This window comes from Streptomyces sp. NPDC056160 (genome assembly GCF_042268205.1).
In the GTDB taxonomy this organism is placed as follows: domain Bacteria; phylum Actinomycetota; class Actinomycetes; order Streptomycetales; family Streptomycetaceae; genus Streptomyces.
On record NZ_JBHJUW010000046.1, the window covers coordinates 1 to 49,456 of the forward strand.

General features: G+C 71.4%; 45 protein-coding genes and 1 pseudogene. 22 read left to right on the forward strand and 24 right to left on the reverse strand.

The genetic code is table 11. From position 1 onward, the window contains the following. Positions 1-4: 4 nt before the first annotated feature. On the reverse strand, positions 5-700 hold the full coding sequence (locus tag ACFC02_RS18775; protein ID WP_376358010.1) for a hypothetical protein: 696 nt from the start codon (positions 698-700) through the stop codon (positions 5-7). 225 nt (positions 701-925) lie between these two features. Here ACFC02_RS18775 and ACFC02_RS18780 point away from each other — a divergent pair, with 225 nt between their 5' ends. Both ACFC02_RS18780 and ACFC02_RS18785 read left to right on the forward strand, forming a co-directional pair. Next, on the forward strand, positions 926-1,582 hold the full coding sequence (locus ACFC02_RS18780) for a helix-turn-helix transcriptional regulator (RefSeq protein WP_360964399.1): 657 nt from the start codon (positions 926-928) through the stop codon (positions 1,580-1,582). Positions 1,583-1,850: 268 nt separating this feature from the next. Beyond that, complete coding sequence (locus ACFC02_RS18785; protein ID WP_360964402.1) at positions 1,851-2,081, forward strand: hypothetical protein; 231 nt, start codon at positions 1,851-1,853, stop codon at positions 2,079-2,081. Between the two features lie 152 nt (positions 2,082-2,233). Here ACFC02_RS18785 and ACFC02_RS18790 read toward each other — a convergent pair whose 3' ends face one another. From ACFC02_RS18790 to ACFC02_RS18800, 3 genes are all read right to left on the reverse strand, one after another. Further along, the gene (locus ACFC02_RS18790) at positions 2,234-2,914 is read right to left on the reverse strand and encodes a 4'-phosphopantetheinyl transferase (protein ID WP_376358013.1); all 681 of its coding nucleotides are present in this window, start codon (positions 2,912-2,914) and stop codon (positions 2,234-2,236) included. Then, a complete protein-coding gene (locus ACFC02_RS18795; RefSeq protein WP_376358016.1) occupies positions 2,904-3,770 on the reverse strand; it encodes a metallophosphoesterase family protein in 867 nt (288 codons plus the stop codon). Before ACFC02_RS18795 ends, ACFC02_RS18790 begins: the two co-directional genes overlap by 11 nt. A gap of 315 nt (positions 3,771-4,085) precedes the next feature. Continuing rightward, positions 4,086-5,423 (reverse strand): 6-phospho-beta-glucosidase, encoded by a 1,338-nt coding sequence (locus ACFC02_RS18800; RefSeq protein WP_376358019.1) that lies wholly within the window; start codon positions 5,421-5,423, stop codon positions 4,086-4,088. A gap of 444 nt (positions 5,424-5,867) precedes the next feature. Between ACFC02_RS18800 and ACFC02_RS18805 the strand changes: the two genes are divergently transcribed. Continuing rightward, complete coding sequence (locus ACFC02_RS18805; protein ID WP_376358022.1) at positions 5,868-6,710, forward strand: hypothetical protein; 843 nt, start codon at positions 5,868-5,870, stop codon at positions 6,708-6,710. A 308-nt stretch (positions 6,711-7,018) separates the two neighbouring features. Continuing rightward, positions 7,019-8,455 (forward strand): glycoside hydrolase family 16 protein, encoded by a 1,437-nt coding sequence (locus ACFC02_RS18810; protein ID WP_376358025.1) that lies wholly within the window; start codon positions 7,019-7,021, stop codon positions 8,453-8,455. Between the two features lie 67 nt (positions 8,456-8,522). Here ACFC02_RS18810 and ACFC02_RS18815 read toward each other — a convergent pair whose 3' ends face one another. Then, the gene (locus tag ACFC02_RS18815) at positions 8,523-9,482 is read right to left on the reverse strand and encodes a helix-turn-helix domain-containing protein (protein ID WP_376358028.1); all 960 of its coding nucleotides are present in this window, start codon (positions 9,480-9,482) and stop codon (positions 8,523-8,525) included. Positions 9,483-9,647: 165 nt separating this feature from the next. On the opposite strand from ACFC02_RS18815, the gene tkt reads away from it, so the two are divergent. From tkt to ACFC02_RS18850, 7 genes are all read left to right on the forward strand, one after another. Then, on the forward strand, positions 9,648-11,723 hold the full coding sequence (tkt, locus tag ACFC02_RS18820; protein ID WP_376358031.1) for a transketolase: 2,076 nt from the start codon (positions 9,648-9,650) through the stop codon (positions 11,721-11,723). 19 nt (positions 11,724-11,742) lie between these two features. Then, complete coding sequence (tal, locus tag ACFC02_RS18825; RefSeq protein WP_376358033.1) at positions 11,743-12,912, forward strand: transaldolase; 1,170 nt, start codon at positions 11,743-11,745, stop codon at positions 12,910-12,912. A gap of 71 nt (positions 12,913-12,983) precedes the next feature. Beyond that, the gene (zwf, locus tag ACFC02_RS18830) at positions 12,984-14,603 is read left to right on the forward strand and encodes a glucose-6-phosphate dehydrogenase (protein ID WP_376358151.1); all 1,620 of its coding nucleotides are present in this window, start codon (positions 12,984-12,986) and stop codon (positions 14,601-14,603) included. Then, entirely contained in the window at positions 14,600-15,526 is a 927-nt protein-coding gene (gene opcA, locus ACFC02_RS18835; protein ID WP_376358036.1) for a glucose-6-phosphate dehydrogenase assembly protein OpcA, read from the forward strand. The genes zwf and opcA overlap by 4 nt, the downstream gene beginning before the upstream one ends. Before the next feature lies 1 nt (position 15,527). Next, on the forward strand, positions 15,528-17,174 hold the full coding sequence (gene pgi, locus ACFC02_RS18840) for a glucose-6-phosphate isomerase (protein ID WP_376358039.1): 1,647 nt from the start codon (positions 15,528-15,530) through the stop codon (positions 17,172-17,174). A 1-nt stretch (position 17,175) separates the two neighbouring features. After that, positions 17,176-18,069 (forward strand): phosphogluconate dehydrogenase (NAD(+)-dependent, decarboxylating), encoded by an 894-nt coding sequence (gnd, locus tag ACFC02_RS18845; protein WP_376358042.1) that lies wholly within the window; start codon positions 17,176-17,178, stop codon positions 18,067-18,069. A 6-nt stretch (positions 18,070-18,075) separates the two neighbouring features. Next, positions 18,076-18,669: a histidine phosphatase family protein gene (locus ACFC02_RS18850; protein ID WP_376358044.1), complete on the forward strand. Its 594-nt coding sequence runs from the start codon at positions 18,076-18,078 to the stop codon at positions 18,667-18,669. A gap of 9 nt (positions 18,670-18,678) precedes the next feature. On the opposite strand, the gene ACFC02_RS18855 is transcribed toward ACFC02_RS18850, so the two are convergent. Further along, entirely contained in the window at positions 18,679-19,323 is a 645-nt protein-coding gene (locus tag ACFC02_RS18855) for a TetR/AcrR family transcriptional regulator (protein ID WP_376358046.1), read from the reverse strand. On the opposite strand from ACFC02_RS18855, the gene ACFC02_RS18860 reads away from it, so the two are divergent. Beyond that, positions 19,216-20,340, forward strand: coding sequence for an NAD(P)-dependent oxidoreductase (locus ACFC02_RS18860; RefSeq protein WP_376358048.1), 1,125 nt, complete (start codon positions 19,216-19,218; stop codon positions 20,338-20,340). The two genes, ACFC02_RS18855 and ACFC02_RS18860, sit on opposite strands and share 108 nt — an antisense overlap. 13 nt (positions 20,341-20,353) lie before the next feature. Here ACFC02_RS18860 and ACFC02_RS18865 read toward each other — a convergent pair whose 3' ends face one another. The 4 genes from ACFC02_RS18865 to ACFC02_RS18880 form a co-directional block, all read right to left on the reverse strand. Continuing rightward, positions 20,354-20,842, reverse strand: coding sequence for a TIGR03618 family F420-dependent PPOX class oxidoreductase (locus tag ACFC02_RS18865; protein WP_376358050.1), 489 nt, complete (start codon positions 20,840-20,842; stop codon positions 20,354-20,356). A 198-nt stretch (positions 20,843-21,040) separates the two neighbouring features. Next, positions 21,041-22,111: an alkene reductase gene (locus ACFC02_RS18870; protein ID WP_376358053.1), complete on the reverse strand. Its 1,071-nt coding sequence runs from the start codon at positions 22,109-22,111 to the stop codon at positions 21,041-21,043. A gap of 49 nt (positions 22,112-22,160) precedes the next feature. Beyond that, complete coding sequence (locus ACFC02_RS18875) at positions 22,161-22,811, reverse strand: SAM-dependent methyltransferase (protein ID WP_376358056.1); 651 nt, start codon at positions 22,809-22,811, stop codon at positions 22,161-22,163. 59 nt (positions 22,812-22,870) lie between these two features. Then, a complete protein-coding gene (locus tag ACFC02_RS18880; protein ID WP_376358059.1) occupies positions 22,871-24,373 on the reverse strand; it encodes an MFS transporter in 1,503 nt (500 codons plus the stop codon). A gap of 128 nt (positions 24,374-24,501) precedes the next feature. Between ACFC02_RS18880 and ACFC02_RS18885 the strand changes: the two genes are divergently transcribed. Then, complete coding sequence (locus ACFC02_RS18885) at positions 24,502-25,071, forward strand: cupin domain-containing protein (RefSeq protein ID WP_376358062.1); 570 nt, start codon at positions 24,502-24,504, stop codon at positions 25,069-25,071. Between the two features lie 11 nt (positions 25,072-25,082). On the opposite strand, the gene ACFC02_RS18890 is transcribed toward ACFC02_RS18885, so the two are convergent. Beyond that, positions 25,083-26,141, reverse strand: coding sequence for an NAD(P)/FAD-dependent oxidoreductase (locus ACFC02_RS18890; RefSeq protein ID WP_376358065.1), 1,059 nt, complete (start codon positions 26,139-26,141; stop codon positions 25,083-25,085). Positions 26,142-26,571: 430 nt separating this feature from the next. Continuing rightward, a pseudogene (locus ACFC02_RS18895) lies at positions 26,572-26,865 on the reverse strand (Tn3 family transposase); the annotation flags it as partial. Between ACFC02_RS18895 and ACFC02_RS18900 the strand changes: the two are divergent. After that, positions 26,807-27,160 (forward strand): hypothetical protein, encoded by a 354-nt coding sequence (locus tag ACFC02_RS18900; protein ID WP_376358157.1) that lies wholly within the window; start codon positions 26,807-26,809, stop codon positions 27,158-27,160. The pseudogene ACFC02_RS18895 and the gene ACFC02_RS18900 overlap by 59 nt on opposite strands. A 69-nt stretch (positions 27,161-27,229) precedes the next feature. Beyond that, a complete protein-coding gene (locus ACFC02_RS18905) occupies positions 27,230-28,048 on the forward strand; it encodes an SAM-dependent methyltransferase (RefSeq protein WP_376358068.1) in 819 nt (272 codons plus the stop codon). 150 nt (positions 28,049-28,198) lie between these two features. Here the strand turns inward: ACFC02_RS18905 and fusA are convergent, their stop codons facing one another. Both fusA and ACFC02_RS18915 read right to left on the reverse strand, forming a co-directional pair. Next, on the reverse strand, positions 28,199-30,301 hold the full coding sequence (gene fusA, locus ACFC02_RS18910; RefSeq protein WP_376358071.1) for an elongation factor G: 2,103 nt from the start codon (positions 30,299-30,301) through the stop codon (positions 28,199-28,201). A 398-nt stretch (positions 30,302-30,699) separates the two neighbouring features. Further along, a complete protein-coding gene (locus ACFC02_RS18915; protein ID WP_376358074.1) occupies positions 30,700-30,903 on the reverse strand; it encodes a DUF397 domain-containing protein in 204 nt (67 codons plus the stop codon). A gap of 55 nt (positions 30,904-30,958) precedes the next feature. Between ACFC02_RS18915 and ACFC02_RS18920 the strand changes: the two genes are divergently transcribed. Next, positions 30,959-31,207 (forward strand): ATP-binding protein, encoded by a 249-nt coding sequence (locus ACFC02_RS18920; RefSeq protein WP_376358077.1) that lies wholly within the window; start codon positions 30,959-30,961, stop codon positions 31,205-31,207. Between the two features lie 60 nt (positions 31,208-31,267). On the opposite strand, the gene ACFC02_RS18925 is transcribed toward ACFC02_RS18920, so the two are convergent. The 3 genes from ACFC02_RS18925 to ACFC02_RS18935 all read right to left on the reverse strand — a co-directional run bounded on the left by ACFC02_RS18925 (position 31,268) and on the right by ACFC02_RS18935 (position 35,529). Then, positions 31,268-32,389: an alpha/beta hydrolase gene (locus ACFC02_RS18925; RefSeq protein WP_376358080.1), complete on the reverse strand. Its 1,122-nt coding sequence runs from the start codon at positions 32,387-32,389 to the stop codon at positions 31,268-31,270. Between the two features lie 65 nt (positions 32,390-32,454). Then, a complete protein-coding gene (locus ACFC02_RS18930; protein WP_376358082.1) occupies positions 32,455-34,080 on the reverse strand; it encodes a phosphodiester glycosidase family protein in 1,626 nt (541 codons plus the stop codon). 288 nt (positions 34,081-34,368) lie between these two features. Then, a complete protein-coding gene (locus ACFC02_RS18935) occupies positions 34,369-35,529 on the reverse strand; it encodes a S1 family peptidase (RefSeq protein WP_376358085.1) in 1,161 nt (386 codons plus the stop codon). Positions 35,530-35,806: 277 nt separating this feature from the next. Between ACFC02_RS18935 and ACFC02_RS18940 the strand changes: the two genes are divergently transcribed. From ACFC02_RS18940 to ACFC02_RS18955, 4 genes are all read left to right on the forward strand, one after another. Beyond that, a complete protein-coding gene (locus ACFC02_RS18940) occupies positions 35,807-36,745 on the forward strand; it encodes an N-formylglutamate amidohydrolase (RefSeq protein ID WP_376358087.1) in 939 nt (312 codons plus the stop codon). A 212-nt stretch (positions 36,746-36,957) separates the two neighbouring features. Continuing rightward, positions 36,958-37,809, forward strand: a complete 852-nt coding sequence (locus tag ACFC02_RS18945) for an NmrA/HSCARG family protein (RefSeq protein WP_376358090.1) — start codon at positions 36,958-36,960, stop codon at positions 37,807-37,809. Positions 37,810-38,010: 201 nt separating this feature from the next. Continuing rightward, on the forward strand, positions 38,011-38,559 hold the full coding sequence (locus tag ACFC02_RS18950) for a SigE family RNA polymerase sigma factor (protein ID WP_376358093.1): 549 nt from the start codon (positions 38,011-38,013) through the stop codon (positions 38,557-38,559). Further along, complete coding sequence (locus ACFC02_RS18955) at positions 38,556-39,494, forward strand: hypothetical protein (protein WP_376358096.1); 939 nt, start codon at positions 38,556-38,558, stop codon at positions 39,492-39,494. Before ACFC02_RS18950 ends, ACFC02_RS18955 begins: the two co-directional genes overlap by 4 nt. Positions 39,495-39,530: 36 nt before the next feature. On the opposite strand, the gene ACFC02_RS18960 is transcribed toward ACFC02_RS18955, so the two are convergent. Then, on the reverse strand, positions 39,531-40,946 hold the full coding sequence (locus tag ACFC02_RS18960; RefSeq protein ID WP_376358099.1) for a DUF6177 family protein: 1,416 nt from the start codon (positions 40,944-40,946) through the stop codon (positions 39,531-39,533). 236 nt (positions 40,947-41,182) lie between these two features. Beyond that, positions 41,183-41,347, reverse strand: a complete 165-nt coding sequence (locus ACFC02_RS18965) for a hypothetical protein (RefSeq protein ID WP_376358102.1) — start codon at positions 41,345-41,347, stop codon at positions 41,183-41,185. Positions 41,348-41,401: 54 nt separating this feature from the next. Here ACFC02_RS18965 and ACFC02_RS18970 point away from each other — a divergent pair, with 54 nt between their 5' ends. Then, a complete protein-coding gene (locus tag ACFC02_RS18970) occupies positions 41,402-41,896 on the forward strand; it encodes a hypothetical protein (protein ID WP_376358105.1) in 495 nt (164 codons plus the stop codon). Between the two features lie 213 nt (positions 41,897-42,109). Here the strand turns inward: ACFC02_RS18970 and ACFC02_RS18975 are convergent, their stop codons facing one another. The 5 genes from ACFC02_RS18975 to ACFC02_RS18995 form a co-directional block, all read right to left on the reverse strand. Further along, the gene (locus ACFC02_RS18975) at positions 42,110-42,529 is read right to left on the reverse strand and encodes a hypothetical protein (RefSeq protein WP_376358108.1); all 420 of its coding nucleotides are present in this window, start codon (positions 42,527-42,529) and stop codon (positions 42,110-42,112) included. Between the two features lie 21 nt (positions 42,530-42,550). Continuing rightward, on the reverse strand, positions 42,551-44,779 hold the full coding sequence (locus ACFC02_RS18980; RefSeq protein WP_376358111.1) for an EndoU domain-containing protein: 2,229 nt from the start codon (positions 44,777-44,779) through the stop codon (positions 42,551-42,553). Beyond that, the gene (locus ACFC02_RS18985; RefSeq protein WP_376358114.1) at positions 44,776-45,162 is read right to left on the reverse strand and encodes a DUF6507 family protein; all 387 of its coding nucleotides are present in this window, start codon (positions 45,160-45,162) and stop codon (positions 44,776-44,778) included. The genes ACFC02_RS18980 and ACFC02_RS18985 overlap by 4 nt, the downstream gene beginning before the upstream one ends. 662 nt (positions 45,163-45,824) lie before the next feature. Next, a complete protein-coding gene (locus ACFC02_RS18990; RefSeq protein WP_376358116.1) occupies positions 45,825-47,276 on the reverse strand; it encodes a hypothetical protein in 1,452 nt (483 codons plus the stop codon). Next, positions 47,273-47,596 (reverse strand): hypothetical protein, encoded by a 324-nt coding sequence (locus ACFC02_RS18995; protein WP_376358119.1) that lies wholly within the window; start codon positions 47,594-47,596, stop codon positions 47,273-47,275. The genes ACFC02_RS18990 and ACFC02_RS18995 overlap by 4 nt, the downstream gene beginning before the upstream one ends. Positions 47,597-48,823: 1,227 nt before the next feature. On the opposite strand from ACFC02_RS18995, the gene ACFC02_RS19000 reads away from it, so the two are divergent. Further along, positions 48,824-49,456, forward strand: a 633-nt coding sequence (locus ACFC02_RS19000) for a tetratricopeptide repeat protein (protein ID WP_376358154.1), incomplete at its 3' end; no start/stop codon positions are given.

A 49,456-nucleotide genomic window follows, 5' to 3' on the forward strand; every position in this document is an offset into this window, starting at 1 on the left:
CACTTTATATCTGGGGGTCGTGTGGGGTGTTTTTTTTTTTTAAGAGACGGGGGTTTTGGGGGGGGGGGGGGGGGGGGGGGGGGCGCCCCGGGCGCGGGGCGGGGGGGGGGCGGCGCGCCGTGCGCAGGACCAGGGTGAGCCGGGTGTACCCGAGGTCCCGCAGGGTTGTCGGGGTCTCCTCGACGACGCGGCAGTCGGTCGCGCCCCAGCGCGGGTCGGGGTGCAGCAGCGGGCGGACGGCGCCGTCGGAGCGGGTGGCCTCGGGGCCGACCGCGCGGATCCAGTGCGGCAGACCGTGCCGGTAGGCGGCTTCCATGATCGGGTCCTGGGCGATGTCCCGGCGGATGGCCTGCAGCCCGTGATCGGGTCCGCGGCCCTCCACGGTGGCCGCGAACTGCGCCAGCATCGGCAGGCACCAGCGGGCCTCGTGGTCGCCGAGGACCGTGCCCGCGTCCGGGTGGAACAGGACGAACCGGCAGAAGTTGTCGCCGGGCATGGCCGACGGGTGCGGTCCGACGCCCCGGAAGAGCGCGGTGTAGGCGCTGTTGGCCAGCACCACGTCCCAGCGGTGGTCGACGACGAAGGAAGGGAAGGAGACGGCCTCCAGGAGCGCGGCGTAGTCCTGCAGGTAGGCCTGCGCCTCGGGACTGACGGGAACGGACCGCGGCGCCGGCCGCTGCCCTCCTGCCTGAAATGCCATCGGGAGGTCACCCCTCTTGCCTCTGCGGCCTTCACGCGGCGCCTTGATCCTGCTGCTCAGCCGCATGTCATGTCAACTATCGTGGCATTTCACGGCGGTTGACGGCTGAAATTGGCCACAGTTGTGGCGAGACCTGGATGCGGGTTCGGGCGACGGGCTACTCTCCGGGAAGTTCACGGCACCCCGCCCCGTGAGAAGCCTGTGAGAGACGTAGGAGATCTGTCGGTGACGGACGGCATCGAGGATCCGGGCACCACGGCGCCGGTCGTACTGCCGGCCGTGGTCACGCGTGTCACCGCGCTCGCCGACCGGCTCGGCGTACCCCAGGCGGAGGTCTTCGACATCGACCGCCTGTCCACGGCGTGCGGTGTGCCCCAGGCCGTGGTCAAGGCGCTGCTGAGCGGGCGCGGCGCGGGCGAGCCGGACGTGCAGGCGCGGTTCCTGCAACGGCTCGGCCTGCTGCGGCGCACCCGCCTCAAGCCCAACGGCAGGCGCTACACGCAGCAGGAGATCGCGGACGGCGCGGGCATGTCCCGGCAGCAGGCGGGCGCCCTCATCAACGGCGACCGGCGTCCCACCATGGAGCACTGCGACGCCCTCCAGCGGTTCTTCCGCGTGCACGCCGGATTCCTCACCGCGGAGGACCCCGAAGCGCTCGCCGGTGCCCTGCAGCGCACCGAGCAGGAGCTGCTGCAACGGCTCGCCGACCGCGAGCGGGAGGCCGCCGCCGCGGCCGGCGACCCGCTGGAACGGCTGTTGCAGGACCACGGGGTGCGGGGCATAGCCTGGCGGGCCGCGCAACTGCCCACGGACCAGCACCGGGACAAGGTCGCCGAATGGCTGGACATGCTCCTGGAGAGCGTCAAGCGGCCCGAGGACTGATCGCTCGCCGCGGGTGCGGAATCGCAACGCCGATACCAGGTGGCCGCGTTGACATGGTCGGGGCGTCGCTGGTACACGGTCGGGCGTACGGGCCGCGAGCAGGGGCTTCGCTGCGCTGAGTGGGCGAACCGGGGCGCAGCGCGGGGGCATTGTCAGTGGGGGGCGGCAAGCTGGAGGATGCGCCGCCGTTGTGCGGAGGCGCACCGTGCCGTCCGGGCGACCGGGCGCGTGCGTGACCGCGTGCTGCCGAAACCGGGGAGAGCGTCCCATGCCGACCGCCGTCCTTACCGACCACGAACGCACCGCCGTCCAGGCCTACCTGCGGCTGCTGCACACCGTACGCGCCGCCTTCGACGGCCCTGCGGCCGCCGGCCGGCCGCCCCTCGTGCCGCCCTCCGTGCTCGCCGAGGCGGAAGAGGCACTGTCCCGCGCCGGTCTCGCGGGCAACGAGGAGTCGTTCTTCCGGTTGCTGCACGACTGGTGCCCACCGGTGCCCTGACCGCCGGGCGTCCTGGGCCCCTGGCCGACGCGGAGGCGCTCGCGGGCCTGGGCGGCTTCAATGCGCCGGAGCCACCCCACTGCGCCGGAGCCACCTCAATGGGCCGGACCCACCCCACTGCGCCGGAACCGCATCGATGGGCCGGAGCCACCTCAATGGGCCGGTACCGTCACCGCCGTCGCCAGCAGGCCGGCCCGCACGGTCCAGCGGCCGTCGAAGTGGGTGAGGCGCCGCTCGCCCACCAGCGGTCCGGGTACGAGGAGCCGGGCGCGGAAGGTCCCGGTGTGCGGGGCGCCGGGGGACGTGCGGATGTCCACGTCGGCCTCCGTGAAGTCCAGCCACTCGCCGGTCAGCGGGAACCACGCCTTGTAGACGGACTCCTTCGCGCTGAACAGCAGCTTGGGCCAGTGGACGTCGGGCCGTTGCTCCGCGAGCCGGTCGAGCAGGTGCCTCTCGTCGGGCAGTGTGACGGCGGGCAGGACCTCCTGCGGCAGCGGTTCGTGGGGTTCGGCGTCGATGCCGAGGGAGGCCACGTCGGCAGCCCGGCCCAGCGCGGCGGCGTAGTAGCCGTCGCAGTGGGTCATGCTGCCGACCAGTCCCGCCGGCCAGCCCGGAGCGCCCCCGGCGCCGGGCAGGACGGGTTGCCGCGGTACGCCGAGCTTCTCCATGGCGCGGCGGGCGCACTCCCGTACGGCGGCGAACTCGCGGCGCCGCTTGGCGACCGCCCGCAGCATGACCGCCTGTTCCTCCGGGTACAGCGCGGCGCGCCCGGCCTCCTCGACGCCGTACGCCTCCACCGCCACCACCGGCCCCGGCAGCAGCTCATCGATCACCGGTCGTGTCCTCCATCGGCAGCACGCGGCGCAGCCTGCCCGGTGGTTCGGGACGCTTGCGCCACTCGCGGGGGTAGCCCACCGACACCTCCTCGAAACGGACGCCCTCGTGCCAGGTGGTCCGCGGTATGTGGAGGTGACCGTAGACCATGGCGGCCACGCGGAACCTGCGGTGCCAGTCGGCGGTCAGCCGGGTGCCGCACCACATGGCGAACTCCGGGTACCAGAGCACGTCCATCGGGTGCCGGTCGAGCGGGTAGTGGTTGACGAGCACCGTGGGCAGGTCCTCGGGCAGCGCGCCGAGCCTGCGCTCGGTCTCGGCGACCCGGGCCCGGCACCACGCCTCGCGGCTCGGGTACGGGTCGGGGTGGAGCAGGTACTCGTCGTTGCAGACGATGCCGGTGCCGTGCGCGTAGGCGAGACCTTCCTCCTTGGTGGCGCAGCCCTCCGGCAGGAACGAGTAGTCGTACAGGAGGAACAGCGGCGCCACGGCCACCGGGCCGCCTGGTCCCGACCAGACGGGATAGGGATCCTCGGGCGTCGTCACGCCCAGGTCCCGGCAGAGTTCGACCAGGTGCTCGTAGCGGGCGACCCCGCGCAGGGTGACGGTGTCGCGCGGGTGGGTCCACAACTCGTGGTTGCCGGGCGCCCAGATCACCTTGCAGAACCGGCTCGCGAGCGTCTTCAGGGCCCAGCGGATGTCGGTGACGGTCTCGGCGACGTCCCCCGCGACGATCAGCCAGTCGTCGTCCGAGCCGGGTACGGTCCGCTCGACCAGGGCGCGGTTCTCGCTGTAGCCGATGTGCAGGTCGCTGATGGCCAGCAGCCGTCCGGTACCACCGACCGTCGCTGTCACCTCGTGCCCCCTGTCACCCACCGATGCGCACCACAACAGCACACGCGGCCGCGTACGGACAAGGTGGAGCCCGGCAACCGGCCACGGCGGTGGCCGGATCCGACGCCCGTACCCGGTCCCCGCCCCGCCCCGCCCCGCCCGCGGAATTTTTCCGCGGCTTTTTTCTCCGCGGGGTGTATCAGGCCCCGCATCAGCGACTCTCAAGGGTGGGGAAGCGGGGAGCACGGGGGTCGGGGGACCACGGGGGAACGGGGGGTCGGGGCGGTCGGTCGCCGTACGGGGGAGCGACCGGCCGCCTCGACGCGTCCTTCCCGGCTACCTGAGGTACGCCAGGCCCGGGTGGACCCGGGTGTACTCCTGGACCAGCCGGCGGGCCACGTTCACGGAGTCGACCAGCGGGTGCAGGGCGAAGGCCTTCACCGCCGTCTCCCGCGAGCCCGAGTCGGCCGCGGCGAGCACCTCGCGCTCGACCGCCTTGACCGCGCAGACCAGTGCGGTGGCGTGCCCGGGCAGCGGGTCGGCCGCCACCGGGTGCGCGCCGTTGGCGTCGGCCAGGCAGGGCACCTCGATGACGGCCTCCGCGTCCAGCGCCGCCAGCGTGCCGCGGTTGCGGACGTTGAGGATGAGGGTGGTGCGTTCGTCCCGGGCGATGGCCCGCATCAGGGCGAGGGCCACCTTCTCGTACCCGCCGGAGAGGTCGTCGGCCTCCCGCTCCCCCGCTCCCGCGGCTTCCCGGTTCTCGGCCATGTAGGTGGCCTCGCGCTCGGCCCGGGTGCGGTTCCAGGCGGCGAGCGCCGGGGCGTCCGGGTCGCTCAGGTCCGCGTAGAACCGGGCCTGCTGCTCGTGCAGGAAGGCCCCGCGTGTCCGGTCGGCGCGCTGGTAGGCCCGCACGGCCTCGCGGCCGAAGTAGTAGTAGTGCAGGTACTCGTTGGGGATCGCGCCCAGGGATCGCAGCCATGCGGCGCCGAAGAGCCGGCCTTCCTCGAAGGAGCCGAGCAGGGCCGGGTCGGCGAGCAGGCGCGGCAGTTCGTCCCGCCCGGCGATCCGCAGGCCGCGCACCCAGCCGAGGTGGTTGAGGCCGACGTAGTCGATCCACGCCTCCCGCGGGTCGGCACCGAGCACGCGGGCGATACGGCGGCCGAGACCGACCGGCGAGTCGCAGATGCCGATGACCCGGTCGCCGAGGTGGTGGCTCATGGCCTCGGTGACGAGCCCGGCCGGGTTGGTGAAGTTGATGACCCAGGCGTCGGGGGCGAGCCGGGCCACCCGCCGGGCGATGTCGACGGCGACGGGGACGGTGCGCAGGCCGTAGGCGATGCCGCCCGCCCCCACCGTCTCCTGGCCGAGGACGTCCTGCGCGAGCGCCACCCGCTCGTCCAGCGCGCGCCCTTCGAGACCGCCCACACGGATCGCCGAGAACACGAAGTCGGCTCCGCGCAGCGCCTCGTCGAGGTCGGTGGTGGCCCGCACGGCGGGGGCGCCCGGCACCCCGGCGGCCTGTTCGGCCAGCACCCGCGTGATCGCGGACAGCCGGCCGGCGTCGAGGTCGTGCAGGACGACCTCGGTGACGCGGCCCTCTGCCCGGTCGGTCAGCAGTGCCCCGTACACGAGCGGCACCCGGAACCCGCCGCCGCCCAGAATCGTCAGCCTCACCCTCGCACCTCTCCGCCACGGCCCCTGCCCCGGCCGCCGTGTCCACCACCGGCCGGCGCCCGCACGTCACGCACCCTACTCGGCACCCGGGGCCCGGCCGGGCGGCCCGCCCACCCCCGTGAGGCCGGCCACCCCCGTGATCCGCCCACCCGCCCGTGAGGCCGCCCACTCCCCGATCCGCCCGCTCCACCGTGCCCCGGCCCCAGCCCCGGCCCCGCCCAGAAGACCCCGCCTCCCGGCCCGATCCGTGCCGCCCGTCCGCCCGTCCGCCCGCCGGTCAGTCCGTCTCTCCGCCTCCCGTCCATCAACCCCCCCGTCCCTCCGCCCCTCCGCCCCTCCGTCCCCGGCCGGTTTCTGCCTGTGCGCGAGCCGGAAACGACCGCCCCGGTCCGCGAGACGTGGTTCCATTCGAATCCCCACCTCCTAGGCATCGGCAGGAACCTGATGAGACGTCAACTGTTCGCCCTGGCCGCCCTGTCGGCGGCCGTCGTCCTCGGCGCGGCGACCTCCTCGGCGGCGGCCGGGCCGGTCTGGCAGGAGACCGGCACGTCGCACGTCGACTCGCTGAGCGGCAGTCAGGGACTCGCCAGCCGCGCGGACGGCTCACTGCTGTACCGGGGTCTCGCCTCGGTCCCGCTGGATCTGCGCGTCAAGGGCTGGAACCACGTCGGCGACCCCGACATCGCCCGGGGCGACGTCTTCGACGCCTACCAGGGCGCGGACTCGGCGACGTCCAAGATGTTCGCGGTCACCACCCCCGACGGCAAGCGCTACGAGTACGTCCATCCGCTCGACCCGGGCGAGAAGGTGAACAACTCCTTCGCCGCCGTCTCACCCGACGGGCAGTGGCTGGTGTCGGGCGAGTGGGGCGACCAGAACCGGCTCCAGGTCTTCCCCGCCCCGCTCCTCAACCCCTCCACCCCGCGCACCGGCGGCACGCTGCCGCAGGCCCCGCAGATCACCCTCGACAAGCCCGTGCGAGACATCCAGGGCTGCGACTTCGTCGACGGCACCCGGCTGCTGTGCGCGTCCGACGACGGTTCCAGGGCGCTGTTCCCCGAGGACCGGCCGCTGCTCCAGGTGGACCTGGAACACGGTCTGGACGGCGGCCCGGTGACCGGGCACGTCTCCAGTCTGTTCGCGCTGCCGCAGCGCAGCGTGTGCTCCGGCACGTTCGAGGCGGAGGGCGTCGACTACGACGCCGCCGACGGCACACTGCGCACGGAGGTCGTGCCGCCGAGCGTGTGCAAGGTCGCCACGACGGTGTACGCGTACCACCTCGGGTAGGCGGACGGTCGGCAGACCACCGGACGGCTGGTGTCACGGACGGCTGGTGTCACGGACGGCTGGTGTCACGGACGGCGGCGGGTCCTGCCCGCCGCCGTCCGGCGTGTCCGGGGCGACCCGGATTCTCCCCCTTCATCAGCTGAACTCCCGTGCCGCCGCACCACTTTCTTTGCTTCAACTCTTGACGACCGCAGTGGCCGAGAGCACATTGGCGGCGCACCCCTCGCTTGAGAGCGCTCTCAGAAACGTTCCGCTCCCCACTGCGCCCTTCCCACTCCCCCTTTCCCACTCCCCACCGTGAGGCTCCCATGAGTGAACCTTCCGGCACCTTCGCCGACGCCCCCGTCGGCACCCGCCATCCCACCCGGCGGCGCTCCGCGCGCCGCGCGCTCGTCGCGGTCCTCGGCACGCTCGGGCTGGCGGCGGCCCTCGCCACCGCCGCCACCCTCCCGGCGGACGCCTCCGCGCCCGCTCCCCCCTCGGGGTGGACCCAGGTCTTCCTCGACGACTTCAACGGCGCCGCGGGCACCGGCGTGAACACCGCCGACTGGCAGTACGACACCGGGACGTCGTACCCGGGCGGCGCCGCCAACTGGGGCACCGGCGAGGTCGAGTCGATGACCTCCTCCACCAGCAACGTCGCGCTCGACGGCAACGGCAACCTGCTCATCACCCCGCGCCGGGACGCCTCCGGCCACTGGACCTCGGGCCGGATCGAGACCACCCGCACCGACTTCCAGCCGCCGGCCGGCGGCAAGCTGCGCGTGCAGGCCCGCATCCAGCTGCCGAACGTCACCGGGGCCGCCGCCAAGGGCTACTGGCCCGCCTTCTGGATGCTGGGCTCACCCTTCCGCGGCAACTACTGGAACTGGCCCGGCGTCGGCGAGCTGGACATCATGGAGAACGTCCAGGGCCTCAACACCGACTGGGCGACGATGCACTGCGGCACCAGTCCGGGCGGCCCCTGCAACGAGACCACCGGCATCGGCGGTTCCACCTCCTGCCCCGGCGCCACCTGCCAGGCCGGCTTCCACACCTACGCGATGGCGTGGGACAGGTCCACCAGCCCCGAGGAGATCCGCTTCTCCGTCGACGGCGTCACCTTCCACACCGTGAAGGCGAACCAGGTCGATGCCACCACCTGGGCGAACGCCACCCAGCACGGCTACTTCGTCATCCTGAACGTGGCCATGGGCGGCGGCTTCCCGGGTGCGTTCGGCGGCGGCCCGGACGGCGGCACGGAGCCCGGTCACTCCATGGCGGTGGACTACGTGCAGGTGCTCAGCTCCTCGGGCGGCGGGGGCGGCGGCACCACTCCCCCGCCCACCGGCAACCGCGACGCCTACAACCCCGTACAGGCGGAGTCGTACGACGGCCAGAGCGGGGTGAACTCCGAGCCCACCACCGACTCCGGCGGCGGCCAGGACATCGGGTCGGTCGCGAACGGCGACTGGGCGCTCTACAAGGGCGTGAACTTCGGTTCGGCCGGGGCCACGCAGTTCTACGCGCGGGTCGCCAGCGGCGCGGCCGGCGGCGTGAGCGGACTGGTGGAGGTGCGTCTGGACAGCCGGAGCAACGCGCCCGTCGGCCGCTTCGCGCTGGCCAACACCGGTGGCTGGCAGTCCTGGCGCACGGTCCCGGCGAACATCAGCAGGGTGACCGGCACCCATGACGTGTACCTCACCTTCACCAGCGGCCAGCCGGCCGACTTCGTGAACGTCAACTGGTTCGACTTCGGGCACTGAGTTTCGCGGGTCCTGGTGGACCGCGGCCCCCGGGGGCCCCACGCGCCGGCGTGGGGCCCCCGCGCGTTCACCGCAGCTCCGCCCGGAACGCCACGGGGGTCAGGCCGGTGTGCAGTTGGAAGAACTTGGAGAAGTTGGCCGCGTCCGGGAAGCCCACCGCGGCGCCGACGCGTCCGATGGGGAGTTCGGTGTGGGCCAGCAGGCGCTTGGCCTCCAGGATGACTCTCTTGTCGATGAAGCCCTTGGGGGTCTCGCCGGTGGCGGCTCGCACGGCGCGCACGAGGGTGCGGCGGGAGTAGCCGAGGGCGTCGGCGTAGGCGCTGACGCTGTGGTTGGTGGTGAAGCCGCCCTCGACCGCGTCACGGAACAGGGTGAAGGTGGTGTCGGCCTGCTGCCGGGCGGCCTCCGCCGAGCTGGCCGCGAGATGGGCGAGCCGGAGCAGGAACGCGGTCAGCGAGTGCCGCAGCACGGCGGTGTGCAGGCTCAGCGGCAGGGTATCGGTGTCCTCGTACTCCCGGCGCAGTTGGGCGAGCGCGGCCTCCAGCGCGTCCCGCTGGGCCGCGTCGGGGCGGAGCAGCGGCGGCAGGTCGTAGCGGTACAGGCCGGTGGCCTCGACGGTGGCGCGCGGCAGGAAGCCGGGCTGCATGGTCAGGACGGTTCCGCGGTACTCGTCCGCGCGGGAGAAGCGATGGACCTGTCCGGGGCGGATCCACAGCACGTCGCCCGCGGTGGCCCGGTACTCGGCGAAGTCGACCATGTGCCGGACCGGGCCGTCGCTGAAGAGCATGACGACGTGGAAGTCGATGCGGTGGACGCGGTGGAGAGGAGCCTCGGCGTGCCAGGTGTGACCTGCGCCCATGGGGCCGATCTGGAGCCCCACGCCGCCGAGGCTGAGGTCGACCGGGAAGGGGAAGGTCCGGATCCCCTCTCCCGCGCCGCCGCTCCCGGCACTGCCGGCGCCCCTTGCCGTGCCTCTCCCCGTGCCGCCCTCGCCGTCGGCACCGTTCCGGGTGATTGCGTCTGCCATGTCCTTCTCGTCCCGCCTTGACCGCCCTGGGGCGGGCCGCGTGATCCATCCGTGTCCCACTTTCACCACAGGCTGACACACAGAGACCTTCCGTTGAAAAAGTCTGACTTTTAAGTTCGAACACGTCCGGCAGCAATCCAGCTTTCTCCCGAGGACTTCTTGAAGATGAGCGAGCAGACGACCGTCCCCTTCGAGTGGACCGACCTCGACCGGCGCGCCGTGGACACCGCCCGCCTGCTGGCGGCCGACGCCGTGCAGAAGGTCGGCAACGGCCACCCCGGCACCGCGATGGCCCTGGCCCCGGCCGCGTACACGATCTTTCAGAAGCTGATGCGGCACGACCCGTCCGACCCGGAGTGGACCGGCCGGGACCGCTTCGTCCTCTCCCCGGGCCACACCTCGCTGACCCTGTACACGCAGCTCTTCCTCGCCGGGTACGAGCTGGAACTGGACGACCTGAAGGCGTTCCGCACCTACGGTTCGAAGACGCCCGGTCACCCTGAGTACGGCCACACGGCCGGTGTGGAGACCACAACCGGTCCGCTCGGGCAGGGTGCGGCGATGGCGGTGGGCATGGCGATGGCCGCCCGCTACGAGCGCGGCCTGTTCGACCCGGACGCGCCCGAGGGCACCTCGCCCTTCGACCACACCGTCTGGGCGATCGTCTCCGACGGCGACCTGGAGGAGGGCGTCTCCGCGGAGGCCTCCTCGCTGGCCGGCCACCAGAAGCTCGGCAACCTGGTCTTCCTCTACGACGACAACCACATCTCCATCGAGGGCGACACCGCCACCGCCTTCTCCGAGGACGTGCTGAAGCGCTACGAGGCCTACGGCTGGCACACCCAGCGCATCGAGCCGGACGAGAACGGCGACATCGACGTCCACGCCCTGCACGCGGCGCTGACCGCCGCCAGGGCCGAGACGTCCCGCCCCTCGATCGTGGCGATGCGCACGATCATCGCCTGGCCCGCCCCGAACGCGCGGAACACCGAGGCATCGCACGGCTCGGCGCTCGGCGCGGACGAGGTCGCCGCCACCAAGCGCCTCCTCGGCTTCGACCCGGAGCGGTCCTTCCAGGTGGACGAGGCCGTCCTCGCGCACACCCGGCGGGCCCTGGACCGGGGTGCCGAAGAGCACGCCGCCTGGGACAAGCGGCTCGACAAGTGGCGCGGCGCCCAGCCCGAGCGGGCACAGCTGCTCGACCGGATCGTGGCCGGGAAGCTGCCCGAGGGCTGGCAGGACTCGCTGCCGGTGTTCGAGGAGGGCAAGTCGCTGGCCACCCGCGCCGCCTCCGGGAAGGTGCTCCAGGCGCTCGGCGAGGTGCTGCCCGAGCTGTGGGGCGGCTCCGCCGACCTGGCCGGCTCCAACAACACCACCATCGACAAGACGTCCTCGTTCCTGCCCGCGGGCAACCCGCTGCCGGGCGCCGACCCCTACGGCCGCACCGTCCACTTCGGCATCCGCGAGTTCTCCATGGCCGCGGAGATGAACGGTATCGCCCTGCACGGCAACACCCGCATCTACGGCGGCACCTTCCTGGTGTTCTCCGACTACATGCGCAACGCGGTGCGCCTGTCCGCGCTGATGCAGCTGCCCGTGACGTACGTGTGGACGCACGACTCCGTCGGCCTGGGCGAGGACGGCCCCACCCACCAGCCCGTCGAGCACCTCGCCTCGCTGCGCGCCATCCCGGGCCTGAACGTCGTCCGCCCCGCCGACGCCAACGAGACCGCGACCGCCTGGGCGGAGATCCTGCGGCGGCACGCCACCCACCCGGCGCCGCACGGCCTCGTGCTCACCCGCCAGGGCGTGCCGACGTACGCGCCGGACGCGGACGCGGCCAAGGGCGGCTACGTCCTGAAGGAGGCCTCCACCGGCGCCCCTGACGTGGTCCTCATCGCCACCGGCTCCGAGGTGCAGCTCGCCGTGGCCGCCCGCGAGACGCTGGAGGGAGAGGGGATCGCCACCCGTGTGGTGTCGATGCCGTCCGTGGAGTGGTTCGAGGAGCAGCCCCGCGAGTACCGCGAGCGGGTGCTGCCGCCGTCGGTGCGGGCGCGGGTCGCCGTGGAGGCCGGCATCAATCTGACGTGGTACCGCTTCACAGGTGACGCAGGACGCATCGTCTCGCTGGAGCACTTCGGTGCCTCCGCGGACGCCGCCACCCTGTTCGCCGAGTACGGCTTCACCCCCGAGAACGTCGCCGCCGCGGCCCGCGCATCGCTGGCCGCCGCGCGCGCATGATCCGAACGCAACAAGGAAGATGATCATTGTGACCGAAGCAACCGCGACCGCCGGAGCGCTGAAGCGCCTGTCCGAGCAGGGCGTGTCGATCTGGCTGGACGACCTCTCGCGCAAGCGGATCACCTCGGGCAACCTGGCCGGCCTGGTGGCGACCGGGCATGTCGTGGGCGTCACCACGAACCCCTCGATCTTCCAGGCCGCCATCGGCTCCGGGGAGGGCTACGAGGAGCAGCTGGCCGATCTGGCGGTGCGCGGCGTCACGGTCGACGAGGCCGTGCGCATGATGACGACCGCCGACGTGCGGGACGCCGCCGACGTGCTGCGCGGGGTGTACGACGCGACCGGCGGCCGGGACGGCCGGGTCTCCATCGAGGTCGACCCGCGCCTGGCCCACGACACGACGGCGACGGTCGCCGAGGCCCGGCAGCTGGCCTGGCTGGTGGACCGCCCCAACGTGATGGTCAAGATTCCCGCCACCCGTGCGGGCCTGCCGGCGATCACGGAGGTCGTCGGAGCGGGTATCAGTGTCAATGTGACGCTGATCTTCTCCCTGGAGCGCTACCGCGAGGTGATGGACGCCTACCTCGCCGGTCTGGAGAAGGCGCGTGCCGCGGGCCTGGACCTGTCGGTGATCCACTCCGTCGCCTCCTTCTTCGTCTCCCGGGTGGACTCCGAGATCGACAAGCGGCTGACCCTGCTGGGCACCGAGGAGGCCCTGGCGCTGAAGGGCCGGGCGGCGCTGGCGAACGCCCGGCTGGCGTACGAGGCGTACGAGCAGGTGTTCGGTTCGGCGGACGGTTCTACCCGGCCGGGCGAGCGTTTCGCCGCGCTCGCGGGCGCGGGCGCGAACGCGCAGCGTCCCCTGTGGGCGTCGACCGGGGTGAAGGATCCGGCCTACAAGGACACCCTGTACGTGGACGAGCTGGTCGCGCCCGGCACGGTGAACACCATGCCGGAGGGCACGCTGAACGCCACCGCCGACCACGGCCTGATCACCGGTGACACGGTGACCGGCGGCTACGAGCCGGCCCGCGCGGACCTGGCGGCCGTCGAGCGGCTGGGGATCTCCTACGACGAGGTCGTCCAGCAGCTCGAGGACGAGGGTGTCGCCAAGTTCGAGACGGCCTGGCAGGACCTGCTGGACGCGGTCACGAAGTCCTTGAACAGCAAGGGAGCTGACGCGGAATGAGCAAGAAGCCCGCCGAGCCGGCGGCGAGCCCGTCGCCGGACGCCGGGGCCGGGGAGCCGAGCCCCAAGGCCATGCAGTCCACCGCGCCGGCCCCCGCGGCCACGGCGCCGGGGACCCCCGCACCCGATGCGGCGCCCGCGGGCGTACGGGTCCCCGTCGTCCCGGCCGCCGACTGGGTGAACCCGCTGCGCGACCCCCGGGACCGCCGGCTGCCCAGGATCGCGGGCCCGTCCGGGCTCGTCATCTTCGGCGTCACCGGCGACCTGTCCCGCAAGAAGCTGATGCCGGCCGTCTACGACCTGGCCAACCGCGGCCTGCTGCCGCCGGGCTTCTCGCTGGTCGGCTTCGCCCGGCGCGACTGGGAGAACCAGGACTTCGCGCAGGTGGTGCACGACGCCGTCAAGGAGCACGCGCGCACGCCCTTCCGCGAGGAGGTCTGGCAGCAGCTCGCCGAGGGCATGCGGTTCATCCCCGGTGACTTCGACGACGACACGGCGTTCAAGCAGCTGCGCGGTGCGGTGGAGGAGCTGGACGCCTCCCGGGGCACCGGCGGCAACTTCGCCTTCTACCTGTCCGTACCGCCGAAGTTCTTCCCCAAGGTCGTGCAGCAGCTGAAGAAGCACGGTCTGGCGGAGGGGGGGCAGGGGTCCTGGCGGCGCGCGGTCATCGAGAAGCCGTTCGGCCGCGACCTGGCCAGCGCCCGCGAGCTGAACCGGATCGTGCACGAGGTCTTCGACCCGGAGCAGGTCTTCCGCATCGACCACTACCTGGGTAAGGAGACCGTCCAGAACATCCTGGCGCTGCGCTTCGCCAACCAGATGTACGAGCCGATCTGGAACCGGTCCTACGTCGACCACGTGCAGATCACCATGGCCGAGGACATCGGCATCGGCGGCCGGGCCGGCTACTACGACGGCATCGGCGCCGCCCGTGACGTCATCCAGAACCACCTGCTCCAGCTGATGGCGCTCACCGCGATGGAGGAACCCATCGCCTTCGACGCGGAGGCCCTGCTCACCGAGAAGCTGAAGGTGCTCAAGTCGGTGCGGCTGCCGGAGGACCTGGGCGCCCACACGGTGCGCGCCCAGTACGCGCAGGGCTGGCAGGGCGGCGCGAAGGTGCCCGGCTACCTCCAGGAGGAGGGCATCGACCCGCAGTCGAAGACCGACACGTACGCGGCGGTCAAGCTGGGGATCGACAACCGGCGCTGGGCGGGCGTCCCCTTCTACCTGCGCACGGGCAAGCGGCTGGGCCGCCGGGTCACCGAGATCGCGGTGGTCTTCAAGCGGGCCCCGCACTCCCCGTTCGACTCCACGGCCACCGAGGAGCTGGGCGAGAACGCGATCGTGATCCGCGTCCAGCCGGACGAGGGCATGACGGTCCGGTTCGGCTCGAAGGTGCCGGGCACCTCCATGGAGATCCGGGACGTGACGATGGACTTCGCCTACGGCGAGTCCTTCACGGAGTCCAGCCCGGAGGCGTACGAACGCCTCATCCTGGACGTGCTCCTCGGTGACGCGAACCTGTTCCCCCGTCACCAGGAAGTGGAAGAGTCCTGGAAGATCCTCGACCCGATCGAGGGCTACTGGGACGAGCACGGCAGGCCCGCCCAGTACCCGTCGGGCACCTGGGGCCCGCGGGAAGCCGACGAGATGCTCGCACGAGACGGACGGAGCTGGCGCAGGCCATGAAGATCGACCTGACCGACACCACGGCAAGCAAGATCAACAAGGCGTTGGTGCAGGGCCGCCGTGCCATCGGCACCCCGGCCGTGGGCATGGTCCTGACGATGGTGATCGTCGCGGACGAGGAGAACGCCTACGACTCGATCAAGGCGGCCGAGGACGCCTCGCGCGAGCACCCTTCGCGCACCCTGGTCGTGATCAAGCGGCACGCGCGCACCCTGCGCGACCGCACCCACTCGCGCCTCGACGCGGAGGTCCGGGTCGGCTCGGAGGCCGGCACCGGCGAGACCGTGGTGCTGCGCACCTACGGCGACGTCTCCGACCACGCCGACTCGGTGGTCCTGCCGCTGCTGCTGCCGGACGCGCCGGTGGTGGTGTGGTGGCCGGTGGAGGCGCCCGACAACCCCTCCGCGGACCCGCTGGGCGCGCTGGCACAGCGCCGGATCACCGACCTGTACGCCTTCGAGAAGCCGCTGGAGGTCCTGACGACCCGGGCGCGTCACTACGCCCCCGGTGACACCGACCTCGCCTGGACCCGGCTCACGCTGTGGCGTTCGATGCTCGCCGCGGCCCTGGACCAGGCCCGGGTGCGGGTGACCTCGGCGGCCGTGGAGGCCGAGGCGGAGAACCCGAGCGCGGAGCTGCTGGCCCGCTGGCTGGAGGCCCGGCTCGGCGTCACGGTGGACCGGGTGGGCAGCGAAGGCCCGTTCGTGACGGCCGTACGCCTGGGCACCGCCGACGGCGAGATCGTCATCGACCGGCCCGAGGGCCCGCTGGCCACGCTGAGCCTGCCCGGCCAGCCCTCGCGCACCCTCGCCCTCAAGGTCCGCCCCACCTCCGAACTCATCGCCGAGGAGCTGCGCCGCCTCGACGCCGACGAGATGTACGCCGTGGCCCTGCGGGGCGACGGGATCAAGGAGACCGTCTGACATGTCCGACACCCCCAAGCTCACCCGGCGTCCGGAGTGGACCGCCCTGGAGGACCACCGCGCCCAGTGGCAGCCGCACCTGCGGGAGCTGTTCGCCGAGGACCCCTCCCGCGCCGAGCGCTACACCGTGCGCGTCGGTGATCTGCGCCTCGACTACTCCAAGCACCTGGTCACCGACGAGACCCTGCGGCTGCTGCGGGACCTGGCCGCGGCGACGGACGTGTTCGGGCTGCGTGACGCCATGTTCCGCGGCGAGAAGATCAACGTCACCGAGGACCGGGCCGTGCTGCACACCGCGCTGCGCGCCCCGCGGGACGCGGTGATCGAGGTGGACGGCGAGAACGTCGTCCCGAAGGTGCACGCGGTCCTCGACAAGATGGCGGCCTTCGCCGAGCGGGTCCGCTCGGGCGAGTGGACCGGCCACACCGGCAAGCGCATCCGCAACGTCGTCAACATCGGCATCGGCGGCTCCGACCTGGGCCCGGCGATGGCGTACGAGGTGCTGCGGGCGTACACCGACCGCGACCTGACCGTGCGGTTCGTCTCCAACGTCGACGGCGCCGACCTGCACGAGGCGACCCGCGACCTGGACCCGGCCGAGACGCTGTTCATCGTGGCGTCCAAGACGTTCACGACGATCGAGACGATCACCAACGCCACCTCGGCGCGCGACTGGCTGCTCAGGGGCCTCGGCGGCGAGGACAAGGCGGTCGCCAAGCACTTCGTGGCGCTGTCGACGAACACGGAGAAGGTCACCGGGTTCGGCATCGACGCCGACAACATGTTCGAGTTCTGGGACTGGGTCGGCGGCCGGTACTCGTACGACTCGGCGATCGGCCTGTCCTTGATGATCGCGATCGGCCCGGACCGCTTCCGCGAGATGCTGGACGGCTTCCGCATCGTCGACGACCACTTCCGCAACGCGCCCGCCGAGGCCAATGCCCCGCTCATCCTGGGCCTGCTGGGCATCTGGTACGGCAACTTCTTCGACGCGCAGACCCACGCGGTCCTGCCGTACTCGCACTACCTGTCGAAGTTCACGGCCTACCTCCAGCAGCTGGACATGGAGTCCAACGGCAAGTCGGTCCAGCGCGACGGCGAACCGGTCGAGTGGCAGACCGGCCCGGTGGTCTGGGGCACCCCCGGCACCAACGGGCAGCACGCCTACTACCAGCTCATCCACCAGGGCACCAAGCTCATCCCGGCCGACCTGATCGGCTTCGCCAACCCGGTGGCCGAGCTGAGCGGTGAACTCAAGGCCCAGCACGACCTGCTCATGGCCAACCTGTTCGCCCAGGGCCAGGCGCTGGCCTTCGGCAAGACCGCCGACGAGGTGCGCGCCGAGGGGGTGCCCGAGGAGCAGGTCCCGCACCGCACCTTCCACGGCAACCACCCCACCACGACCGTCCTGGCCGCCGAGCTGACCCCGTCGGTCCTCGGCCAGCTCATCGCTCTCTACGAGCACAAGGTGTTCGTCCAGGGTGCCGTGTGGAACATCGACTCCTTCGACCAGTGGGGCGTGGAACTCGGCAAGGTGCTGGCCAAGCGCGTCGAGCCCGCGCTCACCGAGGGCGCCGACGTGCCCGGCCTCGACCCCTCCACCGCCGCCCTCGTGGCCGCCTACCGCGAACTGAAGGAAGTGAACTGACATGGCAGCGACGCAGTTGGGCCTGATCGGTCTCGGCAAGATGGGCGGCAACATGCGGGAACGCCTCCGCAACGCCGGCCTCACGGTCATCGGGTACGACCGCAACCCCGAGGTCTCCGACGTCCCCAGCATGGTCGACCTCGTCGACCAGCTCGACGGGCCGCGCGCGATCTGGGTGATGGTCCCGGCCGGCGGTGCCACGCAGCACGTCATCGACCAGCTGGCGACCCTGCTCAAGCCCGGCGACCTCGTCATCGACGGCGGCAACTCCCGCTGGACGGACGACGAGAAGCACGCCAGGCAACTGCACGCGCGGGGCATCGGGTTCGTCGACGCGGGCGTCTCCGGCGGTGTGTGGGGCCTCAAGAACGGCTACGCGCTCATGGTCGGCGGCGACAAGGAGCACGTCGACCGCCTGAAGCCGGTCTTCGACGCGCTCAAGCCGGATGGCCCCTACGGCTACGTGCACGCGGGCAAGGTCGGCGCGGGCCACTTCGCGAAGATGGTCCACAACGGCATCGAGTACGCGATGATGCAGGCGTACGCGGAGGGCTGGGAGCTGCTCGAGAAGGTCGACTCGGTGGACAACGTCCGCGAGGTCTTCCGCTCCTGGCAGGAGGGCACCGTCATCCGCTCCTGGCTGCTCGACCTCGCGGTCAACGCGCTGGACGAGGACGAGCACCTGGAGAAGCTGCGCGGCTACGCGGAGGACTCCGGCGAGGGCCGGTGGACCGTCGAGGCGGCCATCGACAACGCCGTGCCGCTGCCCGCGATCACCGCCTCTCTGTTCGCGCGGTTCGCCTCCCGCCAGGAGGACCCGCCGCAGATGAAGATGATCGCCGCACTGCGCAACCAGTTCGGCGGCCACGCCGTCGAGTCGGCGAAGAAGGACTGATCCGCCGTGGGGGACCTTCTTCTGGTCCGCCACGGTGAGACGGAGTGGAGCGTGTCGGGACAGCACACCAGCCGTACCGACCTGCCCCTCACCCAGCACGGCGAGGAACAGGCCAAGTTGCTCGCTCCACTCCTCACCGGCGGAACCTACGCACGCGTGCTCACCAGCCCGCTCGGCCGGGCGGTGCGCACCGCGGAACTCGCGGGTCTGACCGGCGCCGAGGTGGACGCAGACCTGCACGAGTGGGACTACGGCGGCTACGAGGGCGTGACCACCGTCGAGATACACCGCACCCGCCCCCGGTGGGACCTGTGGACCGACGGGGTGGCGCCACGCGCCGACGGCACGCCCGGCGAGTCACCGGAGGCGGTCGGCCGTCGCGCCGACCGCGTGCTCGACCGGGTCGCTCCGGCGCTCGCCCGGGACGACGGTGACGTGGTCCTGGTCGCGCACGGCCACTTCCTGCGGGTCCTCACGGCCCGCAGGCTGGGCCTGCCGCCCGCCGAGGGCCGTCTGTTCCAGCTCGCGACCGGCACGGTCAGCCGGCTCTCGACGGAGCACGACCGCCCGGTGATCGCGGAGTGGAACACCAGGCCGTAGGCCAGTGGCTCAGACAGACGCCCGGCCGGGGTTTCCCGGCCGGGCGTCTCGCGTGGGCGGCCGGTGGTCCGGGGCGACGGCCGCGTCCAGGAGCGGGCCCAGCTCGCGGGCCACCGTCGTCAGCGGCTCCACTCCGCCCTCGGCCCGTGCCATGATGACGGCCCCCTCCAGCGAGCTGATCATCAGCGTGGCCAGGGAAGGGGCCCGTCCGGCGGGCACACCCAGTTCCGTCAGGGCCCCGGCCACCGGCTCCCGCCACCGGGCGAACGCGGCGGCGGCGGCCAGTCGGGTCGTGTCGGCGGCGGCGCAGTCCACGGTCGCCGCGGCGACCGGACAGCCGCCCACGGCACCGGCCCTCTCGTACTCGTCCGTCCACTGCCCCACCATCGCGGCGAACAGGGCGCTCGGCTTCGGCTCGGCCAGCCCCGCCAGGAACCGGGCGACCCGCCGGCCGGCGTACCTCCCGGCCCACGCCACCGCCTCGTTGACCAGTTGCTCCTTGCCGCCCGGGAAGTAGTGCTGGAGCGATCCGCGGGGCGCGTCCGCGTGCGCGGCCACGTCCCGCATGCCCGTCGCCCCGACGCCGTCGCGCCGGATGAGCTGGGCCGCGCTGAAGACCATCCGCTCGCGCGGCCCGTACCGGGACTCCGTCATGGCCGACCTCCCTTGCCCTCGTTCCCCGCCAGCGCACTCTATGACTGGCGTCATAAAGACCGCTACTATGACCAGCGTCATAGAACTGCCCGGACTCATAGGACTGCCGGGACTCTGTCCGCTCCACGACGCAGGGGGCATCTCGTGAACGTCGGTTTCCTCGGTCTCGGAGTCATGGGCCGGCCCATGGCGCTCCGGCTGGCCCGCTCCGGCACCCCGCTGACCGTCTGGAACCGCACGACGGCCCGTGCGCAGCCGCTGCGCGCCGCGGGCGCACGGGTGGCGGCCGGCCCCGATGAGGTGTTCGCCCGCGCGGACGTCGTGATCCTGATGCTCGCCGACGACCGGGCCATGGACGCCACCCTGGGCCGCGGCACCCCGGACTTCGCCGCGCGCGTCGCCGCGAGGACCGTCGTCCACATGGGCACGACCTCGCCCGGCTACTCGCGCGCACTGGAGAGCGACGTCCGCGCGGCGGGCGGCAGCTACGTGGAGGCGCCCGTCTCCGGCTCCCGCGTCCCGGCGCAGAACGGCGAACTGGTGGCGATGCTCGCGGGGGACGAGGCGGCCGTGCGGACCGTGCGGCCCCTGCTCGCTCCCCTGTGCCGGGAGACCTTCCTGTGCGGCCAGGCCCCGAACGCGCTGCTCATGAAGCTGGCGGTGAACCTCTTCCTCATCACGCAGGTCACCGGGCTCACGGAGGCGTTCCACTTCGCCGCGCGGCAGGGGCTCGACCGGCGGCTGTTCCTGGAGGTGCTGGGCGCCGGCCCGATGGCCAGCGCCGTCTCGCTGATGAAGGCGCCCAAGCTGCTGGCCGGGGACTTCGCCGTACAGGCGGCGGCCCTCGACGTGCTGAAGAACAACCGGCTGATCGCCCAGGCCGCCCGGACGGCGGACGTCGCCTCCCCGCTGCTCGACGTGTGCCACGCCCTGTTCGAGGAGACGGTCGCGCTGGGCCACGGCGACGAGGACATGGTGGCCGTCCTGCGGGCCCTGGAGGCCCGCACCGGGGCCTGAGGACGGCCCGGGGTCAGCCCAGCTCGGGCGCCCGCGGAATCCCGTACACCCGCTCGACGCGCAGGCGCAGCACCAGCCGGCGGTCACGCACCATCGTGGCGCGGAAGTCGTCCCAGTCGGGATGCTCGCCCTGGACGGCGCGGTACAGGCGGATCAGCTCCTCGACCGTGTCGTCGTAGGCGCCCGCGGCCACGGGCGTCAGCTCGGCAGTGCCCTCGGCGACCGTGTAGGCGCGGCGGTCGGCGCTGGTGACGTGGTACGAGGCCCGCGGGTCGCGGCGCAGGTTGCGGGTCTTGGCTCGGTCGTCGGTGACCGACACGCGCAGGACGCGCCCGTCCGGGTCGTAGGCGTGGCTGACGTTCGACAACTGCGGCCGGCCGTCGCGCCGGAGGGTGACCAGCACGCCCGCGTGCCCTTCGGCGAGCAGGGCGAGCAGGGCGGCGTCCGGTGCGGGGGCGGCGTCCCGGGTGTTCTCCCGGACCTCCCCGGATTCCTGCGTCATACCCGGGTCAACCAGCGCGGGTCGTCCTTGCATTCCCGGGACGAGCGGTGACAGGCGGTGCACGGGGGCTAGCAGTGGTCATTCCGCCAGTGGACCGGCCTTGGGGCCAACGGAACAGCCATTGGCGCCAAGCACTTGATCTTGGTCCCTGGGTCGCCTAGGTGAGCCTGAAAGGGGCCATGGAGTGAGGTCGGCACCCTACGCCGAATGCGGGTAGTCGGTGTAGCCACGGTGGTCGCCGCCGTAGAAGGTGGTGCTGTCGGGCTGGTTGAGCGGGGCTCCGGTCTGCCAGCGCTGTACCAGGTCGGGGTTGGCGATGAAGGCACGCCCGACCGCGACAAGGTCGGCCTGTCCGGTGGTGACCAGTTCCTGTGCGGCGGTGACGTCGGTGACCGGGTCCCAGCCGTTGCTGACGATGTGGGAACCGCCGAAGCGCTCTGCGAGGTCGGTGAGCAGCGGGGAGGCGGGGTCGCCGATGGTGTGCAGGTAGGCCAGGCCCATCCCGGACAGCGCGTCGACGAGGGTGCGGTACGTGGCCGCGGTGCGGCGGGGGTCGGTCTCCAGCGCGCCGTGGAGGTTGATGGCGGGGGAGATGCGGATGCCGACGCGTTCGCTGCCGATGGCGTCGCTGACGGCCTGTGCCACCTCGATGACGAAGCGGGCGCGGGCCTGGGGGGAACCGCCGTAGTGGTCGGTGCGCTGGTTGGTGGAGGGGGCGAGGAATTGGTGCAGGAGGTAGCCGTTGGCGCTGTGCAGTTCGATGCCGTCCAGGCCGGCGTCGGTGGCGGCGCGGGCGGCGCGGGTGAATTCGTCGATGACGGCGGGGATCTCGCCGGTGGTCAGGGCGCGTGGGGTGGGGTGGGGCTGGGGGCCGACGGCGGTGAACATCTCGCCCGGTGCGGCGATCGCACTGGGGGCGACGGTTTCGGCCTGGTGCTTGTTGTCGGGGTGGGAGATGCGTCCGGCGTGCATGAGCTGGGCCACGATTCGGCCGCCCGCCTGGTGCACGCCGGCGGCGACGGTGCGCCAGGCTTCGATCTGTTCGCTGGTGTGCAGGCCGGGTGAGTTCATGTAACCCTGTCCGACCGCGCTGGGCTGCACCCCTTCGGTGACGATCAGTCCGGCGGTGGCCCGCTGGGTGTAGTAGGTCGCCATGAGGCTGGTGGGGATGCCGTCGGGGGTGGCCCGGTTGCGGGTCATGGGGGCCATGACGATGCGGTTGTTCAGCGTCCACTTGCCCACCGTGACGGGCACGAAGAGGTCAGTCATGAAGGTATCTCCTGAAGGGGGTTGTGCAGTGTGCGTGGGGTGCGGAAGGTCAGGCGAGGCGGCGTACGGCAATGACCGTGTCGGTGACGGTCGCGGTCTGTCCGCCGGGGCCGGTGGCCACCCGTTGCGGGGTGGCCAGGCGCTGGGGTGTCCACCGCGCCGTGTCGAGGGCGAGTTCGTCGTAGATGTCTTCCGGGCTGGGGAAGCAGGTGTCGGGATCGGTGTTCCAGGCCCAGGGGCGTACCGAGCCGTGGTCGACGAGCAGGAGGATCCCGCCGGGAGTGAGCGCGTGTGCGGCGCGGCGCAGGACGCTGGCACGCGGGAAGGCGTAGGGGGTCTGCAGGTACTGGGCCGAAATGAGGTCGAAAGTGCCGGCGGGGAAGGTCTCTGCCAGGTCGTGCTGTTCGGTGCGCACACTGTTCCCGAGGCCGTTTCGGGCGGCGAGCCGGCTGGTGCGCTGCAGGGCGGTGGGGGCGATATCGACTGCGGTGACGTGCCATTCGTGGGTGGCGAGCCAGAGGGTGTCTCCGCCTTCGCCGCAGCCCAGGTCGAGGGCGTGGCCGGGTGTGAGGTGCCGGGCCGTCTCGGCGAGCAGAGGATTCGCGGTGTCCTTCCAGGCGCTGTCCTTGCCGCGGTAGAGCTGCTCCCAGAAGCTGGCAGCATCGTTGGCGGCATGGATTTCGCGGATGCACTCGTTCATCACGTGTGCCTCTCCTTCGGATAACTCCGTGGCGGATTGGGGTGAGGGCTCGGGTGGGCTCAGTGGCCCGGGTCGGGTGCGGCCGCCTCGCTGGCCGTGCTCTTGGGGCTCTTCACCAGGGCGAGTAGTGCGACAACGGCGGCTGCCAGGAGAGCGCCCGCCACGATGAACGCGATGCGGTAGCCGTGGAGGTAGGCCTCCAACTGCACGGCCCGGGGGGCCTGCCCGGGGCTTTCGCTGCGGGAGGTGAGGTAGCCGGTGACGGCGGAGACGTAGAGGGTGTTGAGCAGGGCGGGGCCCAGGGCAGCGCCGATCTGCTGGCTGGTGCTCAGGGCGGCGCTGGCGACACCGGCGTCGTGTGGATCAACGCCGGACAGGGCCACGTTGGGGCCGGCCAGGAAGAACAGGCCGACGCCGACACTGACGAGGATCTGGGTCGGGAGGACTTCGCCCGCGTAGCCGGACGCGGTGTCGAGTCGGGTGAGCCAGAACAGTCCCACCGTGGCCAGCGTGGTTCCTGCCGCCATCAGGGTCTTGGGGCCGAGGCGGGTGACCAGCGGGGCACCGAGGGTGGTGGTGGCGATGATGCCGACGCTGAAGGGCAGGAAGGCGCATCCGGCCCGCAGGGGTGTGTAGTGGAGGTTGACCTGCAGGAAGTAGGTCATGAAGAGGTTCATGCCGAACATGCCGGCACCAATGAGGATGTTGGCCAGGAGCACGCCGGCACGGGAGCGGTCGAGGATCACGCGCAGCGGGAGGAGCGGGTGGGCGCTGCGGTGCTCGACCACGACGAACGCAGTCAGAAGAACCACGGCGGCGGCCAGGAGCAGCAGTGCTGCCGGGGCGGTCCAGCCACCGCCGTCGGCGGCCTGGGCGAAGCCGTAGACGAGGGCGACGAGTCCGCCGGTCACCAGCACGGCTCCGGGGACGTCGTAGTGACGGTCACCCGCGGCGCGGCTTTCACGGATGCAGGGGAGGGTGGCGAGGGCTGCGGCCAGGGCGATGGGGACGTTGATGTACATGCACCAGCGCCAGCCCGCGTATTGCGTCAGCACACCGCCCAGCAGCAGCCCGACGGCACCGCCCCCGCCCTGGAACGCGCCGAAGACGCCGAAAGCCTTCGCGCGTTCCTCGGGGTCGGTGAAGGCCACGGTGATCAAGGAGAGGGCGGCTGGGGCCAGGAGGGCGGCGAAGGTTCCCTGCAGAGCGCGGGCTGCGAACAGGATGCCCGGGCCGGGGGCGAGGCCGCCGAGCATGGAGGCGGCGGCGAAGCCGAGCAGGCCGATGAGGAGGATCTTCTTGCGGCCGGCGAAGTCGGCGATGCGGCCGCCGAGCAGGAGCAGGCCGCCGAAGGCCAGTGCGTAGGCAGTGATCATCCACTGGCGGCTGGCGTCACTCATGCCGAGATCGCTCTGGGCCTGGGGCAAGGCAATGTTCACGATGGACACGTCGAGGACGACCATCAGGGTCGCAACGGACGCCACGATGAGCGTCATCCACCGATGGGGATCCGGCGTGGTGGGGCCGGGCGCCCTCTGGGCGTGGTGGGCGGGGCTGGTCATTGAAATCTCTCCTGAGCCGGAGCCGAAGACGGGGCGACGAGGCGGCGTGCGCCGTTGCATGGCCCGGAGGCTGGAACAAGTCGTGCCGAAGATGCAAACTCTCATGCTCTTTTGGCAAGGTGGGTGTCATGACGAACATCGATCGGGTCCTGACGGCGATCGGCCCGAGACTGCGGGCGCTGCGCCTGCAGCGCGGTATCACGCTGGCCGCCCTCTCTCAGACCACAGGGATCTCCGAAAGCACGCTCTCCCGGTTGGAGAGCGGCGGCCGCAAAGCGAACCTGGAGCTCCTGCTCCCCCTGGCCCACGTCTACCGGGTCCCCCTGGACGAGCTGGTCGGGGCGCCCGAGACGGGCGATCCGCGCGTGCATCTGCGGCCCGTCACCCGCGACGGCATGACCTATGTGCCACTGAGCCGCCACCCCGGCGGGCTGCACGCCCACAAACTCGTCATCAGCCCCAGCAGTGGCGAGCCTGAGCTGAACATCCACGAGGGCTACGAGTGGATCTACGTGCTGGACGGCCGGCTGCGCCTGCTCCTCGGCGAGCGCTCCCTGCTCCTCACGCCAGGTGAAGCGGTGGAATTCGACACCCATGTGCCCCACTGGCTAGGCGCCGACGACGATCAGCCGGTGGAGCTGTTGATCATCTTCGGCAAGCAGGGCGAGCGGGCCCACCTCAGGGCCCGCCCCGCCTGACCGCATCGCGGTCACTCCGTACCGGGCAGCAGGGAGTCGAGGCCGTGCCGCCGTTCGCCCAGCACACGCTCGGTGGCCTGCGCCTCGATTGCGGTGCTGAAGTCCTCACGCGGGGCAGCGCGCCGGCGTGCAAGGGCCTCGTCAGTGTCGGCCTTGACGAGGTCGGCGTTGATGGCCGCCGCGGCCGTCGCACCGCCGGCCTGCGCCTGGACGAGCCCGGCCATCACATCGGTGACATTGCCGGCCACCCAGACGCCGGGGACATCCGTTGCGCCGCCGGGATCGGATGGCACATAGGTGCCGACGCCCATTGGGTGCGGCGCCGGGCCTACGCCGAGACCGGCCAGGACTTCGCCCTGCGCGAGGAACTGCGGGGCCACCGCCAGGGAATGCACGGGGACCACCAGCTTCGAGGAGAGCCGGACGCCTCGGAGCGTGTCGTCCACGACCTCCAGGCCGGTCACCTCTCCCTGCACAACCTCGATGTCGCGGGCCGCCAAGCGCTCCCACTGCTCCTCTTCAGGCTCCGGCGCCGTGTGCAGGAAGAGCGTCACCTGGCTGGACCACTGGCGAAACAGCAGCGCCTGATGGACTGAGGCTGCACTTGTGCTGAGCACGCCGATCGACGTGTCCCGCACTTCCCACCCATGGCAGTAGGGGCAGTGCAGCACGTCTCTTCCCCACCGCTCGCGTAGCCCCGGCACCTGCGGCAACTCGTCCACCAGGCCCGTGGTCACCAGCAGCCGCCTGGCCCGGAAGCTTGCACCGCTCTGCGTGCCGACGACGAAGAGCCCTTCCACGCGCATGGCGTGCGTGGCACGGTCGGAGAGCACCTGCCCGCCGTACCGGCTCACCTCGGCCCGCCCAGCACGCAGCAGGTCCAGCGGCGCCACCCCGTCACGCGAAAGCAGGCCGTGAGCCGCAGCGGCGGGGGCGTTGCGGGGCTCCCCCGCATCCAGCACCAGCACCGAACGTCGGGCCCGCGACAGGGTCAGCGCCCCTGACAGACCGGCCACACCGCCGCCAATCACGACTACATCGAATACGCCGGAATCCACTTTGCCGTTCATGCGGCACACAGTGCGGCGCTCCGGCAGAGGAAGCAATCCCTCTTGCCGGTCCGGCAAGGCAAGAGCCATTTTTCGCGTTTTACATATTCAGCCGGCGCGGCGCCTCGCCGCGAGTAGAGGAGGCAAGACACCACAGGGAGACACTCCCGAGGCCAATGTCTCGAACAGTCTTTCGCATTGGCCGGGCGACGGAACGGATGATCAGGGCCAAGCCGGCCTGAACCCGCCGCTCACCGTGCCGCCCGCACTCTCCTGGCGTTGCCTCTTCCCGGGTGAGCTCAACTTCGCCCGCGCCTACGTCATCCCCGTCGGCTGACCGACCCCCGCGCGTTGGGGTGTCCGCACTCGGCCCCGGCGACGCCCTTCCCCCGTGGGGCGCCGCCGGGGCCGAGCGCCGTCCAGACCCGGCTCACTCCTCCTGGCCGTCGTCGTCATCATCGAGGTCGACGACGGCGAGCAGGTGCAGGTTCTTGGCGATCCGCCCGTACTCGGCGAACGCCTGCCCCAGCGGGGTGGGGTGGCCTGCGCGGCCGAACATCCGCAGCAGGTCGTAGGCCCTGACCTGGACCAGCCGAGTCGCCATCAGGATCTCGAACAGGTCCAGGGCGTCGTCGATCGCCTTCGCCTCCAGGTGGCGCATCACCGCGGTCGACGACGTCGCCGGGGTGCTCCTCGTCCGGCGCGAGCGGCGTGCCGCCGACCCGCTGCTGCCGCCGGACGTCATCGGCTCGGCCGCCGTCGGTTCGGCCGCCGTCGGTTCGGCCGCCGTCGGTTCGGTGGTGGCCGTCCTGGTGGCCGCGTCGGCGGCACTGTCCGGCACCCCGTGCGTCGCCACGTACGTCCTCCAGGACACTCTGGGACTCGACCCGTTCCGGAGCGCGCTGCACAGCCTGCCGCCGGCGGCACTGACGGTGCTCGCGGCGCTCCTCACCCCGGTGCTGCCGCGCCGGGCGGGGCCCGCCGGACGACGGGGACCGCGATGGCCGTTCTCGCGGGCCGTCGGCGGCATGCCAAGATGATGTTCTGACAGTCACTCACCACGGTGCACACGGTGGCGGGGTGCGAGCCCAGGACGGAGCCAGGCAGCGATGACCTCCCCCAGCAGCGGCGACAGCCGCGCCCTCGCGTACGAGATGGACACCAGCAAGCCCCACCCGGCCCGCATGTACGACTACTTCCTCGGCGGCAAGGACAACTACGAGGTCGACCAGGAGGCCGCCGAGCAGTTCATGAAGGTGGCCCCCGAGGTGCGGGCGGGGGTCCTCGCCAACCGGCGCTTCATGCACCGCGCCGTGCGGCACGTCGTCGCCGAGGGCGGCGTCCGGCAGATCCTCGACATCGGCACGGGTCTGCCCACCGAACCCAACGTGCACCAGATCGCCCGCTCCATCGCCCCCGAGACCCGCATCGCCTACGTGGACAACGACCCGATCGTCAGCACCCACTCGATGGCCCTGCTGGACGGCACCGGAACCTCCGTGATCCTGGGCGACCTGCGCGACCCCCGCGCCGTCCTGGACCACCCCGACGTGCGCCGGGTGATCGACTTCGGCGAACCGGTGGCGCTGCTCCTGGTGGCCGTCGTGCACTTCCTGGCGGACGCGGACGACCCAGAAGGCGTCATGGCCACCCTGCGCGACGCGCTGCCCACCGGCTCGTACCTCGTCCTGTCGCACGCGACGGGCGACGTCCACGAGGACCGGCGCGCGGACGCGGCGGCCGTCTACCGGCGCGCCACCGCCTCCCTGAACCTCCGCCCGCACGCCGGGGTGCTGGACTTCTTCGGCGACTTCACGCTGGTCGAGCCGGGCCTGGTGAAGGTCACGGACTGGCGCCCGGACGAGGCCCCCCAGTCCGGGGCGGCGCCGATCGGCATCTACGGCGGAGTGGGCCGCAAGGACCGCTGAGCCCGCGGGAGGCCACCGCGTCCGCCGGGGGCTGCCGCGACCGCCGGAGGTCGCCACGACCGCAGGTCCGCCGCGGCCCGGTTCCCCGTGCGCGCCCCTGCGGGTTCCCCCTCCCGTCCACCGGGAGAGGGGAACCCGCAGGGCTGTGGATCACCGCCGGGCCGGTGCCGGACGCGCCCCCGTCCCTGCCTCGGACGCGGGGCCGGCGCCGGGCGCCGGGGCGAACGCGTACCCGGCGGGCCGGGTGGTGAACGTGCCCCGGCCCTGGGTCCGGCCGCGCAGCCGGGTCGCGTACCCGAACAGCTCGGCCAGCGGCACGGTGGCGGTGACCTGTGCCGTGCCCGCGCGCACGGCCTGCCCTGACACCCGTCCGCGCCGCGCCGCCAGATCACCGAGGACCCCGCCCACGGCCACCTCCGGAACGCTCACCGTCACCTCGGCGACCGGCTCCAGCACCCGCATCGCACAGGCGCGCAGCGCCTCCCGCAGCCCGCGGCGCCCGGCCGTGCGGAAGGCCGCCTCCGAGGAGTCCTTCACGTGGGTGGCCCCGTCGGTCAGCGTGACGCGCAGCCCGGTCACCGGATGCCCGCCCAGGGGCCCCTCGGCCAGGGCGTCACGGCACCCGGCCTCGACGGCACGGACGTACTCCTGCGGCACGCGACCGCCGACCACGGCGGAGCGGAACGAGAACCCCCCGCCGCCTGCCACCGGCTCGACGTCCAGGACGACGTGCGCGAACTGCCCCGCTCCGCCGTCCTGTCTGACGTGCCGGTAGACCGCCCCGGACACCCCGCGCACCACGGTCTCGCGCAGCGCCACCCGCGGCCGTCCGACCCGGACATCGAGCGTGTGCGTCCGCCGCAGCCGCTCCACGGCCACGTCCAGGTGCAGTTCCCCCATGCCCGACAGCAGGGTCTGCCCCGTCTCGGCGTCGGTCCGCACACCCAGCGAGGGGTCCTCCTCGGTGAGCCGGGCGAGCGCCGAGGCGAGCCGGCCGGAGTCGGTGCTCCGGCAGGCCTCGACGGCCACCGAGACGACGGGCTCGGCGGCCCCGGGCGGTTCGAGCAGCAGCGGCGCACCGGGATCGCACAGCGTCGAGCCCGCGCGGGCGCCCTTCAACCCGACCACGGCGACGATGTCCCCGGCGAACGCGCGCTCCAGCGGCGTCTGCCGGTCGGCCTGCACGCGCAGGATGCGCCCGACCCGCTCGGTGCGCCCTGCGGTCGCGTCCCACACGGTCGCTCCCTTCTCGATGGTCCCCGAATACACCCGCAGACAGGTCAGCCGCCCCGTGCCGGTGGCGTTCACCTTGAAGGCGAGCGCGGCGAAGGGTGCCGCCGGGTCGGCCGTCCGCTCCTGCTCCGCGCCCTCGTACGTGCCCCGCACCGCGGGTACGTCGAGCGGCGAGGGCAGGTGGGCGACGACGGCGTCGAGCAGCGGCTCGATCCCCCGGTTGCGGTAGGCCGAGCCGCACAGCACGACTACGCCGTCGCCGGTGCGGGTCAGCTCGCGCAGCGCCGCGTCGAGGGTGGCGGCGGTCAGCGTCTCCCGCGCGCAGAACTCCTCCAGCGCGCCGGGATGACGTTCGGCGACGGCCTCTTCGAGCATCCGGCGCCGGGCGGCGGCCCGCGCACGCAGGTCGTCCGGCACGGGGACGACGTCGGCGCTGTCGCCGCCGTCCGTCCAGACGAGAGCGCACATGCGCACCAGGTCGACGACACCGCGGAAGCCGCCCTCCGCCCCGAGGGGCAACTGCACGACCAGCGGGACGGGATGCAACCGCTCGCGTACGGACGCGACGGCCGCGTCGAGATCCGCCCCGGCCCGGTCCATCTTGTTCACGAACACGATCCGCGGCACCCCGTGCCGGTCGGCCTGCCGCCACACCGACTCGCTCTGCGGCTCCACCCCGGCGACCGCGTCGATCACGGTGACCGCCCCGTCCAGCACCCGCAGTGAGCGCTCCACCTCGTCGGCGAAGTCGACGTGCCCGGGGGTGTCGATCAGGTTGATCCGGTGCCCCTCCCAGCCACAACTGACGGCGGCCGAGGAGATGGTGATGCCCCGCTCCCGTTCCTGCGGGTCGAAGTCGGTGACGGTGTTCCCGTCGTGCACCTCACCTCGCTTGTGGGTGGCGCCGGTGGCGTACAGGATCCGCTCGGTGACGGTCGTCTTGCCCGCGTCGATGTGGGCGAGGATGCCGATGTTGCGGATGGCGCGGATCGCCGGGAGGGGGTTCAGGTTGTTGCGCACGGCCCGTGGCCTTTCGGGATGTTCCGGAAAAGGGCGGCGCGATCTTCCGTACGAGGACACACACGTTCGGCGAACGGGTTCTGATGCTGGTCCGCTTCCGGGTCGACTCGAACCCGGTTCAGTTCCTCGGCACGGACATCCGGCACCGGCCGCGCAGCGGGCGCCGGAGGCCGCAGGACACCAGGATCACCTCGGACCGCGACGGGGGAACGACGACGACAGCGGTACGGTCACGCATGGTCGGCCCCCCTCGGTGTGCACGGTGGGCGCGCTCAGGAGGAGCGCGCGGTCGGGGATGAGTCTAGGGAAGGACGGACCGCCGGACACGGGGTTTTCCGGCGGAGTCGGGGCCCGGCGCGGCGCGCGCACCCGGCCCCTGCGGTGGGACGTCGGCCGGCTCAGCGGCCGGCGGCCATTCCCACGAAGCCGGCCCAGGCGACGGGGCCGAACGACAGCCGCGCTTCTGCGGGCCGCTTCGAATCGCGGACGTGGACGGCGTTCCCTATGGAAGCAACTTCCATGCATTCACCACCGCCGCCGGTGCTGTAGCTGCTCTTGAACCAGGCAGCTTCCGGCACAGCGGGTGCGACGCTGACGCTCATGACTCTCCCAATTGCGTTGCGGTCATGCACTCACCGTGGCGCCTTGTGGCATAGCGTGACCAGTGGTGACGCGCTCACCGCGGCGGCGGCCACCTGCACCGTACGGATCGAGGTCACCGACACCCGCGGGGAGCGCCTGACGCACCGGGCCGCCGCTCCCGTGCCGGGGGACGAGCCGCGTGACAGCGGACGCGGACTGGTCCTCGTCGACGCCCTGGCCGACCGGTGGGGTTGGACGCCCCGCGCCGACGGGGGCCCCGGCGAGACCGTCTGGGCACAGTGCACCGCCCTTCACCTGAGGTGAGGCGAGCACCGGCCCGGGACGGGCCGGGCCGCCCGAAGCCGGCTCCGCGCGGGGACCGGTTCAGGCCGCGACCCGCAGCGCGCCCAGCAGCATCGGCAAGGACGCGTGCAACTCCCGTTGCCAGTAGGCCCAGCCGTGGGTTCCCGGGCCGTAGAAGTGGGTGGTGACGTGCCGGGCGCCCACGCGTTCGAGTTCAGCGGCCAGGGCATGGTTCTGCCGGTTGAAGTCGGCCTCCAGGGCGCTGGTACTGCCCGGTGGGTCCAAGGGGCCCGTGGTGCCGTCGCCGCAGGACAGGTAGACGGGGATCGACCTGAGACGCCCGGCCAGGTGGAAGGGGTCGTGGGCCTGCCAGACGCGGCGCTGTGCGACGGGGTCGCCCCAGACCCGTAGGGGATCGTCGCCCTGGCCGGCGAAGAAGCCCATGATGCGGTCGACCGACTCGTCGTTCAGCAGCGGATGGGCCGAGCCGGAGTAGGCGGCGGTCGCCCTGAACATGCCGGGGTGCCGGGCGGCGTAGAGCAGGGCGCCCTGGCCGCCCATCGACAGGCCCGCCACCACGCGGTCGCTGCCCGCGCCCCAGTCGTGCTCCAGGAGGTGGCGCAACTCCACGGTGTGGAAGGTCTCCCAGGCCGGGTCGCCACCCCGGCCGTGGTTCCACCAGTCGCTGTACCAGCCGTTCCAGCCCGCTTCCGGCATGACGACGAGGACACGGCGCAGGCTGTCGATCCGCGCCACGTCGGTCATGGCGGTCCACGAGGTGTAGTCCCCGCAGCAGCCGTGCAGGAGCCAGAGGGTCGGCCAGTGCCGGCGGCGGTCGGCGGGGTTCCAGCCGTCGGGGGTGAGGAGGCGGACCTTGACCGTCCGGCCGCCCAGGGCCGCCGAGCGGACCGACAGGTCGACCTGCCGGTCCGCGACCGGCGTGACCGCCACGACCCGGGCGCCGCGCGGGTGCGGGTCGCGGGACGTGCCGGCGGCCCCACCCGCGGCGGGCGCCGCCGCACCTCCCGCGGGAAGCGCGGCGGCGGACGCAGGGGCCGTCGGTGCGAGGGCGGACAGAGCGAGGAGGACGGCGGAGAGGGCCCCCAGGACACCCGGTCGGAGGCGGGACAGGACAGACCGGACGGCTGTCGTCGTCACGTTGGTGGGCACGGCGGCTCCCTGCGGTGGGGTTCGTCGCTGCATGAACGGTTCTTCGAATGCTTCGAACGCTTCGAATGCCTCGAACGCGTCGGACACTTCGGGTGAGGTCAGTGCCTGTGCGGCAGGATCAACAGGGCGTCGCCCACCGGGCGTTCGCCGGTGGCGTCGGACGGTGCGTTGAGGACCTTGCCGTCGGCCACCATGGTGGTCGAGCCGCCGCCGTCGAGGTTGACCGCGTCGCGCAGCCCGAGCGCCTTGGCGACCTCGGCGCCCTCGGCGATGCTGAGGCCGAGCGCGGCGGTACTGCGTCCGTCGGCGGTGACGAGCACCGTACGCCCGGCGGCGTCCACCCCGGCCAGGGTGCGCGGATTGCGCTTGTGCACCCAGCCGTAGTACCAGCTCGGGTCGCCCGGGTGCACCATGCCGTCGGTGGCCGGGGTGACGTGGACCCTGCCGTCGCGCAGCAGTTCGGGACCCGCGTTCACGATGTCGGTGCTGGGCGAGGGTGAGACCCGGTGCCCCTGCCGGTCGCGCAGGGTCGTCGTGACACTCAGGTGGCCGCCCGCACGGGCCAGGCCGGTCAGCTCGGCGACGCGACGGCCGGTCGCCTGGACCGAGCTGCCGCCGGACGGGAGCGGCCCGCCGCGCGGCGAACGCAGCTCGACGACCCGGTGATGGGCGTCCAGTACGGCCTCCAGCCCCGGCCCCTGCGGCGTACTGCTCCCGAAGTCGGTCGTGAAGGCCACGAGTTCGTCGGGATTGGTGCAGGTGACGTCGTGCAGCGGCGCGGAGGTCGGGAGGTCGCCCGGGTTGCCGCCGCAGTTCCTGATCAGACCCGGCACCCGGTTGATGCCGCTCAGCCCCAGCGAGGCGCCCCGGCCCGTGACCCGGCCCTGCCACGTGAGCCGGGCGATCTCCGTCCCCCGCCCGTTGTCGTGCACCACCAGGCTCGGGCGCCCGCTCACCGGTTCGCTCAGCAGGCGCCCGTCGTACACGCCCACGCCCGCCGGGTCCCCGGGTGCGCCCGCGGCCGGGTCCAGGACGAAGAAGCCCGCGTTGACCGCCGCGGTCGCACCCGCCGCCTGCGACAGCCGGCTGGTGGTCTCGCGGCTCTCCAGGTCCGGCCCGTACGACGCTTCGAGGCCGCCGTGGAACCGGTGCGGGTCGATGGTGAGCACGTCGACGTGCCAGGGCCCCCTGGCCGAGGAGTCGCCGTCCCAGCCGGTGTACACGGCGGATCCCGTGTACCCGGCCGACCGCAGCCGGGTCCGTTCGGCCGTCGCCGCGGACTGCGAGCCGAACGATCCGACGCGCACCCGCCACCCGAGGGTGCCTCCCGCGTAGTCGGCCGCCTTCGGCGTGACCACCTCCTCCGCGCGGGCCGGGAAGCCGTGCTGTTCCAGGCGTGCGGCCAGCTCCTTCGCGCTGGCCTCGTCCTTGAGGACGGCCGGCGGTGCGTCCGGGTCGGGCGAGGTCGCACCGCCGGGGATGGACACCTCGACCGTCCAGCTGAGCGCCGGGGCGTCCTCGCCGCGCACGATGCGGGTGAGGGTGACGCCCGGTTGCAGGGTCGTCGTGGTACGGGTCTCGGTCAGGCCGGAGGGGCCGAGGGGCAGCACGTGCCCGCTCTGCCGGGGGCCCGGAGGCGCGGCCGACGACGCCTGCGCCGGCAGTGCGCCGAACGTGACGAGGACGCCGAGCACGACACCCGCACCGCACACTCTCTTCTTCACTCTGCACCGCCTGTGGGAAGGGACGTCGAAGATGTGGCAGAAGTTCGTCGGAACGGCCCTTCCCCACGGCGGTCACGACCATGCGCGCCGCCGGACACCGGTCGGCCCAGGTGTCGATCCACAGTCACGGCTGGGCACCGTGCCGTACCGGTCCGCGTACCGGCCCGCGAACCGGCCCCCGTACCGGCCGGGGGCGGTACGGGGGTTCGCCGGTACGACAGGCACGACACGGCACGACACGGCGTCCCGCCGCTCTCGGCGGCCCCGCATGGTGCGGGTGGGCTCACCTCATGTCGTGTGCAGCGTCAGCCCGTACCGTCCCAGGATCTCGTTGACCGGCTGGTACCAGGTCTCGCCGCCCGAGGTGCAGTTGCCCCAGCCGCCCGAGGTGACGCCCTGGGCCTGGTCACCGCTGATGAACGAGCCGCCCGAGTCGCCGGGTTCGGCGCAGACGTTGGTCTTCGTCATCTGGTGGACGGCGCCCTCGCTGTAGTTGACCGTCTCGTTCTTGGCGAGGACGGTGCCGCAGTGCCAGTGCGAGGTCGAGCCCGAGCGGCAGATCGACGCGCCGATCGGGGCCTCGGCCGAGCCGCGGACCAGCTGGTCGGAGACGGTCCCCCAGCCGAGCACGACCGGCACGGTCCACCAGCCGCTGCCCACGCTGACCCAGGCGTAGTCGTTGTCGGGGAAGGACGAGCCCTGGAAGGTGCCCACGTAGGAGTGGTCCCAGCCGCTGACGCCCATGCCGGGCCGGCCGCAGTGCCCGGCCGTGACGAAGCCGCCGTACACGGAGAAGCCGATGGAGCAGCGGACGTTGCCCGTGTAGTACGGGTCGCCGCCGACGGTTCCGGCGGCCAGGGTGCGCGGGGCCTGGCGGGTCTCCTCCACGGTCACCGGGCCGGCGGCGCGGGCGCGGGTCAGGAACTTCCTGACATCGTTGTCGTCCTTGTGTGTGGCGACCACCGTGACGGTGACCGAGCCGGCGCGCGGGTCCACGTGCCAGCCGCTGATGCCCTTCGGGGCACGCAGGGCGTCCAACTTGGCCTTGACCGCGTCCAGTTGGCGTTCCGTGTGGCTCGCGCGGACCACCTGGGCCCCGGTGGCCTCCACCACCGAGCGGTGCGTGTCGTCGGTGAGGGCGACCACCAGCGCCTCGCGCTTCGGGTCGAACCACGAGCCGCCGTACGTCCCCGCGGCGGCCTTGCGGGCGGCCTGTTCGACCGTGCGCGCCGAGGCCTCCGCGGCGAGGCGGGCGGACGCTTGGCGTTCCGTCAGGTGCAGGTCGTGCCGGAGGGCAGAGACGAGGGCCGCGGAGGCCGGGGCGCCGGCGGCGGGGGTGGTGCGGGAGGGGGTGGCGGCGGTCGCGCTGCCGCCGCTCAGGCCCGCGGCGGCGGTGGCGAGCAGGACCGCACCGGTCAGGGCGGCGCGCAGAACTGTCGTGCGTCTCATGTGCGTTGCTGCCTTTCGTCGTTCCGGTCACCAGGGGACACGTCGTCCCGGTGACGGTGGGGGTGGAGCGGAAGGGCATGCGGAGTGAGAGCGCTCTCAAAGGGGGTGCACGGAAGAGGGTAGCCGGGGATATAGATCAGGTCCATGCCAAGTTCATTGCCTCGTCGAGAACTTCCCGGCGTACGATCCGCGACGACCCAGCGCGCCGCGCCGCGCTCCGCAACGACACGCGACGCCGGCCGCACGGCAGGTCACACGCGCGATGAGGACACCGCAGATGAACGACCCGTCCCCCGTCTTCGAGCACTCGTCCCCCGCTTCCGAGCGCTCCTCCCCCGCCCTCGAGCACGCGTCGCCCTCCGAGGAGCACTCGTCCCCCTCCTACGAGTACCTGCCCGGCTCGCCGGACTCCCCCGTCGTCCTCCACGTCCCGCACTCCTCGCGGGCCGTCCCGGCCGACGTACGAGGCGGCATCACGCTCGACGACGACGCACTCGCCCGTGAACTGGACCACATCACCGACGCGCACACCGCGGACATCGCAGCGGCCGCCGCCGAGCGCTGCGCCGTCACGCCGTGGCGGTTCGTGAACCGGCTCTCGCGGCTGGTGGTCGATCCCGAGCGCTTCCCTGACGAGCGCGAGGAGATGCTGGCCGTTGGCATGGGTGCCGTGTACACGCGGACCACGCACCGGGGGGAACTGCGGCCGGCCGCGTTCGACGGACGCCCGCTCGTCGAACGGTACTTCCGGCCGTACGCCGCCGCGATGACCGACGCGGTCGGCGAACGGCTGGCGGCCATGGGGCGGGCAGTGATCATCGACGTGCACTCGTACCCGGCCGAACGGCTCCCCTACGAGCTGCACGGCGACGGACCGCGTCCCCCCGTCTGCCTGGGCCACGACGTCTTCCACACCTCCGCCGACCTGCTGGACCGGGCCGAGCAGGCCTTCGAAGGGGTCGCGGCGATGTTCTCCGAGGCGTCCGCGGGGCGCGGAGGAACCGGAGTCAGGGGCGGCATCGGGATCAACAGCCCGTTCCAGGGCGCCTACGTACCGCTGAAGTACTACGGGGTCGACCGGCGGGTCGGCGCGTTGATGATCGAGATCCGGCGGGACGTGTACATGCGCGAGCCGGGCGGCCCGGCCGACGGCCCCGGGGTGCGGGCGCTCGCCGACGCGCTGGCGCGGCTCGTCGACGCCGTGAGTACGGTCTGAGACGGCCTGGGCCGCCGGAGGGGGACTGGTCGGCCCCTCCCCCCGGCCGGTCACGTGCACGCGGCCGGCGTCCTTGACTGTGCGTGCACGAGATCGAGTCCTTCAGCGCCCGTCTCGCGCGCGTCGGCTTCATGCACCGCCGTTCGTGACGGAAGGTTACCGCTGGGGCCGACTTCAGATGCGATGCCCCCGGTTGGGAAGGAAGTGCTTCCATGGTGGACGATCCGATCCTGGTGCTCGCCGCGACGGGCGGACAAGGCGGGGCCGTGGCCGACGCGCTGCTGAGCCGCGGGGCCAGGATCAGGGCGCTGGTCCGCGACCCCGGCCGGGAGTCCGCGCGGGAACTGGCCGGCCAGGGCGTCGACGTGGTGGCGGGCTCCCTGAGCGATCGCGAGTCGCTCGCCGCGGCGATGAGGGGGGTGGCCGGTGTCTTCGCGTTCACCACGCCGTTCGAGGCCGGTGTCGAGGCGGAGGTGGATCAGGGGCGGGCGATCCTCTCCGCCGCCACGCGGGAACGCGTTCCGCACCTGGTGTTCAGCTCGGTCGCCGGGGCCGACCAGGACAGCGGGGTACCGCATTTCGAGAGCAAGGCGCGCATCGAGGCAGAACTGGCCGCGGGTGATGTGCCGTACACGATCCTCGGGCCGACGTACTTCTTCGACAACGCGCTCGGTGGAGCCCGGCGCATCCTCGACGGCGTCCTCGACCTGCCGCTGCCGCCCGACCGGCCGTTGCAGCAGCTCGCCCGCCCCGACCTCGGCGCGTTCGCCGCGAAGGTGCTGCTCGACCCTTCTCCGTACGTGGGGCAGCGCATCGAACTGGCCGGCGACGCGCCCACGCCCTCGCAGATGGCGGCCGCGCTCGGCGCCACGCTCGGACGGGAGGTCCGCCATGAGTACGTACCGCTCTCGGCCATCGACAACGCCGACATGCACGCCATGTGGACGTTCCTGAACGGACCTGGCTATCGCGTTGACATCCCCGCCCTCCACGCGGCCCACCCGGAGATCCACTGGACCGGCTTCGCCGACTGGGCACACCGCACCTTGGCGAGCACACACTGAACCGACGGCCTCGAAGCGGAGTCCCCGGACACCGTCTCGGGAACCGGGCGGTGCCCCCACACCGACACTCCGCTGACGGTTGGAGTCGGCCCCGCTCGCCTGACCGATCGACGAGGCGTCGGATCCCGGGCGGATCCCGGGCGGATCCCAGGCAACCGAATCCGCCGGGACGGTGGTCTGGAGGGCGAGGGAGGGTGCTTGATGAAGGCCGAACAAGAGGACCGGTTCCAGGAGTTCGTCAGAGCGCGGTGGTCCCATCTCGTCCGGACCGCGTACCTGCTCACCGGCGATGTGCACCACGCCGAAGACCTGACGCAGACGGCGCTGGCCAAGGCGTACCGCTCATGGCGGCATGTCTCGCGCAGCGACAGTCCGGAGGCGTACGTCCGGCGGATACTGGTCAACTGCAACAGCGACCGGTTCCGCAAGCGGCGGGTGAGGGAGGCTCTCACCGCGGTGCCGCCGGAGGTGGCCGGGCGCGACGAGGCCGTCTCGTGGGCCGACGAGCGCAGTGTCCTGCTCGCGGCGCTGGCCGGGCTGCCGCCGAAGCAGCGGGCGGTGATCGTCATGCGGTACTGGGAGGACCTGTCCGAGGCCGAGGTCGCCGAGGTACTCGGCTGCTCGCCCGGCACGGTCAAGAGCCAGGCGTCCAAGGCGCTGGTGAAGTTGCGTACGAATGCGGGGCTTGCGCAGGTCGTGGACCGGCCTGCCCGCAGCCGAGCGGTGTCCGGGCAGGGAGGCAGCAAGTGAACGAGGGGCACGAGGAGCCGGGGACGGGAGCCGGCGGGGACTTCGAGGAGCAGCTGCGCGAGCTGCTCGCCGAGGACGCGCACACGATCCGGCCCGCGCCGGTGCCGTTCCCGGCGATCCGCCGCCGGGGCACGATCGAGCGGCGGCGCCGGGTGGCGGCGGTCGGGGCGGCCCTGGTGACGCTGGCGGCGCTGCCCGTGGGGGCGTACGCGCTGGCCGACGAGGGTACGGGCGGGAACACGGTGGCATCGGCACCTTCGGGCAGCGCCACGCCGCGGACGCCGGCGACGCCGTCCGCGGCGCCGACGGGGCCCGCGCGGCCGGCCACGGAGGATCAGCTCCTCGACGGGATCACCTTCAGGCAGGCGGTCGACGGGCTGGAGAAGTGCCTCGCGTACGACCGGTCGCACACAGGTGGTCCGTCCGGCCTCCGCACGGACCTGGGCGCGGCCGAGGAATACCGGATCATCCTGGCGATGAACAGCACCGGCGACTCCAACGCGCCCGGCAACGGCATGTACGTCGTCGCGGTGAAGGAGCGGCCGAAGGAGACCCGGCTGATCTGCACCGTCAAGGACGGCAAGGCGAAGGGCCTCAACACCGCTGTGGGCTCCGACGACGTGCCGGGCGCCGGCCCGGTGGTGGCCGACATCAACGGCGGCCGCCTCTACCAGCAGTCGGTCCTCGACCGCGGCAAATGGACGCTGCCGTTCCGATGGAGCGTGATCGGCACCGTCGAGCCGTCAGTGGCCCGGGTGACCGTCTCCTACGGCGGCGCCACCAGCCGGGCCGCCCTGGACCACGGCTGGTTCGTCACCTCCGGCGTCCTGGACCGGCAGGTCACGCTGGCCCCCCACATCAGGGGGTATGACGCCGACGGCAAGCTGGTCTACGACTCCGACGAGGACAAGACCTACGACAAGCGGCTGCCGTAGCGCCACCCGGCCGGGGCGGCGTGCAGGGGGCCGCTTCTACAGCGCGCCCCGCAGGTGCCGCAGCAGCGTCTCGAAATCGGTCCAGCCCTCTGCCGGATCGCCGTCCCCCAGCGGGTAGTAGTAGCCGGGCCTGGCCGCGGCGCCGATCCGTACGGGGGCGGCGGGGAGCGGGGGGCGGGCGGCGATGCCGGTGCCCGCCTCGGCGACCTCGGCGGGGCCGAGTGCGAAGCCGAACGGCACGGGTGGCCTTTCGAAGTGCGGCGGCACGGTGAGGTCCGCGCGGGCCTCGCGCAGCTGCGCGAGCAGGGTGCGCAGGCCGTGCCGCGCGGTGAGTTCGGCGGCCAGGTCCGCGACGGCCGACACCGGCGGCTTCTCGCCGTCGCGGAAGCCGACGGCGAGGGTGACGTCCTCCTCGACTCCCTCCGGCGTGCGCAGCACGCGCAGGGTGGCGAGGGCGGGCCGGTCGGCCGAGCCTACGACGACGGTCCAGGTCGGCTGGGGCGCGCGCTCGTACGCCAGATCGGTGAGACGGCGCCGGGACCACGGCAGGTTGGCCGGTTCGGCGGTGCCCCAGCCGGTGGGGAGTTCGCCAATGAGGGCCTGCCAGGCGGCCTCCAGTGCGCCGCCGAGGACCAGGTGGGCGTCGGGGTCGTGGACGGCGCGGAAGCTGAGGAGCATCTGGCGCTCACCGGTGGGGGCGACGTCCGCGAAGGCGGGGGCGACGGGTGTCTGGCCGTCGGCGTCCTCGGCGGCCTCGAAGGCACCGTCCTGCCAGCGCAGGACGGCGCCGGTGCGGCCGTCGTAGTAGCCGCAGTCGGGGTCCTGGACGACCCAGCGCGTGGGCGGGCCGGTGAGCGCCGACCCGGTGGGGAGGGAGAGCCGGCAGTGGCGCGGGGTGACGATCTGGAGGGCACGTTCGCTCTCCAGGGTGGCGCGCAGGGCCTGGGAGAGCCAGCTGGACATGGCGATGACGGGCCGGTCCTGGAGGACCACGGCGACCTTGTCGGTGAGCACGTCGACGGCGGGCTGTGCGGCGACGGGGGCAGGGACTGCCGTGATCTGGGAGGTGTCGACGGGGTGGGTCGCGTCGTCGGCGCCGGGCGCGTCCGGCGGCCAGACGGTGCCGCCGAGCAGGGTCGCGAGGCGCGCGGCGAAGGCACCCGCGAGTTGTTCGGCCCCGGGCACGGCGGTGGAGGCACGGGCCTCGGTCCACCACCGCCGCTCGCCGTCCCCACCGGTGGCGCCGAGCAGCCGCTGCGCCTCCCCCGGCACGTGGAGCAGCAGCGGGGCCTCGATCGAGACCAGGGGGCGGCCCTCCGCGTCGCACAGCTGGATGACCGCTCCTTCGGCGGCGGACCGGACGTGCAGGTCGGGACCACCGGCGAGGAGACCGGCCAGGACACTCCAGGCGTCCGGCATGCGGTCGGTCAGCGCGATCACGTCTTTGGTCATGCGGTGCCCCCGTGGTCGGTCGTCGGTTCTTCGGCACGTGCCGTCCGGATGAGCCTGGCCACCGCGCCGCGGCGGACGAGCCTGCCGAGGCCGGGCGGCTGGGTGGGGCACGCACAGACTCGCACAGAGCTTAGCCCGCACCACCGACAGGCCTGCGAGGCGGGAAAGGCGGGAGAACCGTCTCCAGTCCGCCCTTGCCGAGGCCGCCGGCAGCTCGGAGAGCTGCCCTCTCGCGCCTAGGGTCCGGCCAGCGCCGCCCCGGCCTGGAGCCCCGGCTCCCCCTCGCTCAGGCCCACCAGGTCCCCCTCGACGAGCTCGTCGGCGCCCCCGAGGTCGGCGACCCCCGCATCCGGCGCGCGCCGAAACATCACGACGACGCGCGGGAGTGGCTGTGCGGGCACCGGGCAGAGTGGGTGGCCGCCCTCGCCTGACAGCGGAGACCGTAGGGTGACGCGGTGGGCAACACCTTCAACAGCGATGGCGACGGCCTCTACTTGAGCAACGGTGGCACGGCGGCATTCGTGGACGTCCTGATGCTGGCGGTGACCGATCTCGTGGAGGAGCCATGGGACTACCGCTTCGCGGCCCTCCTCTCGCTACAGGACCAGAACGTCATGGGACGGGGAGCGGTCGGCTTCGACCTCAAGGACATCGACTGGGGCGCGTCACCCGAAGAACAGGCGCGGAACAAGGACTTCGTCCTCCGCGTCACCGACCTGGCCCTGAACGGGCACCGGTGGGACGAGATGGACTACTACCCGCCTTTCGCCGCGGACCACCTACGCCGCTTCCGCGCCATGGTGGCCGCGTACCCCCTGGCTTACCGCGACGGCGGGTCGCCCATGGCTTTCCCCGGCCATGCGGAAGCAGCGATGGCCTCGTGCGCACGCCACCGTGTACTCAGTGCGCTGCCACACTGGGAAGGATGTGTCTTCTGCATTGCACGGTAGCGATGACACCACCGCGCAGAGTGCGGACTCCGCGAAGCCACGGCCCACCGCCCCTTGGCCCCGGTGAACGATCGTGACGGCGGAGCGGAGCCCGCGCCGGGAAGGTGCCGCGCCGAGCCCGGCCGGATCGGTTACCAATGCGATGAGCCCGGGCACACGCTCCTGTTACCTGCGGTTGTCGAAAGCCCACCCCCGGGCCCTTTCGAGGGTGAATCACACCGTGATGTCTCGAAGCCCCGCGAGCGGATCCCGCCCGTTCTCCTTCACGTACTCGCTCCAGTAGGACACGACATCTTCGGGGTGCGCCAACACGTAGTAGTCCCAGAAGTCGAGCAGGACCGCCAACGCCTTGTCCAGCGGAAATTCACCCTTCACGTGCTCCACGAAGTGGTTCTCCACTGCCACGCCCTGAGGGCTGACGGTGGCGGTGTGGGCGTTTCCGTCCAGGTCTTCCGGGGCGAAACCAGGGTCGGACTGCGCCAGCCGAACCAGGTCGATCGCTTCCAGAATGGCAAGCGGGGAGAGCTGGATATCGGCGGTCACCCAGTGCCCCAGAATCTTGAGCTCCGCAGGACCGGTGTAGCGCGGTACCCTGAATTTTTCGTCCCGCGCATAATACTGAGTGCGGATCACGCGCTGATCTCCTTCTGCTGCTCAATCGGGCATGATCGGGTAAACGGTCTTCGCGTCACCCGTGATGGGGTCGAAATAGCCTTCAAAGGTGATCCCCTTGTATTCGCCTTGCCACATGTGAAGTTCGGGATCGATCACTTCACTGTTCTCGAATGCCTTGGCCATCGCGCGCCGAACCTCGCGCTCCGTCCACGTCGGCGGGAAGAAGGTCGTCTTGGCCCGCTTCATCACCCAGGTGCCGGTACGTGGATCGCGCATCCACACGTTGCCCTGTGTCAGCCCCGTTTTGTGATCGACCTTGAGGATCTTCGGAACCTTTACACCGTAGGGGTCACGACCACCCGGACGGAAATGGTATCCGACGACCTTGGGGCGGCCGTCCTTGCCGTACTTCAGCTCTCCCTTGAGGACGTGGTCGAAGGTGTGCTCGGGGATGTGACCGCTCGGCTTGGGGACGGGCGGCTCCTCGTCGCGACCCGTCGGCTGTTGGCCGTGCTGACCGTGGTGGGGATCACCACCGCCGTGCCCAGTTCCGGAGTCGGCAGGGCCGTGGTGACCGCCGTGGCCCGCGGCGTCTTGGCCGCCTGACCCGTGGCCATCGCCGTTCGCACCGTGGTGAGTGGCGGGTGCCGTTGCCGTCCCCGAATCGCTGTGACCCGCGTGGCTGGGCTGGTGGGAGGCGGTGGGTGCGCCGTGACCGGCGTCTTCTCCTGCGTGAGCGGCGCCATGGGACGACCCGGACAGGGCTCCGTGGCCACTCGCGTGGGAGGCGGCCTCGGCCCCACTGTCACCGCCCACGTGCGCCGGCACCGGCTGGTCCGCATGGACCGGCGTGTGCGACGGCGAGGAGAGGTGTGACGGTGGTGTGATTTCGTGCCGCGCCAGACGGTCCGCGGCCGAGGACTCGATCGGGATCGGGCTCTCGTGCGGCTTGCCCTCCGGGGAGACCATGGTGCCGTCTTCGTGGAGGACCGAGCCGTCCGGATAGCGGACGGACTTGTCCGAGATGGTGACCGGGGCGTGCGTCTGCGGGATCTTGGGCGAATCCGCGCCGTGGAGGAAGTCGTCGGCGGCACCGGAGTGGAGTTCCCTCAGGCCCGCCATCATGTCGCCGACCTTGAGCTTGGTGAAGCCCGCGCCCTTGCCGACGTAGGTCATGGGGTCCACGAGCCGCCCGGCCTTGCCGAAGGCGTTCGCGACCTTGGCGGCGCGGCCGGCCGCGGAGGCCGCCTCACCCGCCTCGCCGGTCCTGGCGGCCAGGGAACCGGCCTTGCCGAGCTTGAGGAGAGAGCCGGCGCTGACGGTGAGGACGTTGAAGGCGACGGTGCCGCCCGCGCGGGACGGGTTCGTTCCCCACTCGTCGTAGGCGATGAGGGACTTGCCGAAGTCGCGCAGGGCCTTCTTCTGGCGGTCGGTGTCGCTGTGGTCGGCCGGGCCGAACATCTTGTCCATGGCCCAGTCGTAGGGCGTCATGACGTACGCGCTCACACCGCCGAAGACGTCCCCGATGCCCTCCCAGGTCTTGGTGAACGTGTCCCAGTCGAAGACGTTGACCATGTGGCCGAGGCCCTTGAGGGTGCCCCAGACACCGTCGACGAAGAAGCCCTTGATGGCACCGCCCACGTTGCGCTTCGTCCAGTGCCACGCGGCGGCCAGGCCGGTGTACTCGCGCTCGTCGACCTTGCCCCAGGGCGTGTCGTCGGCCTTGGCCGCGTCCTCGGCGTCGAAGCCGTACATGCCCTTCTTGTGCGAGCCGTCGTCGGCGATCCAGCGCGTACCGCCGACCTGGCCGTCGATCTTCGTGGCGGTCGAGCGCTCGAGTTCCTGGAACTCGCCCCAGACCCGGCCGATCTCGTGGACCAGGTGCGTGTTCTTGTCGATGTTCTTCTGGTCTTTCCGCCAGTCGTCGTCGTCCTCGATCGACTCGCGGAAGGCGGCCGCCTCACTCCTCAGCTGATCCATGCGCTGGACGAGCGGCCGGGCGTCCTTGGCGAAGGCCGACAGGGCGCCGCTGACGGTCTCCAGCTTCTCCGCGAAGGTGTCGGCCTTGTCCCGGACCGGGATGGTGGTGTGGAAGAGCTGGTCGGCTTCCGGGGCCGTGTAGCAGGACACCAGTCCCTGGAAGTCGTTGTGGACGTCCCGGCCGGTGTCCCGGATGTCGGACGCGGCCTTCTTCAGTGCACCGGCGTCCTTCTCCAACTGGTCGAGGTCACCACTGAATTCGGGTATTTGGCTGAGGTCGCCGATCACTTGCCTCTGTCCCCCTCCGCCTTGACCGGAGGGAGCTTCGGGTCCGGGACGGCGTCGTGCTGGGCGTTGGCCGCCATCGTCAGGTCGCCGGCGACGTACTCCGCGGTGGCCTCCGCCGCTCCGCCGATCGACTTGGCGGCGCGGGCGGGGAGATAGCGCAGGTCGTCGAACGTCTTGCCGGCGAACTCCTGCAACGCGGCAGCGACAGGGCCCGGCGTACCGCTCTTGGGCGCCACTCCCGGGGCCATCGTGCCGGCCGACTTGGCGGCACTCGCCAAACCGCTGCTGTAAGCCGTGAACGCGTCCTCGAACTTCCCTGCCGTATCCCCCGTCTTGCCGAGGACGCCGCGGACGGATTCGACTTGGATATCCCACTTGGACACGTATGACCCCGTTGTGTGTTCCGTCGACCGATGCCGCCGGTCAGCGCCGCCAGGCGATGCCGTCGACCGCGGCCCCCACCTCCGAACTGCTCGCACATGTCTACCAAATGGCTCGCGAGGCGCACAAAGCGGTTATCCGGTCGGCGGCGAGCCCGTGACCGGACCGTGCGGCTCGCTGCCGGTTCGTGGCGATGCCGCAGCACCTTCCGCCACGAGACGCCGGTGGGCTCCTTGTGCCTGGCCCCGAGCACGCTCCAGCACGCCAGGCGGTCAAGAACGCGGCGCGGAAGAAGCTCGACGCACAGCCCGCCGTCAGTCGACGGAAGCCACCCTCGATCGGCGTCCGAACAGATTCAGCCGATCACCGACGGTATTGGAGGCGCCGCGTTGCCCATTCAGGGAGCCTTGAGCATCACCAGTAGCTCCGAACACGCAACGAGGGCCGCGACCGTAAGGTCGAGGCCCTCGCTTCCGTATCACTACAGTTGGTTTACGGATCGTTACAGCTTGTGCCCGAGGGGCGAGTTGACCGCTGACGATACGGTCGTGGTGGCGCAGGGGAAGTTCTGTCTCTGATGAAGTGTGCCGGGAGTCAGGATGACCCACAGGATGGCGTTACATGGCACCTATCGGAGCCGGAGGCCCCTCGAACGCGTGGGTGATCAGGGCTGACGCCAGCCCATGTCCAGGCCCGTCGAGTCCTTGAGTACCTGATTCAGTGCCTCGACCTCTCCGAGGTCCTCGAAGGGGGCTCGGGGAAGGTGGTCGGAGGCGAGGGGACCGATGCCGTGCAGGATGTCGTCGTACGCCGACGCCACTGCGGCTCCTATCAGCAGGTCCGTGGCCTCGTCGAGGGTCACGTGCTCCGCCGGCCACCGGTACTCACCCTGGCTTACCTGGAACACGGGGAACAGCCACCACATGTCCCGGTCGGGGTCCACGAATCTGACCGCCCGGTCGCCCAGGAAGTTGACGCCGTAGTGGGAAAGCGCGCACACATCCTCCTCGCGGAGGTCGAGCAGATGTGAGGCGCACATGAGGGAAACGGCAGGGGTTCGGTCCGCGAGGTGCATAGGTCTCGTGGCCGCTTCCCGCAGCGTGGAGAGACCGGACGGGCGGGACACCACACGTCCCATCCGGAGCCCGCTGCGCTTGGCCAGCGCGTGCTGGAAGTGAACCACCACCTCATGGCTCGGATACTGGAATTCCAGATCGCTCTCCCAGTCCGCCATCGCCTTCGCCGCCGCAGCGAAGCGGTAGGGAGGGTACAGCTCCCTCCAGTCGACGGACGGGGCGGCGGAGGTCAGGCCCGGGACCACCGGGTTCAGCGCGAAGTCGATGAGGGCCAGGACGACGCTCCCGCCGAGATCCCGCCCCGCCAGAGCACTCGCAAGACGCCACGGAAGCCCGTACTCGCCGCTCATCTCCTCGTGCAGGAACTCCCGCAGTGCCGGGTCGGTCATGCGCATGAAAGCGCCCTCGAACTGGAAGAGCTCGTCGATGACCGCCGCGCACTCGAACAGGAGGCGGGTGGTGAGCTGCCCCTCGGAGGTGTGCACGAGCTTCAGGGGCCCCATGACGCTGACAGGCGTGTCCTCGGGGCGCTCGACCATCTCCACGCCCGCGCTCTGGCGCCAAGTGTCTTGCAATGAGTTCTCGAACGCCGCCCGCGTGTCCCAGGTCGTGAAATCGAACTCTGTCAAGCCCGCAGGGTCCAGCAGGACGTAGTAGGTGTAGTAGAGATTGAGCCAGTCCAGCTCGTCGTATCTCAACTCCCCGCCGGTGTGCTGGGGGTAACGCTTGAAGGAGAGGAAGGGCTGTCCGCTCCTCCGGCCCTCGTGGAGATCTCCCGCTTGTCGCTGGCTCAAGTGGGAGATCGTGTACGCGGCCAGCTGGTCCCTCGATCTCCGCAGCAGGCTCAGCAGGATGCCAACGGTGGATGCGTGGTACCGCGCCCAGTGGCTGCTCTCGTGGACGTAGGTCTTGTGCCAGGAGCCGACCGCCGTGACGAGGTCTTTGGTACGGGTGCGTGTCGGGTCCTGGAAATGGATCTGGCTGCGCAGATTCAGCTCGGCGCCGCTGGAGTTCCGCAGGCTCGGGGAGTGTACGGTCACCGCTCCGCCGCCACTTCGGTGCCGTCCGTCTCCTCGCCGCTGCCGCCCTCCGAACGTGGGGACACCTCGTCCACGGGTCCACGGTCACGCGCCCGCTCCACTAAGGCCTTCAGAGCGTCGTACACCGCGTTCGTGGCCAGTCCGGAGGCGACCGAGACGGTGATCTCCGCCCAGTTCGCGTGACGTAAGGAGTCGCGCCTGTCCTGGCGCAGGAACGTGAGGGTGAGAGAGCACTTTCCGGCGAGGTGTGGATCCGCCTCGATCTCCCGTGCCAGCACCATCAAGTTCGCGCTCTCGCCCCGGTATTCAAAGATCGGCATGACGCGAGCCTACCGCCGGGCCCGGTTGCCGTTCAGGGCTCCCGGAATCGTCCTCGTCACCGCGCACGGTGACGGAGTCGGCGAACCGGCCGGACATCGCACTGCGGTGGCATAGCGTGACGAACCTACGACTCCCCGACGTGAACAGGTCGTCGTACGCAAGGCGGCGGGGTCTCTACGAGGTGCGCAACGTCATCACAACGGTTGGTGGTCTGCGAGCTGCTCGGGGACCACCAACCGTTCTGCACGGCCGGCTATCCGTGGAAGAAGTTCCAGTAGGAGCCTGCGCTCACGAAGCCGCTTAGGCTGACAAGCCAGCTCAGCAGCGGGAGAGACATCGACACTCGCAGGTGTCGCCCCGCGCTGACGCATAGTCCCTGACGGCCCAGGACCAGCTGCCACGTTGCCGGTGGGCTGTTCACGTTGTTCTGGCTCACAGTTCTCGCTCCTCTTCCTCCGCGTCCCACACCCCGGCCCTCGAGGAGGTGTGCCCCTCCGTACGGCGAGGCCTGTATCCACCATGGGGGCGGCGCAGAAGTGCCCGAGCGATCCCTGTCGATAGCGCTTGATGACCTGACCGGGCGTCGAGCCGACACCGGTGCGGGCGGACTGGCATACTGCCAACCTGACAAGATCTGACAAAGGCTGACGGAGACGCCGTGGTGGGCATTCGCATGCCGGACGAGGAGCGGTTGCCGTCGGGGCCGAGACGAACACTCGTCCTGGCAATGCACGAGCTCTATGCGCTGGCTGGGAAACCTCCCGCTCGCACCATCAGCTCATGGATCCGGGAGCGAGATGACCTTCCAGGCACGTTGAGCCACGAGGGGGTCAGCGCAGTATTACGGGGCTCTGGCACTCCCCGCTGGAACAACCTTGAATCTCTCGTTCGCGTCCTGGTGGAACAGCAACGCGTCGGTGAAGCGGACATCGGCTCCGTTGTGATGCGGATTCATACACTCTGGCGCGCTGCAGACGAAGATCCATCGTCTTCAGATGGCGCATCCTTGACACCTCTTGGCGTTCAAGGGACGGCGGCTGCCGAGGGGACAACTCCTGACGGGGGTGCTACGGAAGCCAAACGGGGTGGCGAGAGCCCACGCGTAGATGAGGCATCGAGACCACCCATGCGGGAACCGCTGATCCGATGGAATCCGCGCCAGCGGACACTGGACGTCTTCGACCGGCAAATGGCTGTAGAGATCTTCAAAGAAGTGGGGGGTGTCGATGAGCAGCCGTGACAAGGCATCTGCCACGTGGCGACAGCTCGCGCTGGCCGGCTCTCTTACCGATCTCGACCGTGCTATCGCTACCTTCGAACAAGAAGAACAGAGCACTCCCTCCCACCACAGCAGTCGAGCTGAAGCTCTGACCACGCTTGGCATTGCGCTTGCAACCCGGTTCGAGAGAGTTGGTAGGACTGGGGACCTGAGCAGGGCTATCGACGCCCATGTTCAGGCTTTGGCTGTGTTCCGTGAGCTTGGCGACCGGAACAGCGAAGGCCAGGCGCTGAACAACCTCGCGCTCGCCTTGAGGCAGGCGCGTCGGTTCGAGGAGGCTATCGACGCCCATGTTCAGGCTTTGGCTGTGTTCCGTGAGCTTGGCGACCGGAACAGCGAAGGCCAGGCGCTGAACAACTTGGGCACGATGCTGTCGGAGGTCGGTCGTCGGCAGGAGGCATTGGAGACTGCTGCGGAGGCAGTGGAGATCCGCCGGCGTCTGGCAGCAGACAATGCAGCTGCCTACGAGCCTGACCTTGCGATGTCGCTGAACAACTTGGGCACGATGCTGTCGGAGGTCGGTCGTCGGCAGGAGGCATTGGAGACTGCTGCGGAGGCAGTGGAGATCCGCCGGCGTCTG

Coding starts and splice junctions, on each gene's coding strand:
- ACFC02_RS18945 (WP_376358090.1), top strand. CDS start 36,958: ATGGTGGACGATCCGATCCTGGTGCTCGCCGCGACGGGCGGACAAGGC.
- ACFC02_RS18805 (WP_376358022.1), top strand. CDS start 5,868: ATGAGACGTCAACTGTTCGCCCTGGCCGCCCTGTCGGCGGCCGTCGTC.
- ACFC02_RS18935 (WP_376358085.1), bottom strand. CDS start 35,529: ATGAGACGCACGACAGTTCTGCGCGCCGCCCTGACCGGTGCGGTCCTG.
- ACFC02_RS18960 (WP_376358099.1), bottom strand. CDS start 40,946: ATGACCAAAGACGTGATCGCGCTGACCGACCGCATGCCGGACGCCTGG.
- zwf (WP_376358151.1), top strand. CDS start 12,984: ATGCAGTCCACCGCGCCGGCCCCCGCGGCCACGGCGCCGGGGACCCCC.
- ACFC02_RS18925 (WP_376358080.1), bottom strand. CDS start 32,389: ATGCAGCGACGAACCCCACCGCAGGGAGCCGCCGTGCCCACCAACGTG.
- tkt (WP_376358031.1), top strand. CDS start 9,648: ATGAGCGAGCAGACGACCGTCCCCTTCGAGTGGACCGACCTCGACCGG.
- gnd (WP_376358042.1), top strand. CDS start 17,176: ATGGCAGCGACGCAGTTGGGCCTGATCGGTCTCGGCAAGATGGGCGGC.
- ACFC02_RS18785 (WP_360964402.1), top strand. CDS start 1,851: ATGCCGACCGCCGTCCTTACCGACCACGAACGCACCGCCGTCCAGGCC.
- ACFC02_RS18815 (WP_376358028.1), bottom strand. CDS start 9,482: ATGGCAGACGCAATCACCCGGAACGGTGCCGACGGCGAGGGCGGCACG.
- ACFC02_RS18810 (WP_376358025.1), top strand. CDS start 7,019: ATGAGTGAACCTTCCGGCACCTTCGCCGACGCCCCCGTCGGCACCCGC.
- ACFC02_RS18950 (WP_376358093.1), top strand. CDS start 38,011: ATGAAGGCCGAACAAGAGGACCGGTTCCAGGAGTTCGTCAGAGCGCGG.
- ACFC02_RS18890 (WP_376358065.1), bottom strand. CDS start 26,141: ATGAACGGCAAAGTGGATTCCGGCGTATTCGATGTAGTCGTGATTGGC.
- ACFC02_RS18875 (WP_376358056.1), bottom strand. CDS start 22,811: ATGAACGAGTGCATCCGCGAAATCCATGCCGCCAACGATGCTGCCAGC.
- ACFC02_RS18885 (WP_376358062.1), top strand. CDS start 24,502: ATGACGAACATCGATCGGGTCCTGACGGCGATCGGCCCGAGACTGCGG.
- pgi (WP_376358039.1), top strand. CDS start 15,528: ATGTCCGACACCCCCAAGCTCACCCGGCGTCCGGAGTGGACCGCCCTG.
- ACFC02_RS18865 (WP_376358050.1), bottom strand. CDS start 20,842: ATGACGCAGGAATCCGGGGAGGTCCGGGAGAACACCCGGGACGCCGCC.
- ACFC02_RS18940 (WP_376358087.1), top strand. CDS start 35,807: ATGAACGACCCGTCCCCCGTCTTCGAGCACTCGTCCCCCGCTTCCGAG.
- ACFC02_RS18855 (WP_376358046.1), bottom strand. CDS start 19,323: ATGACGGAGTCCCGGTACGGGCCGCGCGAGCGGATGGTCTTCAGCGCG.
- ACFC02_RS18880 (WP_376358059.1), bottom strand. CDS start 24,373: ATGACCAGCCCCGCCCACCACGCCCAGAGGGCGCCCGGCCCCACCACG.
- ACFC02_RS18905 (WP_376358068.1), top strand. CDS start 27,230: ATGACCTCCCCCAGCAGCGGCGACAGCCGCGCCCTCGCGTACGAGATG.
- opcA (WP_376358036.1), top strand. CDS start 14,600: ATGAAGATCGACCTGACCGACACCACGGCAAGCAAGATCAACAAGGCG.
- tal (WP_376358033.1), top strand. CDS start 11,743: ATGATCATTGTGACCGAAGCAACCGCGACCGCCGGAGCGCTGAAGCGC.
- ACFC02_RS18870 (WP_376358053.1), bottom strand. CDS start 22,111: ATGACTGACCTCTTCGTGCCCGTCACGGTGGGCAAGTGGACGCTGAAC.
- ACFC02_RS18995 (WP_376358119.1), bottom strand. CDS start 47,596: ATGCCGATCTTTGAATACCGGGGCGAGAGCGCGAACTTGATGGTGCTG.
- ACFC02_RS18915 (WP_376358074.1), bottom strand. CDS start 30,903: ATGAGCGTCAGCGTCGCACCCGCTGTGCCGGAAGCTGCCTGGTTCAAG.
- ACFC02_RS18775 (WP_376358010.1), bottom strand. CDS start 700: ATGGCATTTCAGGCAGGAGGGCAGCGGCCGGCGCCGCGGTCCGTTCCC.